Here is a 55,681-nt window from a genome sequence, read left to right as displayed (position 1 = left end):
CTGGAAGTGCGTGGCGGCACCGGGCTGGACCTGCGGCCGGTGCGGCATGAGTCGCTGCGGATGCTGCGGTTCGAGACCGGCGGGCTGGCGGGCGACGCCGTACGCGGGGTCGCCGGCAGTGAGCTGCCCGCCCTGGAACTGCTGGAGCTGTGGTTCGGCGCCGACCACTACGGCGGCGACGCGACGGTCACCGACCTCGCCCCGATCATGAGCGGCGCGCGGCTGCCCACGCTGCGCCACCTGCGGCTGCAGAACTCCGAGTTCCAGGACGACATCGCCGCCGCCGTGGCCGCCGCGCCGATCGTGGCCAGGCTGGAGTCGCTCAGCCTGTCGATGGGCTCGCTCACCGACGCCGGGGCGGAGGCGCTGCTCAGCGGCCAGCCGCTCGCCCACCTGCGCCGGCTCGACCTCGACCACCACTACATGTCCGGCGAGATGATGGAGCGCGTGGCCAAGGCCCTGCCGGGGGTGGACGTCGTGCTGACCGATCGGCAGACACTCGACCGCTCCTGGCGGGTCGTGGCGGTGGCCGAGTGACGGTGCGCTTCGCCGTGGTGGGGTCTCCCGGGGACCGGCGGGTGACGATGTTCCGCGACGCCGTGGTCGCCGCGGGGCTGGCGGAGCCGTACATGATCTCCTGGCGGGATGTGCTGGCCGGGCGGGAGGTCGGCGCGCCCGAGGGCGCGTTGTTGCGGGTGGACTCGCCGGGAGAGGACGCGGAGACCGACGCGCTGCTGCGCGGTCCAGGGGATCCGGCGCGGGTCGGCGGGGGCGCGGCCTGGTACGCCGCGTTCACGGCCGGGCTGGAGCGGGTCGCCGCGATCCCCGGCGTCCGACTGCTCGCGGACATCCGGGAGATCGGGGTCATGTTCGACAAGCGGGCGTGCCACGCCGCGCTGACCGGTGCGGGAGTGCCGGTGCCGCCTGCCTTCGAGATCTTTTCGTACGCGGAGCTACGCGCGGAAATGACCCGCCGGGGCTGGGCCCGGGTGTTCGTCAAGCCCGCGCACGGCTCGTCGGCGTCCGGCGTGATCGCGCTCCAGGCGCACGGCGACCGCGTCCAAGCCGTCACTTCGGCGACCTGGGGAGCCGCGGGCGAGCTGTTCAACTCGCTCCGCGTGCGCACCTACACCACCGACGAAGAGGTGCGGCGGGTCGTGGACCTCCTGGCCGGCGACGGGTTGCATGTCGAGCGGTGGTTCCCTAAGGCCTCGGCCGGCGGGAGGGTGTTCGACCTGCGCGTCGTGACCGTGGCCGGGGTTCCAACGCACGCGGTGGTGCGGATGAGCCGGACCCCCATGACGAATCTGCATCTCGGCGGCCGGCGTGGGGATCTGGAGCTGGTGCGGTCGCGGGCGGCGCTCTGGGATCGGGTGCTCGAGGTCTGCGCGCAGGCGGCCGCGTGCTTTCCCGGCAGCCTTGCCACGGGGGTGGACGTCATGGTGGGGGCGGATTGGCGGTCGGTGGCGGTGGCGGAGGTGAACGCGTTCGGGGACCTGCTGCCTGGGTTGGGGGATATTTCGGGAAATGGGCGGGACACCTACGCCGAGCAGGTCCGCGCCGTCCTGGCCGGCGCGATGGCTGTGGGCGCCTGATGAACATGAACGACATCGTGGGCAGCCACGACATCCTTTTCGTCACGCTCGACACGCTGCGCTACGACGTCGCCGCCGAACTGGCCGACGCCGGGCTGCTGCGCCACCTGCTGCCGCCTGGCGTGTCGTGGGAGCGGCGGCACAGTCCGGGAAGCTTCACGTACGCCTCCCACGCGGCCATGTTCGCCGGGTTCCTGCCCACGCCGGTGACGCGGGGACCGCATCCGCGGCTGTTCGCGGCCACGTTCCCCGGTAGTGAGACCACGGCCGCGGGCACCTGGGTGTTCGACGCGCCCGACCTGCCCACCGGCCTGGCGCGGGCCGGCTACCACACGGTGTGCATCGGGGGCGTGGGCTTCTTCAACAAGCTGACCCCGCTCGGGTCGGCCCTGCCGGGTCTGTTCGCGGAGAGCCACTGGGAGCCGGAGTTCGGCGTGACGAACCCGGCGTCGCTGGAGCATCAGATCGGCCGGGCCGCCGAGGTGCGGGGCTGCGTGCGCCAGCCGGTGTTCCTGTTCGTCAACGTGTCGGCGTTGCACCAGCCGAACCACTTCTACCTGCCCGGCGCCACCGGCGACTCGCTGGAGAGCCACGCCGCGGCCCTGCGCTACGTGGACCGGCACATCGGGCGGCTCTACGGGCTCATGCGGCGTCCGTGTCTGGTGATCGTCTGCTCGGACCACGGCACGGCGTACGGCGAGGACGGGCACGTCGGGCACCGGATCGGCCACGAGGTGGTCTGGACGGTGCCCTATGCCGAATTCGTACTGGAGGATCATGCGGCCTTATGAGGGCTACGTCTACGCCTATCCGCACAAGACCGCGTACCGGCCGCTCGATCCGCGCCCGCCGCTGAAGGAGGTCTGGGCCGGGGAACGGCCGGGCGCGCTGTACGTGCACATCCCGTTCTGCGAGATGCGCTGCGGCTTCTGCAATTTGTTCACCCGCACCGGCGCCCCGGAGGAGCTGGTCACGGCCTACCTGGACACACTGGAATTCCAGGCCGTCCAGGTGCGCGACGCGCTGGAGGACACCGGTTTCACCACGGCGGCGTTCGGCGGCGGAACACCGACGTACCTCAGCGCCGGCGAGCTGACGCGGCTATTCGACCTGACCGAGCGCACGATGGGTGCCGACCTGGCACAGATCCCGCTGTCCGTGGAGACCTCCCCCGCCACCGCCACGCCCGACCGCCTGGCCGTCCTGGTCGAGCGGGGCACCTCGCGCGTCTCCATCGGAGTGCAGAGCTTCATCGACGCCGAGGCCCGTTCCGCCGTGCGCCCGCAGAAGCGGGCCGAGGTGGAAGCGGCGCTCGACGCGATCCGCGCGGCGGGCGTGCCGGTGCTCAACATCGACCTGATCTACGGCATCGACGGGCAGAGCGTCGACTCCTGGCTGTACTCCGTCGAGGCCGCGCTCGCGTGGAGGCCGGAGGAGCTGTACTTGTACCCGCTGTACGTCAGGCCGCTGACGGGGCTCGGCAAGCAGGGGCGGGCGTGGGACGACCAGCGGCTGGAGCTCTACCGGGCCGGGCGCGACCGCCTCCTGGCGGCGGGATACGAGCAGGTCTCGATGCGGATGTTCCGGCTGCCAGGGTCGTCGGAGACGTCCACCGGCTACTGCTGCCAGACCGACGGCATGGTGGGGCTCGGCTGCGGTGCCCGGTCGTACACCAGCAAGCTGCACTACTCCTTCGAATACGCCGTGGAGGCGCGGCACGTGCGCTCGATCATCGACGACTACGTGGCCGGGGAGGAGTTCGACGTGGCCAACGTGGGGTTCACGCTCTCGCTCGACGAGCGCAAGCGGCGGCATCTCATCCAGTCGCTGCTGCAGGCGGAGGGGCTGTCGCGGGAGCTCTACCTGGACCGGTTCGGCACCGACGTGCTGGCCGACTTCCCGCTGGAGCCTTTTGCGGCCTGGCTCCAGGTGGATCCCGGGACAGTCCGGCTCACGGCCGAGGGGCTGGCCTATTCGGACGCGATCGGGCCAGCGTTGTTCTCACCGGAGGTCAGGCGGCTCATGGACGGGTACGCGCCGTGCTGACCATCCTCTTCCGCGGCCCGCTCGCGAGCTGTGACTACGACTGCGCCTACTGCCCGTTCGCCAAGCGGCGCGACACGCCGGAGCAGTTGCGGGCAGACCGGGCGGCGCTGGAGCGGTTCGTGAAGTGGGCGGCCTCACGGGAATTCGAGCTGTCGATCCTGTTCACGCCATGGGGCGAGGGGCTGGTCAGGTCGTGGTACCGGCGGGCGCTCGTGGAGCTGTCCTGGCTGCCGAACGTCGCCAGGGTCGCCATCCAGACGAATCTGAGCTGCCGTACCGACTGGCTGACCGAGACGTCGGACCGAGCCGCGCTGTGGGTGACGTACCACCCGACGCAGGTCGCTTACGACCGGTTCCTCGGCAAGATCCGCTCCCTCCCGGTACGGCACAGCGTCGGCGTCGTCGGCGACCCCGCGCACCTGGCGGACGCTCGGCGGCTCAGGGCGGATCTGCCCGCTTCGACGTACCTGTGGGTGAACGCCGAGGAGGGCCGCCTCTATACCGACGCCGAGGCGGCCGAATGGTCGCAGATCGACCCTCTGTTCTCCTACAGCCGGTTCGCGCACCCCAGCGCAGGGCTGCCGTGCCGCACAGGGGACAGCGTGATCTCGGTGAGCGGGGACGGCACGGTCCGCCGCTGCCACTTCATCCCGGAGGTGCTGGGCAACCTGTACGACGGCTCGTACCGCCCGGCGTTGCGGCCGCGGCCCTGCCCCGCCACGACCTGCGACTGCCATATCGGATATGTCCACCTGGAACCGCTGGGTCTCTACGACATCTTCGCCGGCGGCATCCTGGAGCGCATCCCCACGGTCTGGCCTCTTTAGGGACTGCGCAAATACAGGTACGAGAGGAGTGCCATCTCGTCATCCGAGAGCCGCAGCGCGCCGGCGGCCACGTTGGCAGCCAGGTGATCCGGGTTGCCGGTGCCGGGGATGGCCAGCACGTGTGGCCCCTGGTGGAGGGTCCACGCCAGCCGGACTTGCGCCGGCGTCACATCGTGTGCGCGTGCCACGGCGAGCACTGTCTCGTCATCGGTCTCGCTCGCGCCTGCCTCGCGCCCGGCACCGGCGATCGCGAAGAATGGCACGAAGGCGACGCCCTGCTCGCCACAGGCTCGCAGGAATTCCTGCTCCTCGGCTGACGCGCCGACGCCGTAGGCGTTCTGCACGCAGACCACTGGGGCGATGGCCTGGGCCTCAGCCAGATGCTCGGGCGTGGCGTTGGATATCCCCAGGTGGCGTATGAGCCCGGCATCGCGCAGGTCAGCCAACGCGCCGAAATGTTCGGCGATCGAGCTGCCTTTCCGGCTTGGGGGGACGCGCAGGTTCACGACATCCAGGTGGTCACGGCCCAACTGGCGCAGGTTCTCCTCGACCTGGCCGCGCAACTGCTCTGGCGTGGCCCACCACCACTTACCCGACGGGTCCCGCCCCGGCCACACTTTGGTAGCGATGACCAGGTCGTCCGGGTACGGCGCCAGCGCCCGGTTGATGAGCTCGTTGGCCGAGCGCAGCGACGAGAAGTAGAACGCGGCAGTGTCGATGTGATTGACGCCCAGCTCGACCGCGCGCCGGACCACCTTGATCGACCGTTCCCGGTCGCTCGGCGTGCCCAGGTCGAAGGCGGCACTGCCCGTGAGGCGCATCGCCCCGAACCCGATGCGATTGACCATCCGGTCACCAAGCATCCAGGTGCCCGCGGCCGCCACGGCGTTGGTGTGTGTGGTCATGCGTTGCCACGCTCCCCCGGGATGACGAACGAGGCCCAGACGTCGAGTGGCAGTTCCGGTCGGCCCGGTACAGGCCTGCGTTCCTCGGTCCAAGGGCGGTCGGCGACCTCCAAGCGGCATTCGCTGCCGGCCACTGGGCGCACACGTATGTCTGGCATGAATCTCCTTCGTTGAGAAAGACGGATGGCGAGGCCGCATGTCCAGGTCACTGGTCAGGGGCTCCACCTGCACCGGGGGGCACGGCCCGGCCCGGGGCATGAAAAAAGCCTCCTCGGCGGATGGGATCCACGCCAAGGAGGCCTAAGTTGTGGAGATCATATCAAATTCCCGCGGTCGAGGTCCCAGCTTTCCGGCCACTTCGCGATGAGCAACCGGAGAAGCGGTGGTAGCGACTGCCATCCCTCCCCCGTTTCAAGCGTGCCCTCAGGCCTTTCCCCTCTCGGGAATCGCTCGTCGTGCACAACACCGTAGTAGGCATCGGCTGAGGGCGGTTACGGCTTCTGTCCGGCCTGGTCGACGACGCCCACGGCGGTGCGGGTGGACATCATCCAGACCGTCCCCTTCTGGATGGTCCACTCCACGCGAGGGGGCATCGGAACGCGCTTGCCGTCCTTGATGGTGAACGCCTTGACACCCGGCCGCGGAACTCGCTCCTCGTGATCCACGGCCGCGGTCTCGCGACGGCCCCGGAACGCGTACGTCGCCGGGTCCAGCAGGATCTCGAAGTTGCGCCAGCCGTCAACGACACGAGAGACCGACAGCGCAGGACGGCCCTCGACGTCCACCGCCGACTCGTTCACCTTCACGCTGGGGATCTTGGTCATCGCCTGGAAGATGGCGGCCTCGAGGGCCGGAGGGACGATATTCGCCTGGAGGGTCACGGCGAACCGCTCGAAGATCCAGTCGTCCTGGTCCGCGCCCCTCATGGAGTAGATCTTGCGGAATCTGGCCAGCAGTTTGTCGGGATCGGTGGGCAGCGCGACCAGTATGGCGTAGGTGTTCTCCGGCGACCGCTCTCCGGGGTTGGAGGTCATGAGCTTGCCGTTCACCTTGTAGGCGACCCGCTTGCCGTCGGCTCGCGCCCAGAACTCATGGACCATGCTCTTCAGCGGCGTCTGCGGGGTGAGCTGTTCGACCTTGCGTCCCTTGTAGTTGTGGCCCTGTATGCGCAGCTCAGTGTAGATCCACTGATCGTCGCGCGGCGGCGGGAAGTCCTTCTGTACTGTCGCCACCATAGTCGGGGGCATTGCCTGCGCGCTGGCGGCGGGGTGCGTCGGCTCTGTCCGGCCCACGGTCTGCACCAGGGTCGCGCTCGTCGCGATCACCACCACCGACGCGGCCACCGACGCGGCCACGGTAAGCCTTCGCCCCAGCCACCTAGGCTTGGGGCGGCGTCCGGCGGCTCGCGCCAGGAGTGCGGCCCTGGCCGCCGACTGCGCAGCCGGCGAAGGAGGCTCCGGTCGATCCCAGGCCTCGCGCAGCGTCTCGACGTCCTTCATGATCCGTCCTCTCCGAGTGCGGCCTGGATCCTCTTGCGGGCCCTGTGCAGCCGTGAGCGTGCCGTCCCCGCCGGGATGCCCAGTGCCCTGCCCGCCTCCTCTGAGGTGAGCTCGGCCCAGGCGACCAGGAGCAGCACGTCCCTGTCGCCGTCGGCAATCTCGGCCAGGGCTTGGGCGAGCCGTAATTTGCGCGCGACCGCGTCCACCACTCCCGCGACCCGATCGGCGTGGTCCTCCGCGAGATCCTCCGTGCCCGCCTTGGCCAGCGCGCGGTATTGGCGCACCTCGGCGCGGTGGTGCCGGGCGATCAGATTGGAAGCTATGCCGTACAGCCAGGGCCTCGCGTCGGTGCGGGCGACGTCGTAACCGATGCGCTTGTCGAAAGCGATCAGGAACGTCTCCGCGGCGACATCGTCGGCCAAGCTGCTGCCCAGCCTGCGTGCGGCGTAGCCGTGGATCTCCGGGTAGTAGCGGTCGAAGATGGCGGCGAAGCGCTCCGGCTCCCGCCAGGACTGCTCGATGATCATGGCGTCCCTGGCTTGCGCAGGCAGCGCCCGTGTCATCGCGGTCACCTCTCGGTCCTTGGGTTCACTCCTCTCCTTCGCCGATCGACCCGAGAGTGTTCACGACCGTGCGGTCACTCATGCGATCGAGTCTCCTCTGACCGCATGGTCCGCGACGCCGTCGCTGCCGAGCTCGACGAGGCCGGCAGCTGTGAGCAGCAGGACCTCAGGTCTCACGCTCGGGCTGGTAGTCCTGCTCCTCGACGCCGAACGTCCACGCGACTCCCTGCCTGGCCCGCTGCACCCACGGCGGCACCCGCAGGAAGTAGGTGCGGCGGGTGCCGTCGGGTTCGGGCGTGGAGTTGACGACCTCCACCATGACGATCGGCTCGTCGTCGGGCAGGTCGATGCGCCACAGAACACCGGTCTCGTCGCGGTGCAGGGGCTTCGCGCCGGATTCGGCAAGGTAGCGGTCGAAGCCGAAGTGCTCCAGCATGACGCGGCGCAGCTCGGCGTTGTCCTCGTTGCGGATCCGCTCCGGCGTGAGCCCGCGCATCGCGGCCCCGAAGTCGGCCGGAACAGGCATGCCATGCCAGGCGTGCAGGGCGAACCCGTCGGCGTAGGCCATGGCGGGCCCATCCGCGCGATGCAGCCGCCCAAGGTCGTCGAGGTGCAGCTCGACGGGCCGTTCGGTGACGATCGCCACCCGCTCGTACGGCCACCACCAGCCCGCGCACCCGGCCACCCGCTTGAGCCCGTCGAGCCCCTTGAACGCCGACAGCCACGGCGCGTCATGCTGGCCCAGCACCGCGTCGAGCGTCACCTGACGGTGGGTCTCGCCGCCGAGGTCGGCGATGGCCCGCCGGATGCCGGTGACGAGCCGGTCAACCTGCGGCCAGAGCCGCCCGCCCGTCTCATCCCACAACGCCGCCCACCCGACCGGCCCGAGCTCGGCGTAGGCCGCCGCCCTGGCCTGCTCCCACGGCGCCGTACGGATCGCGTCCCGCACCGACCGCCCAGGCTCACCGACCCCCCGCAAAGCCTTGAACAGCGGCTCCCCGCCCGCTGTCTGGAGTCCAGGCGGCTCGGCAGTCGGACGCATCTCACGCCCACGCCCACCCAGCCCCGGCGCCTCCGCCCCGAACGCGGGCGCCTCGTCCTGCCCCTGCACCCTCGGCCCGGCCTTCTCCAACTGCAGGCGCCGGGAGACGTCGCCGGTGAGCCAGGCCGCCGCGACGGCTCCCGCCGCCGGGGAGGCCAGCACGACCACATGCTCGGGCGCGTCCAGCCCGGCCTCACGGTACGCCTGTCGCACCGCCGATCCGGGGTCACCACCCGGACCGGTGGCGCGGGCGATCCGTTCCCAGGTCAAGGTCTCCATCAGTCGGCCACCACCCGGTAGGAGCCCGGCACGTATTCACGCTGCCGGATCACGCGATACCAGCCCTTCGGCAGCGAGATCGCCTCGTGCTCCTCGTGCACGAGCCTGCCGCCCTCGGGCAGGTGCAGGAAGCCGCCGGAGAGAGTGCCGGGGCCGGGGATCGCGTGGCAGTGCCCGGTAGCTTCGCCGTACGCCAGCACCAGACGCCCGCGGGCGTCCCGGGGCTCCGGCCGCAGTGTGCGCGGCGCGGACTCCTCCGGCACCGGCATGATCAGGATGTCGCCCTGTCGATACATCGACCAACCTCCATCATCGGGGGGATGATCGAAAGCTAGCCACCCCGACCGACAATTCCTGGATCGCTCCCTATCGCCGCGGTGGATCGCCATCGCCGCCCTAGCGCTGCCGGCCGGTGGCGAGCACGACCTGGGCGTGGGGGAAGGTTCCCTCCGATGCGCTGCTGCCCGGCAGCCACGTAGAGCCTTCGGAACCAGCCGCCTGCGCGCGTACTTTGCGCCGGACGGGTCTCCCCAAGGACGGGACCGCGGCCGCACCGAGGGTGACGGCCGGGCGGCGCAAGGCAGGTTGCCCTCGCACCGCAGTAGAGGAGCCGGCCTGTCGCGGCGGGATATACAGCAGCCCGTTCACGGGTCAGCTTCATGAACAAACGCAAACACTCACGCCTCTTTTTTGAACAAAAACCCGGCGAATGGTTAACAAACGATTTCGAGGCACCCGGTCGGATCGCCATCGCCTGCGAGTTTGATTATGAGGTTGACTCGGTTATCGACGCGGCCGAAAACCCCTATAAGGTTGGGCCCGGCGCGTGGGCAGGCATGGCAGCTTGCCGCGATATCTGACCAATGCTAGGCCGAGGAGATACTGGTGAGTGTCGATACCCTCCGCGAGGAACAGGCGATGCGCCGGGCGGCCGATCACTTGGTCCAGGTCTTCGCCGGCACCCACCCTGCCGAATACGTCGAGGATGTGCTGGGGACGGTCCATCGCCGCTTCGACGGCCGTCCCGTCAGGGACTTCGTCCCCATCCTGGTCGAACGCATCGCCCGCGGGGAGTTGACGGCGAAAGCGGCGGCCGAGGCCGCTGCGCCATCAGAGGCGCCCGCCGACGTTCAGCCGGAGACCGCCACGGCCACCCATCCCGCGGCAACGGCGAAAACGGCGCCGGGCACCACCGCCGACACGCTTGATTCATCTGGACGTCATTCTCCGGAAATCGATCGGCCATTACGAATGTGGCCTCCGCGAATTCGCAGCAAGGGATTTCTGTCGCTGATCCTGGTTGTTGCGGTTGCCGTGGTCGCCGCCGTGGTGGTCGTGAACATCAGGCAGGAGGAGCCCCCGCCCCCGCCCCCGCCCCCGCTCACGATCGTGCGCGGTGTGATCGGCTCCGAGAAGAAAGCGTTCTTCGAGGATCCACGTGTGTTGAAGGCCCTCGCCGATAAGGGAGTGAAGGTCGACGTCGAACCGGCGGGCTCACGCCAGATCGCTACCTCGATCGACCTCGGACGGTACGACTTCGCGTTCCCGTCGAGCGCACCGGCGGGCGAGTTGATCCAGCGCCAGCGTCGGATCAGCACGAAGTACACACCGTTCTCCTCCCCGATGGCGATCGCGACGTTCCAGCCGATCGCCGACCTGCTGACCAAGGCAGGCGTCGTGAAGAAGGGGCCCGTCCCGACCTTCAACGTCGGCCGCTACCTCGAGCTGGTCACCACGGACACCAAATGGGACCAGCTCACGGACAACACCGTCTATCCCGTCAACAAGAACATCCTGGTCTCCACGACGGACCCTCGCACGTCGAATTCCGCGGCCATGTATCTGGCGATCGCCAGCTATGTCGCGAACGGCAGCACGATCGTGCATGGCGCCAGCGCCGAGAAAGATGTGCTGCCCCTGGTGACCCAGCTCTTCACCAGCCAGGGCTACACCGACAACACCTCCGAGGGCCCGTTCAATGAATACCTCACGGTGGGCATGGGCCCGACACCGATGGTCTGGATTTACGAGGCGCAGTTCATCGACGCCGCCACGCGAGGGCGAATCAAGCCCGGGATGGTGCTGATGTACCCATCACCGACCGTGCTGTCCAAGCACACGCTGGTGCCGCTCAACGCGTCCGGCGACCGCGTCGGACGCCTGCTGAGCACCGACCCGGAGCTGCAAAGGCTCGCCGCCGAGCACGGGTTCCGTTCGGGCGACACCGCCGGGTTCGCCAAGGTCGCCGCAGATCACAACGTGCCCGTCGCGACCGATCTCATCGATGTGGTCGACATCCCTTCCTACGACACCCTTGAACACCTCCTCGACGGAGTCGCCAAGTCGTACGGCTAGCCCGCGCCGTCAAGCGCGAGCCGCTGCCTCACCGGTGACGAGCTCGGGAGGCGGCGGCGTGGGCGCGGTTGGCGCAGCGGGTCGAGCAGAATTGGCGGCGTCCCGGGCGGCTGCCATCGACGAAGGCGTCCTGGCATGGTCGGACCGCGCACAGGCGCAGGCACTCCCAGTCGCCCGAGGCGTCGAGGTCGATCAGCTCGGCGACGACGGTACGGCGAGGCGTTCGGCCAGCGCGGCTCCCTCGGGCGCGGCGAGCCGTAGTCGCGGCGCCCCCGAGCCCGCCATGGCCAGCGCGTGGTGCCAGCAGTCGCGCCCTGAAAGACTGTCACGATCCCTAGGGAGCCCTTGAGCGGGCGCTGGCGGCAATCCACATGTCGCGGATCGCTGGTGATGGCCACCCACGCCCGATCGAGGTTTTCCGGTGCCTGGGCAAGCAGGTGTTTCCAACCTTCGGCGGCACGTCGGTCGGCGAAGCGAACACGCCACGGCTTGGGCCGGGGAACATCGTCTCCTCGGCCCGCCATCAGGAGTCGCCTGCCGGACGGGCAACCTCCGGTCCATCGCCGGAGAAGGGGCCCTGCAGCTCACGAGCAAGTTGCGGATCGCTCCAGATCACCGCTGTGGAACGCCACGAGGTCAGAGACCTCCCGAAGGGCAGCAGCTCTCCCGTGTCCGCCCCCGCGATCAGGTGGCTGAGCAGCTCCCGTACGCACTCATGGCGTTCGGCGTCGGGCAACCAGGTGAGCCAGGGAAGCTCCTCAGCAAGGACCTCCTCCGCGAGGGCACTGTTGCGGCGAGCCACTATGGCGAGCGCACGGGCGGCGATTCGCAGGCTGGCCGCCCCCGCCTCGAATCTCTCGGCGCGCATCAGGATGAGGTTCTCATCATCGCGTCGTTCGAGGATGACGTCGGCATTGTCCAGCGTGGGCAACACCTCCGAAGGACCTCTGAGGAACGCGCTGTACGGGAAGCTCTTCGTCACCATGGCCTGTAGTCTATCTGAAGTAGTTCAGATAAGCCTCTTGGTTCATCGCGGTCGCACCGCAGCAGCTCGCGAAATGGCCTGGATGTCGAGTCGCATCCGCGTTGTCACCGATGGCGGGCGCGGGAGGCGGCGGCGTGGGCGCGGTTGGCGCAGCGGGTCGAGCAGAATTGGCGGCGTCCCGGGCGGCTGCCATCGACGAAGGCGTCCTGGCATGGTCGGGCCGCGCACAGGCGCAGGCGTTCCCACTCGCCCGAGGCGGCTAGGTCGAGCAACTCGGCGACGGATCGTACGGCGAGGCGATCGGCCAGGGCGGCTCCCTCCGGTGCGGCGAGCCGTAGTCGCGGCGCCCCATCGGACTCCTCCACGACCGCCCGCACCGGCAGTTCGGTGACCCAGCCGGCCAGGGTGCGTGTCCGCTCAGGCGGATCGCAGGCCAGCACGGCACGCAGCCGCCCCCGCACCGCCCGGACCGCATCGAGATCGCCTCCCGCACTCTCCTCGGTTTCGCCCGACTCGCGGCAGAAACGATCCAACGCCGCCGCGTCCGGCAGCCGTTCGGGATCGTCCAGGTATTCGTCCCATGTGTTGGCCAGGTCGATCGCCACGAGCCCCGTCTCCGCGAACTGGCGCATTCACCCTCCCCTTGCTACCGTCACGAGTATGAGCATAATAACCCCTGACAGAGATCTAACGCTCCTCGACGCTCCTTCCAACCTCGGCCTGCGCCCGCCGGCTCCCGGCACCGTTCCCGGCTGCTACAAGGCCCCCTGGGCACTGCGGAACGCCGGCCTCGTCCAGCGCCTCGATGCGAAGGACGCGGGCGCCCTCGTGCCGCCCCGCTACGTTGCCACCTGGAAGCCCGGCGACGGCGTGCGCAACGGCCCCGCGATCGCCGCCTACGCCCGCAGGCTTTCCGGGAAGGTGACCGAGATCAGGGCGGCGGGCGGGTTCCCCGTGCTGCTCGGCGGTGACTGCTCGATCCTGCTCGGCCCGGCGGTGGCCCTGCGCAAGGCCGGGCGGTACGGGCTTGCGTACGTGGACGCGCACTCCGACTTCCGGCACCTCGGCAACTCCCCGCACGTCGGCTCGGCGGCCGGGGAGGACCTGGCCTTGGTGACCGGGCGCGGTGACGACTACCTCACCGACATCGACGGGCTGCGACCGTACGTCAGGGACGAGGATGTGATCGTGCTCGGTGTCCGGGATGAGGAGGATTTGCGGGATTTTTCGGATAGTGGAGTGGCCTTCATCCCCGGCACCGACATCGACCTCGATCGAGCCAAAGAGGTGCTGGTCCGGGACGAACTTGACGGGTTCTGGATTCATGTGGACGCCGACGTTCTCGACCCGTCCGTGCTGCCCGCCGTCGACTCCCCCACTCCAGGCGGGCTCGACGCCGCCCAGCTCACCGAGCTGCTGCGAGGGCTGCTCGCCCTCCCTGGAGCGGCCGGTCTCGAGGTGACGATCCTGGATCCGGATCTGGACGAGGACGGCAGCCAGGCGGCCCTGCTCGCCGACATCCTCGTTCAGGCGCTCGCCTAGGGCATCACGCAGGGGCGGACGGGAACCCGCGCCCGGCACAAACCTCGATTCGCGGGCGAGCTAGTCCTCGTCTGCCGGGAGGGTGAAGAAGCGGACGTACAGGGGGCGGGCGTCCGGCGGAGCATCGTCTGCCGGGTGGCTGTATTTCAGGAGCAGGGCGATGTACTCGTCGTAGAACTCACTCAGCTCCTGCTTGGTCATGCGGGCCAGGCCTCGCGAACCCCTCGCCCAGTCGGGGTCGGCGCGGTAGGCGGCAGGGAAGCGCTCCATCAGGGCACGGTCCTCTTCGAAGCCGATCCGGTGGAATTCGGCCAGGACCGGGCGGTCTTCCGGGGCGAGCTCATCAGGGGTTGGGGCGCGCATGTCCCGGGGAAAGTCGGCGCGGCGCCACCATCGTTCCCGGCCTGACGAGCGTTCGGGGATCTCCTCGATGAAGCCGTACTTCTCCAGCTGGCGCAGGTGGTAGCTGGTGGTGCCGGTCTTGGCGCCGAGCAGTTCGCCGAGGGTGGTCGAGGTCGCCGGGCCGTGCACGTTGAGGTGGGTCAGCATGCGGCGGCGCATGGGGTGGGCCAGGGCCTTGAGCCTACCTGGGTCATGGAGCACGAACGGCTCATCCTCCTTCATGAGGATCAGGCTAGTCCTAGAGAACGAAATCTGCAGACGTCTCTTTGCCGACATCTCTCTGCAGACTAGTGTCGGCGATATGCGACTCATCCTGACAGGCATCAGCGCCGCTCTCTTGGCTCTCAGCCCTCCCGTAGCCGCCGCTGCCTCTGTGGCCTCGGTCCCGCCGCTCACATCGACCCTGGCGAGCGCGGAGGTTGGGCTGGGGCCGCCTGCCCTGCCCGCCGATCTAGTGGCGGAGGAGGTGAGCTTTCAAGGGAGCGGAGGGCTGGTGCTGCGGGGCAGCGTGATCAGCCCCGTACGCGCTGCTGCAGGGCGAGCCGGGATCGTGCTGGTACATGGGGCCGGGACCGGGACACCACGGGAGAAGTTGCTGGGTGAGGCCGTCGCCTTTGCCCGGCAGGGGCTCTCCGTGCTGATCTACGACAAGCGGTCCGAAGGGTATTCGCTGTTCAAGAGGTCCTACTCGCAACTGGCCGACGACGCGCTGGGGGCCATCGGGGCGCTTCGGGGCCGGCCGGGGATTGATCCGGGGAAAGTCGGCATCTGGGGGCTCAGTGAAGGCGGGTGGGTGGCGCCTCTCGCGGCTTCCCGGTCCAAGGACATCGCGTTCGTGGTGCTTGTCGGCGCCAATGCGGTGCAGCCGCTACGGCAGCAGGCCTGGGCGGTGGCCGCCGGGTTGCGGAAGGCGGGGGTCGACGGGTCGATCGTCGGGCGGGCCGAGCCGAACCTGTACCGGGTGATCGCGGACGGAGGGATGTTTCCCGAGCCCTACTACGATCCCGAGCCGGTCCTCGGGCGGGTACGGCAGCCCGTGCTGGGAATCTGGGGGGTTCATGATCTGCTGACGCCGCCGCGGGAAACGCCGCCGCTGCTCGCCGCAGCCCTGGAAAAGGGGGGCAACAGGGCGTACACCTTCCGGTTCTTCGCCGATGCCGACCACGCCGCTCATCAGACGCCCGACGGCGGGGTCACGCGGTTGCCCGAGCTCGCCCCCGGCTACTCGGAGCTGCTGGGGAGCTGGGTGGACAGCGTGACATCGGGTCGGGCTCCTGCGGCACGGATTTCGGGGCCCGCACCGGTGCAGGCGGATGACTCTGTGGGCGTGCCGCCCACCGAATGGTGGGAGTCGGCGGTCGTTCAGCTGGTGGCTCTGATGGTGTTCCTGATGGCGTTCGGGGGGTATCCGATGGTCGCCCTGATCCGGCGGGTCCGGGGCCGGCGGTCGGCGGTGGAGGTCGTCAAGGCTGCTCGGGTGGTCAGCGCCGGGGGGCTGGCGGTGGTGGCCGGGGGGTTCTCGTATCTGTTCTATCTGGTGATGACCGGAGGGAAGCTGGCCATGCCCGGGCCTGTGCTGGCGGGCAGGCCGGTGGTGTGGTTGGCGCTGCAGGCGCTCGCCGTGGTGACCGTGGTGGCGACCGTCATGACAGGAGTGCGATGGCGACGGGTCGCCGCAAGGGGAGAGAAGGTACGACTGAGCGTCCTGATGGCGGGCGGCGTGGTGTTCCTGCCTTGGGCGTTGTACTGGGGGTTGCTGGTTCCTTAGCGATTGATCGGGGGTCCCCACCTTGGAGGCTCTCTACGAGTTCGCCGCAGCGTCACTACACGGCATTGCAGCTGGTCCCTACAGCATGTTCCTGATCGGTCCCGGCATATCCGGAACGGGCTGCTCGAGCAGCTCGTCCACGTCCGCGCGGGTCAGGAGGCGCGTCTCCAGGAGGGTCGCGAAGCAGTTGCGCCAGCCCTGCCGAGCCTCGGCGTGCCGTCCCAGGGCGTGCAGGGTCTGGCCGGACCACCAGGCGGTCACGGCGTAGCCGATGCGGTATCCGGCTTCGCGCAGGAGCGCCAGCGCCACCTGGTAGGTGTCGGCCGCCTCGGCGAGATGTCCGGCATGCATGTAGGCGCGGGCCAGGGCCTCGCGGGACACCCCCTCCCCATACAGGATGCCGATGCCGCTCCACTCCACGATGGCCATCCTCGCCTGCGCTATGGCCTCCTCGAACCGGCCCTGCCGGTAGAGCACGTGCACGCGGTTGTTGAGGATGGCGCCTCGCGCGTAGCGGTCGTCGGTCTCCTCGGCGATGTCCAGGGCCCGTGCCAGGTTGGCGACGGCGAGGTCGAGCCGCCCGAGCATGGTGTAGACGACGCCGAGTTTGTTCAAGGTCGCCATCCTCCGGTGCGGCAGGGCGGTCTTGTCCCAGCACGCCACTGCCCGTTCCAGGTGGTCGATCGCCTGTTCGTAGCGTCCCTGGTCGCGGTAGACCCAGCCCAGGTAGCTCTCCTCCTGCGCCTGGCCGGCCCAGTCTCCGCACCGCGCGGCCACCTCGACCGCGTTCCGGTGGACGTCGGCCAAGTGCGTGACCCAGCCTCGGTAGTTGAACGGCCAGTGCAGCCCGATCGCCAGTCCTATGGCGGTGTCCGGATCGGCGGCCTCGGCTGCCTGGCGGGCCGCGGCGAGGAGGTTGTCACGCTCGGCCTCGGTCCATTCGCCGGCCTCCCGCGCGCTGGCGAGCGCGAGACCGGGCTGCTCCGCCTCGTACGCGGGCTCCTGCATCTGGACGTGCACGAGCCGTGTGGCGGTGTTGACCGTGGCCAGGTAATGGTGGAGCCCGCGGCGGAGCGCGGGCGCGCGTTCGGGCTCTGACAGCTCGCAGGCGGCCTGTTCCCTGGCGTACAGGCGGATGAGGTCGTGGAAGCGGAATTGGCCGTGGCCTGCGGCTTCCAGGAGCCGGGCGCCGCGGAGCCGTTCGAGGGCCGCCTCTGCCCGTGCCTCGGGCCAGTCGGCCAGAGCGGCCGCCGCGGCCGGGGTGTGGGTCGGCGTGTCGAGCAGGCCGAGGAGCGGGAGGAGGTGCGCGGCGTCGTGGCCGCTGGGCTCCTCGCGCAGGTGCCGGTGGCTGACCGCGATGCTGGCGCGTACGGCCAGGTCGGCGTATTGCAGGGTGTCCAGACGCCGGGCCGCGTCGGCGAGGCGGGCGGCGAGGTCGGCCAGTTGCCAGTCGGGCCGCGCGGCGAGGCGGGCGCCGGCGATCCGGATGGCCAGGGGGAAGCCGCTGCACAGCTCGGCGATCTTCGCGGCGGCCTCCGGCTCGCGCTGGACGCGGCCCGGGCCCGCGATCCTGGCGAGCAGCGTGACGGCATCGCTGTCGCCGAGCCCGGTCAGATGCAGGGAGCGGGCGTTGTCGAGCGTGGTCAGGGCATCGCGGCTGGTGATGATCACCCGGCAGCCCGCGCCTGCCGGGATGAGCGGCCGCACCTGGTGGGCGTCGAGCGCGTTGTCGAGGATGACGAGCAGGTTGCTCGCCGCAGTGAGGGACCGGTAGCGGGCGATCGCCCCTTCGAGGTCGGCCGGTACGGCGGAGCCGTCCAGCCCCAGCGAACGCAGCAAGTGGCCCAGGGCGTCGAGTACCGGCAGCGGCTGCAGTCCCGGAGTCGCGCCGTTCAGGTTGACGTAGATGACGCCATCGCGGAACCGTCCGGCCATCACGTGCGCGACGTGGACGGCGAGCGCCGACTTGCCCACGCCGCCGGGCCCGTCGACCACGGCCACGCCCGCACCCACCACCGCTTCCCGCAGCCGGCCCACCTCCTCATGCCGGGCGGTGAACGACCGGGTATCGGCGGGCAGTTCGGCGGGGACGATCGTGCTGGACTGCGCCGGAGTGGTGAGCTCGAGCACGGGATCTCTGGTGAGGATGGCATGCTGCAGCCGGCGCAGCCGCGTGCCCGGCTCGACGCCGAGCTCCGCCATCATGAGGGTGCGGCCCTCCTGATAGACCGCGAGCGCTTCGGACGGCCTGGCCGCGCGGTAGAGCGCCAGCATCAACTGGACGCGCGCGCCCTCCCGCAGGGGGTGAGCCTGGACGTGCGGGATGAGGTCGGCTACCGCCGCATGGTGATCCCCCGCGGCCAGGCGCAGGTCGATGTGATCCTCGAAGACGGCCAGGCGCTCTTCCTCCAGGCGGCTGGACTCGATCTGCGCCCATGAGTCGACCAGCTCGGTCAGGGCGCGCCCCCGCCACAGGGCCAGCGCCCGCCGGAACAGCTCGTCGGCCGTACCCGGCTCGCGGCGGTTGCGCGCCATCCGCGCCCGGCCGGCCAGCAGCGTGAAGCTGTGCGCGTCGACCTGCTCACGGGGCAGGTCCAGCAGATAGCCGCCGGGCACGGTCGCGATGATCTCGGGGGTGAGTACGTAACGCAGCTTCGACACCACGATGTGGAGCTGCTTGCCGGCCGTGGCCGCCGAGGTCTGCCCCCAGACGTCGGCGACGAGCTGACGCGCGGTGACGGGCCGGCCGGCGTCCAGCGCCAGCCGCGTCAGAACGGCGATACGGCGACGGCCCGCCAGCCGTACCGGTTGCCCGCCCGCCTTGATCTCCCAGGGCCCGAGGAACCCGATCTCCAGTGTCATCAGGGAAAAATTGTAGGAAGGGGCGGTATATCGCCGGTATGTTCCCGGAAGTGCTTGGTGGCATCGGCCACGGCCTGCGAAACTCGGCAAAACTCACAAAGCCACGACCTGCACGGATGACATTTTCGGCAGGGAAAAAGACGACTCCTGGCAATCAAAGGGTTTGCGAGCACGCCACGGTAGCGGGCGCCTGGGCAGAGCCCATGTAGAACCGCCATGCAGGGACTCCCGGATCGCCACACGTCCCGCGATAGGCGATGTCGTCCTTGCCGTCGCCGTTGTGGTCGACGACCCGCATGCCGAAATGCGGCGTGATGGATCCGTCAAGATACGGCTCGGAGCCCCACTGTTTGGCGGCGAAGACGTTGCCCGTGGTGCTGATGTGGGCGCGCATGCACGCGGTCGTGGAACCGCATCGGCCAAGATAGGCGATGTCATCGCGACCGTCTCCGTCGAAGTCGCGATCTGAAGGCCGTATTCGTCTGTCTCGTCCGGGTCCCAGTACACGCCGTTGCCCCAGTCGCCCATGGAGAAGCTGCCGTCGAACTGGCCGCTCAGCACCCGCCAGCCGCTCAGCAACCCTGTCACGACCGCGATCACGACAGTTAACGAACACATCAGACGAGTCATGTGATCATCGTCTCAGCTCATCGTCAGCGGTTGATCGGGGTGAGGCGCGAGGCCCACGGCGTTCTTCTCGAGCGCGGTCTGGAAGGAATACCGGCCGCTGGAGACGTCGATTTCCGTGGCCACGACCCGGCCGAACGACGTGGTTCGGTCGCTCCTCACGTCTTCGCCTTGCTGAGGTGTTCGCGCTCGGCAACCTACGATCGAGCGATATACCGCCGGTATGCCTCGTCACGTGGATGCGCAGATCAGCGTCATGGTTGATGAGTGAGCGTGCGGAAAATCGACGACGCCTGACACTCGCCTAGCCCATGACGTAGGGGCTGGAATTGCTCTGGCCGGCCTCGTTCGTGGCGGTGATCGAGGTCCACGGGCCCTGCGGTACGTGCGGCGCCCAGGCGGACTCGAGCCGGTCCCGCCCGTACCACTCCTGCTTGACGACCACCCCCTGCGGGTCGAAGCGCAACGTGCCGCCGCGCAGGTTGTAACCCTCGACGAGGATCCCGGCCCGCCCGTTCATGTCCTTCCTGATCGCGTTGACGATGATCGGCTGCTGCCACTCACGGGCGATGTCGTCGGCGAGCGAGGGCGTGTCGTACCGGGACTGGCAGGTGAAGAAGGGATCCCACCCGTAAGAGATGATCTTTCGGGCGTAGGGCCCCGCCGCCATCACCTGCCGATCGAGCCGGTTCTTCGTCGTACGCCCCCGCAACGGCAGCGGATCCACCCTCCCGCACTCCCCCTCCACCTGCGTGGGCTCGAACCCCTCCACGTTCACCCACAGCTCCACCCCGGACGGCACCCGCCGGGCCGCCGCCTCGATGTAGTCGTGGGTGTTCCCGTAGTACGCCTGCCCGTAGCCGACCTCCCCCACGAGGGGCACCAGCCGCGCGTCCACCCGGGCATCACGTTGATCGGCCCCGTACACCGGCACCTTGCCCGTCCCCCGCCCATCCTGTACGGCGATCGCCATGGGGGCACCGGCCCGCGTCGCGGCGATGTCGGCCATGCCCTCCTCCGCCTGCTCCGGCGGGAACCCGCGCCCGCGACGGGCATCGATGTACGGGCTGACCAGGATCTTCTTGCCGGGCAGCGCGGCGGCGACCACCGCGTGCTGGGCCGCGTACAGCTCGATGATCGGGTCCTTCGCCCCTCGCTCCCGCATGGCCAGCTCGAACGACTGGTAAACCCCGGGGAACGCCGCCGACCCGCCGAACCGCGCCCGGTAGTCGGCGAGCACGCGCGCGGTGAAGGCGCCGAGCGCGCCGGTGTGCGCGTGGTCGGGCTCCCACGGCTTGCCCGCCTGCTGCGGGGCGGCGGGCAGCCCGGGGAACACCGCCATCCCGTACGCCGCCGCCTCCGTCATCAGGTTGCCGAGACCGTCGCCGTCCGTGGAGATCAGCACGAGGTCGTGCACGCGGTCGTCGCAGGAGGCGGCCAGCGACACCCGGTAGAAGATCCGGCCACCGCTCTCGATCCGCCGGTCCAGCCCGGGGCAGCGCAGCAGGCCGGCGCCGAACTCCTCGCTGGTCACGTACGTGTAGATCTGCCGGATCTCCTTGCCCGGCACCTCGGCGCAGGGCCGTCCGTCCACGACGCAGCCGGCGACCTCGGGACCCTGGCCCACGCTGAACCGCGGCCCGAACGTGACCAGCGTGTCCGCGCCGATGGCGTGGATCGCCTCGACCATCCGCCGGGTCACGCACGGATCGGCCCGCGGCATGACCCAGTAGCCGGTGACCGCGTACGGCGCCACCACCCGCGTGTCCCGGGGGGAGCACTCCCCTGGCCGTGCCTCGTTCGAAGGGCCGTCCGGCACGACGAGACCCACCACGAAGGCGATCGCCACAACCACCCACAGGATCCGGTGCACCCACGCCCCTTCCACGCCGGCTCCAGCCTACTGACCTCCGGCCGCGGCGCCGGTCCGGAGCCGTCGTTTGGTGCCGCCCGGATATCGGGAATTGTCCTAAGCCGATATGTTCCGGATTTTCGCCCATTGACCGTCATGACCAGGCAGGACGGCCATTCACCGTCTTCTCGATCTCAAATCGTGACCTGACAACCGTCACATCCTTCACAGCCACACCACATGCCCTCTTTGCACACAGTTGCAGATCATGTTAGATGGAGGTGAGCAGAGAGGACCGGGCAAAGTGACGCTGATTCTCGATGGCGTCTTCGTACGGCAACGCGGAGAGACCTGGCTCGACGACATTCGCCTGGAATTATCAAATGGAATGACCACGCTCGTCGGCCCCATGACCGCGGGAAAGACGACATTGATGCGCGTCGCCGCCGGATTGCTGTCCCCGGACTCCGGCCGCGTCCTGGTCGGCGGAAAAGACGTCACCAGAATTTCGGTGCGAAAAAGATCCGTCGCCTTCGTCTATCAGCAATTCATCAATTACCCGTCGCTGACGATCTACGAGAACATCGCCTCCCCGCTCCGCCTGGACCCGGGATTCCGCCGTGACGGGATCGACCGGCGGGTCCGCGAAGTGGCCGAGCTCATGGGCATCACCGGCCTGCTCGGCCGCCGGCCCGCGGAGCTGTCCGGCGGCCAGCAGCAGCGCACCGCCATCGCCCGCGCGCTGGCGCGCCCCGTGGACGTGCTGCTCCTCGACGAACCCCTCGCCAACCTGGACTTCAAGCTACGCGAGCAGTTACGCGCCGACCTGAAGGCCATGTTCGCCGACGCGCCGGGCGTGGTCCTCTACTCCACCGCCGATCCCAACGAGGCGCTGACGTTCGCCGCGCCCACCGTGGTCCTGGGCGAGGGCCGGGTCCAGCACGTCGGCGACGTCGCGGACATGTACGCGCACCCGCCGACGTTGGCCGTCGCCGCCACGCTCAGCGATCCCCCGCTCAACCTGCTGCCCGCCGTCGTCCGCGACGGCCGGATCGAGGTCCTCGGCACGTCGTTCCCCGCACCCCGCGCACACGCCTCCGGCCACGAGGTCGTGCTCGGGATCCGCCCTCACCAGGTGAGGATCCAGCGGAACGGCTCCAGCGCGCTGGAACTGCCCGCCGAGATCAGGATCGCCGAGGTGACCGGCAGCGCGACGTTCCTGCATCTGCTGCTGCAGGGCGACCGCCACCTGGTCGCCCATCTGCCGGGCCCTCAGCTCTTCACGCCCGGTGAGTCCACGGTCGCGTACGTGGACCCCGCGCACATCTTCGTCTTCGACGAGGCCGGCGGGCGACTGCTGGCCACCAGCGCCGCGGAGGTCGACCTGCATGGCTGACATTCGCCTGGAAGGCGTGGGACACAGTTACGACGGCGGCGAGACGTGGGCGCTCAAGCCGATGACGTGGACGTGGCAGAGCACGCGGGCGTACGCGCTGCTCGGGCCGAGCGGCTGCGGCAAGACGACGCTGCTCAACATCATCTCCGGGCTGCTCACGCCCACGGTGGGCACGATCTGGTTCGACGACCGCGAGGTCACCGACGTGCCGACGGCGGGCCGCAACATCGCGCAGGTCTTCCAGTTCCCGGTGTTGTACGAGGAGATGTCGGTTTACGACAACCTCGCCTTCCCCCTGCGCAACCGGAAATATCCCAAGAAGGAGATAGACCGCCGCGTCCGCGAGGTCTCCCAGTTGCTCGGCCTCGACCACGTCCTGCGCCGCCGGTCGCGCAGGCTGGACGCGGGCCGGCAGCAGATCGTCAGCCTGGGCCGCGGGCTGGTGCGCTCCGAGGTGGCGGCGGTGCTGCTGGACGAGCCGCTCACGGTGGTGGACCCGGCGCTGAAGTGGACGTTGCGCAGCAAGCTCAAGGAGATCCACCGCGACACCGGCCACACGCTGATCTACGTCACCCACGACCAGACCGAGGCGCTGACGTTCGCCGACGAGGTGGTGGTGCTCAACGAGGGGGCGATCGTGCAGGCGGGCGAGCCGGCCGAGCTGTTCCTGTCGCCCGCGCACGAGTTCGTCGGCCACTTCATCGGCTCGCCGGGCATGAACATGCTGCCCGCCGAGATCGTCGGCGACGTCGTCCGCGTCGGGGAGGCGGACGTGGGCGCGGTGCCGGAGGGCTTGCCGCCGGGCCCGGTGCGGATCGGGGTGCGGCCGGAGTTCGTCGAGATCACCGGCACCCGGCGCTCCCCCGGCGTGCCGGCCCGGGTGACCGGGGTCGACCGCATGGGCGCGTACGACCTGGTCCACGCCATGGTCGGCGAGCACCCGGTGATCGCCAGGACCGCGGCGGACGCCGGCTACCAGCCGGGCGCGGTCGAGTTCCTGCACTTCCCCGCGGAGCGCACGTTCCTGTTCCGCGACCAGGTCAGGTGCGGCTCGCTCGCGCCGCTGAACGGAAGGGGCCCGGAGTGAGCACCCCAGCCCCCGAAACGGAGACGCGCACGGATCTGCGGCGGAAGGACAACCGGGCCTGGTGGCTGGTGCTGCCGGTGGTCGTGTCGGTGGCGTTCACGGCGATCATCCCGCTGATGACCGTGGTCAACTTCTCGGTGCAGGACGTCTTCAGCCCCAGCGACCGGGTGTTCGTCGGCCTGGACTGGTTCTACGAGGCGGTGCGGCGGCCCGAGAACCGCGAGGCGTTCGTCAGGACGCTGCTGTTCTCCGCGCAGGTGCTGCTGATCGAGATCCCGCTCGGGGTGGCGATCGCGGTGGCGATGCCGCGCCGCGGGTTCTGGGTGCCGGTGGCGCTGGTGCTGGTCGCGCTGCCGCTGCTCATCCCGTGGAACGTGGTCGGCACGATCTGGCAGATCTTCGCCCGCGCCGACATCGGGCTCGGCGGCTGGACGATCAACAACATCCTCGGCATCGGGTTCAACTACACGCTCGACTCCACCGACGCCTGGATCACGATCCTGGTCATGGACGTGTGGCATTGGACGCCGCTGGTGGCGCTGCTGGCGTACGCGGGGCTGCGGTCGATCCCGGAGCCGTATTTCCAGGCCGCGCAGATCGACGCCGCCTCCGGGTGGGCCACCTTCCGCCACATCCAGTTGCCCAGGCTGCGCGGGGTGCTGACGATCGCGATCCTGCTCAGGTTCATGGACAGCTTCATGATCTACACCGAGCCGTTCGTGGTGACGGGCGGCGGACCCGGCAACGCCACGTCGTTCCTGAGCATCCTGCTGTCGAAGATGGCCGTCGGGCAGTTCGACGTGGGGCCCGCGGGCGCGTTCTCGCTGGTCTACTTCTTGATCGTGCAGATCCTCTGCTACGTCTTCTTCACCGTGCTGACCAGGTCGGGGAGGTGACGCGATGACCAGGCACACCGGACGCCGGCTGCCGTGGGCCCGCACGGTCTTCTGGCTGTACGTGGCCACGCTGATGCTGCCGCTGCTGTGGATGTTCGGCATGTCGATCCGTCCGAACGAGGACATCCTCGGCAGCTTCTCGCTCATCCCGCAGCGCGTGACGTTCGACAACTACGTCACGTTCTTCACGGACGCGTCGTGGTATTCGAGTTATCTGAACTCCATCATCTACACGTCGATGAACGCGGTGATGTCGCTCATCGTGGCGCTGCCCGCGGCGTACGCGTTCTCGCGTTTCCGTTTCGCCGGCGACAAGCACCTGTTCTTCTGGCTGCTGACGAACCGCATGGCGCCGCCGGCGGTTTTCCTGCTGCCGTTCTTCCAGATTTACCAGAGCGTCGGCCTGTTCGACACGCACCTCGGGGTCGCGATCGCGCACATGCTCTTCAACGTCCCGCTCGCGGTCTGGATCCTGGAGGGCTTCATGTCCGGAATCCCCCGGGAAATCGACGAGACCGCGGCGGTCGACGGCTATTCGCTGCCCCGCTTCTTCGTCCGCATTTTCCTGCCGATGATCCGCTCCGCGATCGGCGTGACCCTGTTCTTCTGCTTCATGTTCAGCTGGGTCGAGCTGCTGATAGCCAGGACGATCACCTCGGTGGACGCGAAACCGATCGCCGCCACCATGACGAGGACCGTGAGCGCGGCGGGAGTCGACTGGGCCCTGCTGGCCACGGCGGGGGTGCTGACCATCGTCCCGGGCGCGATCGTCATCTGGTTCGTGCGCAACTACATCGCCAAGGGCTTCGCGTTGGGAAGGGTCTAGCGATGCTCGAATGGATGGTCTGGACCCTCCCCACGGCCCTGGTGTTCATCGGGCTCGCGGTGCTGCTCGTCGTCATGGCGATCTGGGGCCGCATCTCCCCTCCCGTGGCGAGGCGAGGTTTCCTGCGCATCGAGACCGACCGGGGCGACCGGCTGTACATCGGCCTGATCAGCGCCGCGGTCGTACTGGCCGGCTGGATGGCCGTCACCGACCTGTCCATGTGGCTCGCGCTCGGCTGCGCGCTGCTGGTGGTGGTCGTGATCGGGATATGGGGCTAACAGAAGAGGAGCCAAGCGATGGGGCATAGGACACGCATGTCCGCGGCCGTAGGTGTGGCCGCGCTCGTCCTGATAGCGGCCGGCTGCACGCAGAGCGCGGGCAAGCCCACGAGCGACTTCAAGGAGGCCGACGGCAAGGCCGCGGCACAACGCTGGGTGTCGGAGGAGTTCACGCCCAGCACGCTGTCCAAGGACCAGCAACTGGCGGAAATGGACTGGTTCACCAAGGCCGCGGCCCCGTACCGGGGCATGCAGATCAACGTGGTGTCCGAGACGATCACCACGCACGAGTACGAGTCCCAGCAGCTCGCCAAGGCGTTCACCGAGATCACCGGGATCAAGATCAAGCATGACCTGATCCAGGAAGGTGACGTCGTCGAGAAGCTCCAGACGCAGATCCAGGGCAACCAGAACATCTACGACGCCTACGTCAACGACTCCGACCTCATCGGCACCCACTCGCGCGGCGACTACGTGATCCCGCTGTCGGACTACATGGCCGGCGAGGGCAAGAACGTCACCTCGCCCACGCTCGACCTGAACGACTTCATCGGCATCAGCTTCACCACCGGCCCGGACAAGAAGATCTACCAGCTGCCCGACCAGCAGTTCGCGAACCTCTACTGGTTCCGCTACGACTGGTTCACCGACCCGGAGATCAAGAAGCAGTTCAAGGACGCCTACGGGTACGACCTGGGCGTGCCGGTCAACTGGGCGGCGTACGAGGACATCGCCGACTTCTTCACCAACAAGGTCAACGGCAACGGGACCATCGACGGCAAGAAGACCTACGGCCACATGGACTACGGCAGGAAGGATCCGTCACTGGGCTGGCGCTTCACCGACGCCTGGCTGTCCATGGCGGGCAACGGCGACCCCGGCATCCCCAACGGCCTGCCGGTGGACGACTGGGGCATCAGGGTCGAGAACTGCCGCCCGGTCGGCTCGTCGGTCACCCGCGGCGGCGACACCAACGGCCCCGCCTCCGTCTACGCGCTCACCAAGTACGTGGACTGGCTGAAGAAGTACGCCCCCAAGGAAGCGGCCGGGATGAACTTCAGCGAGGCCGGACCGGTGCCCGCCCAGGGCAACGTCGCCCAGCAGATCTTCTGGTACACGTCGTTCACGGCCGACATGACCAAGGAAGGGCTGCCGGTCGTCAACAGCGACGGCACCCCGAAGTGGCGCATCGCGCCGAGCCCGCACGGCGCGTACTGGAAGGAGGGCAACAAGCTCGGCTACCAGGACGCGGGCTCGTGGACGCTGCTGAAGAGCACACCTGAGGACCGCAGGGCCGCGGCCTGGCTGTACGCGCAGTTCGTCACGTCGAAGACGGTGTCGCTGAAGAAGTCGATCGTCGGGCTGACGTTCATCAGGGACTCCGACATCAAGAGCGAATACTTCGCCGAGAACTCCAAGAAGTACGGCGGCCTCATCGAGTTCTACGGCTCCCCGGCACGCAAGCAGTGGACGCCCACCGGGACGAACGTGCCGGACTACCCGAAGCTGGCCCAGCTCTGGTGGCAGAACGTGGCCACCGCAGTGACCGGCGAGACGACGCCCCAGCAGTCCATGGACAATCTGGCCAAGCAGCAGGACGACATCCTGTCCCGGCTGGAGCGGCGCGGCTACGGCGGCAACTGCGCGCCGAAGCTGAACCCGGAGCGCCCCGCCCAATACTGGTACGACCAGCCGGGCGCGCCCGCGCCGAAGCTGGCCGACGAGCGCGGCAAGCCGGAGACGCTCGACTACGACAAGCTCATCGCCCAATGGAAGGCAGGCGACTGACGGAGGTGGCGCCGCCGCCCGTGGCAGGCCGGGCGGCGGCAGGTCATCGGAGGTGGCCGGCCAGCCAGTCGAAGGCCAGCTCCTGCCTGGGCACGTCGAAGCTGTGCGGCACGTCGGCGAACACCGCCTCGTACGCGCCGGGCGCGTCGCGATAGCGCTCGCTGATCGTCGCGTGGGCGCGGCGCATGCCCGGTTCCGGGAAGAGCGCGTCGCGGGCGGCGTACTGGACCATGAGCGGCGCGGGGGCGCGGGCGGCCGCCAGGTCGGGCCAGTCGCCGAGGCGCGGCAGGCCCGGCGGGTAGAACATCCAGGTGTGCTTGGCGATGTGCCCGTCGAGCATGTCCCGGTAGGACGACATCATCGCGGCCACCACGACCGCGCGGAGGTCCGGGTCGAACGCCCCGAGCAGCGCGGCCCGCAGCCCGCCGCCCGACAACCCGACGCACCCGACCGGCCCGACGTCGCGCCTGGATCGCAGGTACGCCGCCGCGGCCAGGTCCTCGCCCGCCACCACACCGGCGAACGACGTGCCCAGCACGGCACAGTGCTTGGCCACGACGTGCTCATGCGGCGCGGCGAGCCGGTCGTAGCGGTCGGCCTCGCTGAGCGACGCCTCCGCCGCGGCCGGAGCCGATGCGGAGCCAAGAGCCGGCGCGGGGCCAGAAGCCGGCGCGGGGGCCGCTTCCGGGTCCAGCGGGAAGCGGCGGCTGCCCCACGCGAAGACGTCGTGCGCCAGCACGGCGAACCCGCGCCGGGCCAGCTCGTTGGCGAAGGCCCGGCCGCCGTAGAGGGCATCCCTGGCCCTGACCACCTCAGGCGATGGCCCTTCGGGAGCGTCGGCGATCTTCTCTTTGCCGACCCACTTCATCCCGCCGTGGCAGTGCAGCGCCACCACGCCCGGCAGCGGCCCCACCGCGTCACGGGGACGCAGCAGAAACGCATGGGTGCGCGGCCCGAACCCCACCGACCAGGACAGTTCCTCCCCGGTGAGGTCGGCGTCCGTCCACGAGCGCTCGACCCGCACGTCATGAGCGGCGAGGTCGAGCACTCCCATGGCGGCACGCGCCGCCGCCCGCAGCTCGGGCCCCGGAAGCTCCGGATACACCCCGAGCTGCGCCGCGGCGATCCCGGCCAGCTCAGCGAACACGCGTGCCGTCGTCCACCAGGTGCACGGGCTCGCCGGTCGCGGCCGAGACGTTGGCCGCGTGACCCGTCAGCACGCTGCGGATCCCGTCGCGGTAGCCGGCCTGCCGGGCCAGCGGGTCGTCGCCGGGCCCGCGGAAGACGTCGTTCAGCAGCAGACGGTCGCCGCCGCCGTGCCCGCCGGCCCCGCTCTCGATGGGAACCTCCTCCGGCTCGCTCCAGTGGCGGTGCAGGGTGAGCCGCTCCCAGGACCCGGTCGCGTGCTGCTTGGAGGCGGCGCTCGGGTCGATGGCCGCGTGCGGCGGGGTCCACTCCCGCTCGACCACCTCCAGCTGCAGCCGCCCCGCGGTGCCGTTGAACGCCACCCGGTAGCCCTCGAAGGGCGAGTAGGCGTTGAGCGAGTAGGTCAGCACGGCCCGGTTGGTGTAGCGGACCATCACCGACATGGTGTCGTCGATGGTGATCCCGTCGCTGAAGACGTCCTGGTCGCGGATGTAGCCGTCCTCGTGCTCGGCGTCCAGGTAGAGCCGCTTGAGCCGGGGATCGGCGGAAATGTCCTGGATGAACGGGTCCGTGCCGAGCCCGGGGGCGCCCTGCCCGCGCGCGGGGCGGTCGCCCAGACCGCGCTCGCGTGCGTTCTCCGAGCCGTAGAAGCGCAGATCGGCCTGGGCGAAGACGGTCTGAGGGGCGCTCGCGAGCCACCAGTTGACCAGGTCGAAGTGGTGGGTGGACTTGTGGACGAGCAACCCGCCGGAGTTGACCCGCTCGCGGTGCCAGCGGCGGAAGTAGTCGGCGCCGTGGATGGTGTCGAGCGTCCACTCGAAGTGCACGGAGGTCACCGTGCCGATCGAGCCCTCCTGCAGGAGGCGGCGCACGGCCGAGTTACGCGGCGAGTAGCGGTAGTTGAAGGTGACGATCAGCTTGCCGGTGCTGCGCTCGGCCGCCTCGGCGATGGCCGCGCAGCTGTCGGCGTCCACCGTGAGCGGCTTCTCCACGATGACGTCACGGCCGGCGTCGAGCGCCGCGCACACGTAGCGTGCGTGCGTGGCGTCGACCGTCGTGACGATGACCGCGTCGGCGAGCTCGAGCACCTTGTCGAACTCCGCGGGGGCGAAGCACGGCACCTCCTGACCGATCCGCTCGACGTAGTAGTCCATGCGGGTCCGGTTGGTGTCGCACAGGGCGACGATGGTGCCGGCGTCACGCCACTCCCCGAGCAGCGCGTCGACGTACATCTGCGCGCGGTGCCCGAGCCCGACGAACGCGTACTTCATGTCTCTCCTTTAGCCTGCGATGGAGGCGTTCGCCTCCGTGATGAACTTCTGCGCGGCGTCGTCCGGGGTCATCCTGCCGAACAGGACCTCCTCGGAGTACCGCGTGAGGATGTCCTCCATGGCGCTGGCGCCCTTCGGCGGAGCGGCGGGCGGGTCGGCCAGCTCGGTCTTGACCTTGTCGAGGAAGTCCAGCGTCTTCTTGTCCGAGGCCGGGAGCTTGTCCTTGACCGCCGCCAGCACCTTGGAACTGGCCGGCAGGCCGCGGTCGCTGAGGATGATCTGGCCCGCCTCCGGGTCGTTGACCATGAAGTCGATGAACTTGGCGGCCTCGGCCGCGCGCTCGGTCTTCGACGAGGCGGTGTAGAACATCGCGGGCTGCATGAACATGCCGCTCGTGGTGGCGCCCTCCGCCTTCGGCATCCGGAGCAGGTCCACTTCCTTGCCCGACGCCTTGTTGATGCCGCCGAGCTGGTTGCTCCACCACATGCCCATCGCGCCGGTGCCGGTGGCCAGCAGCGACTGGTCCACGCTCTGGGCGCCGATCTCGGCGGTCTTGGCGGCGTCAGGCGAGCCCTTGGTCTTGATCAGGTTCAGGTGGATGTTCCACCAGTCCTTGATGGTCTGGGGCGAGACGCCGATCTTGTTGCCGTTGTAGAAGGGCTCGCCCTTCTGCGCGGCGAAGATCTGGAGGTAGGCCGGGTTGAAGCTCTGCTGCGTGCCGTAGATCTTCCCGCCGCTCTTGGTGGTGACCTCCGACGCCAGTTTGACGTAGTCATCCCAGGTCCACTTGGTGTCGTCGGGGAGCTTCTGCCCCGCGGCCTCCAGCTCGGTCGGGCTGACGACCAGGGAGAAGGCGTTGACGCCGGTGGGGATGGCGTACTGCTTGCCGTCGATGGCGCCGGTGGCCAGCACCTTGGCGTCCATGTCGGCGGTGTTGACCTTGCCGGCCATGTCGGCCAGCGTGCCGCGGTCGGCGTACTCGCGCAGGCCGCGGATCTCGATGGTCATGACGTCGGGCGCGTCGTTGGCCGCGACCTTCGTGGACAGCGTCTCGTAGTAGGCCGCGAAGTCGGAGAACTCGCCTTCGACGTCGATGTTCGGGTTCTTCGCCTCGAACTTCTTGATCGCCTCTTCGGTCATCTTCTGCCGCGCGTCGCTGCCCCAGTAGGAGAAGCGCAGCTTGATCTTGCCGTCGGCGCTTTCACCGCCGCCACTGCTGCCGCTACCGCAGGCCGCGGTGACCGCCAGCACAGCGGTGGCGAGCAATGCCGCCGACCACATCTTCTTGCCAGAGCTCACGGCTCTACCTCCTATGGGTCTTCTTTGTGGGGGGTGGAGGAACTACTTCAGTCCCGTGGTGGCCACACCACGGATCAGGTATTTCTGACCGGCCAGGAAAAAGCCGAAGATCGGACCGAGCGCGATGATCGACATGGCGAACATGGGACCCCATGACGAGTCGCTGCTGGCGTCCAGGAAGGTGCGGAGCGCGACCGGGACGGTGAAGTTGTCCGGGTTGTTGAGGTAAAGGAGCTGGCTGAGGAAGTCGTTCCACGTCCAGATGAACGTGAAGATCGCGGTCGTGGCCAGCGCCGGCAGGCAGAGCGGCATGACGACTCTGATGAAGATGCGCCAATAGCCCGCTCCATCGATCTCGGCAGCCTCGTCCAGTTCCCTGGGCAGCGTACGGATGAACTGGACCATGAGGAAGACGAAGAACGCGTCCGTCGCCAGGATCTTGGGCATGACCAGCGGCCAGATCGTGTTGATCAGATCGAGCTCGGAGAACATGATGTACTGCGGCACGATCACCACATGGTGCGGCAGCATGATCGTGCCCAGCATGATCGCGAACCAGAACTTCTTCAGCGGGAAGTTCAGCCGGGCGAAGGCGTAGGCGGCCAGCGAGCAGGCCACCAGGTTCGCCACCACGGAAATGGCCGTGACGACCGCCGAGTTCCACAGGTAGTAGCCGAAGGGGTGCTTCAGCGCGGTCCAGCCCTCTGTGTAGTTCTCGAGCGTGACCTGGCTCGGCCACAGTCCCGGCTCCCGGAAGATCAATTCTTCCGGCTTGAGCGAGCTGGAGATCATCCACAGCAGCGGATAGAGCATGATCAGGCCGAAGCCGATCAGCAGGATGTGCTTGACCACCGGTCCGCCCCTGAGGGGGCGGAACAGCACCGGGACCGGCCTACTTGGTGTCGCCATAGAAGACCCAATACTTAGACGCGAGGAAGTTCACTCCGGTCAGGGCGGCGATGATGAGCAGCAGGACCCACGCCATCGCCGCGGCGTAGCCCATGTCATAGCTCTTGAACCCCTTCAAGTAGAGGTAGAGCGTGTAGAAAAGGGTGGAGTCGGCCGGGCCGCCCTTGCCGTTGCTCACGATGAACGCCTGCGTGAACGACTGGAACGACTTGATGACCTCGAGCACGAGGTTGAAGAAGATGATCGGCGTCAGCAGCGGCAGCGTGATCGAGCGGAACTGGCGCAAGGATCCGGCGCCGTCCACCGCCGCCGCCTCGTAGTAGCTGCTGGGGATCTGCCGCAACCCGGCGAGGAAGATGATCATCGGGGCGCCGAACGTCCACACGTGCAGGAGGATCAGCGTGCCCAGAGCGGTATCCGGGTCACCGACCCAGCCGGGCCCCTGGATCCCGAAGATCGAGAGGATCGCGTTGACCAGGCCGTCGGCGCCGAAGACCTTGCGCCAGAGGATCGCGATGGCGACGCTGCCACCCAGCAGCGAGGGCAGATAGAAGATGGAGCGGTAGAACGACAGGCCGCGTAGCCCCCGGTCGAGCACCAAGGCCAGCGCCAAGGCGAAGGCCAGCTGCAGCGGGACCGACACGACCACATAGATCGTGGTCACCTTCAGCGAGGCGATGAACCTCGGGTCCTCGGTGAACATCGTGACGTAGTTGTCGAAACCAACCCACTTGGCCTCTTCCAGGAGGCTGTAGTCGGTGAACGACAGGTAGAGGGAGGCGAAGATCGGGCCGATCGTGATGACGAGCAGGCCGACGAACCAGGGCGCCAGGAACAGATAGGCGGCCCTCGCCTCGCGGCGGGAACGTAGCGTGGAGCGGTGTCCGCCTCGTGGGGGCTGGGTGACCGCTTCCCGGGTCTTCACCGCCACCGAGTCAGCCATGACGGAACTCATTCGTCATTCACGGACCTTCCGGCGAGATGTGAATGGATAGCGCTTTCCTATAGCCGTGGGGAAAGTTACGTCAACCCTTTGCAGACGTTACATAGCCGTTACCGATATATCGTTACGACGTTTTCCCAGGTGACAGAGCTGACCGCCGGAGAGGTCGGACGAATTCGGATGTCGTTCGGTACAACCGGTTGCAGCCGCCGGGCTATCGTGGCGGTGCGGTGGAGTCCCTGACGACCAGGCGGGTCTCCAGCGACGTCGTGGCGCTCACTTCCTGGATGAGCAGATCGACCGCCAGCCGTCCGGCCGCCGCGGTGGGCATGGCGACGGTGGTGAGTTTGGGGCGGTTGAGCCGACCGGGCACGATATCGTCTATCCCCACGACACTGAGGTCCTCCGGCACGGTCAGCCCCAGCTCGCCGAGGCCCTCGATGAGGCCGATCGCCACCAGGTCGTTGTAGGCCAGCACGCCGGTCACCCCGGAGTCGCGCACCCGCTTCGCGGCGGCGTACCCGCCCCGCTCGGTCGGCGTGTTGGGGCCGATCACGGCCAGCTCGACGCCGGGCACCTGCTCGGCGGCCGCGCGGATCTCCGCGCTCGTCCACGAGCCGGCCGGACCCGACACCAGCGCCACGCGGCGGTGCCCGAGCCCGGCCAGGTGCTCGACCGCCAGCCGGGCGCCGTGGCCGACGTCCATCAGCACCGTGGCGGCACCGCGCAGCCGCCGGTTGATCACCACGAACGGCACCCGCTCGGCCAGCCGCTCGAGGGTCTTGTTGGAGGAGCGCGGGCTGCACAGCACCACCCCGTCCACCTGCTTGGAGAAAGCCTGAATCAGCTCCTCCTCGGCGGCCGGCTCCTCGTCGGTGTCGGCCACGAACAGGTGGTAGTCGCGCTGCCGCGCGGCGGCGTGCGCGGCCTTGATCAGCGGCGGGAAGAACGGGTTGGCGATGTCGGCCACGATCAGCCCGAGGTTGTGGGTGCGCCCGGTCGTGAGCGCCCTGGCCGCGCGGTTGGGGCGGTATCCCAGTTCCTCGGCCACCGAGAGCACCCTGGTGCGGGTGGCGGCGTTCACCATGTGCGGCGCGGAGAACGTCCGCGACACGGTCGATACATGCACACCGGACGCCCGGGCCACATCACGAATCGTCACTGTCACAATCGCACACCCTAACGCAACCGCTTGCAGACACCCTGAAGTACCATGAAAGCGCTTGCCAGCCCACTTTCCGCACAACCCTGGCAGGAATCCCCAGCTCGAACGCAGGTACCGACAGGGTCAACGAAATCAGCTCTTGACGCCCTGCCCTCGGGGACACAAAGGTTTAGTGCAACTGTTTGCAGTCTTGAAGGAGCCCCTCACGGTGAGCAGAGTCCTCGTCACCGGAAGCGCAGGACGACTCGGCCGCAGCGTCGTAAGCACGCTCGCGGCGGCCGGGCACGAGGTCATCGGCGTCGACAGCGCCCCGGGCACGCCACCGGAGGCCGCCGCCGTCTTACCTGCCGACCTCACGGACACGGGTGAGGCGTTCGAGGTGATAGCCAGGTTCCGGCCCACGTCGGTGATCCACCTGGCCGCCATCGCCACGCCGTTCAGCCGGCCCGAATCGGTGATCTTCAAGGTCAACACGCAGCTGGCGTTCAACGTCTGCGAGGCGTCGGTTGCCCTGGGCGTGAAGGGTGTGGTGGTGGCCAGCAGCCCCACCGTGATCGGCTACGGCGCTCCAGGCGGCTGGGCGCCGTCGTACCTGCCGATCGACGAGGACCACCCGGTACGGCCGTGGAACGCCTACAACCTGTCCAAGGTGGCGGCCGAGCAGACCATGAAGGCATTCGCCGAGGCGGGGACGACCAAGCTGGCCGCGATCAGGCCGTGCTTCGTCATCCCGCCGGAGGAGTGGGCGGGCGCGCCCACGCAGTCCGGGCACACCGTCACCGAGCGGCTGGACAGGCCGGAGCTCGGCGGGGTGTCGCTGTTCAACTACATCGACGCCCGTGACGCTTCGGACCTGGTGGCGGTGCTCGTCGAGGCGCTGCCCGAGCTGCCGAACGGCGAGGTGTTCTTCGCCGGCGCCGCGGACGCGCTGGCCAGGAAGCCGCTCGCGGACCTGCTCCCCGAGATCGTGCCCGGCACCGAGCCGTTCGCGGCGGGGCTCACCGGCACCTCCCCCGCATTCTCGACCACCAAGGCAGAGCGCCTGCTCGGCTGGCAGGCCAAGCGGAGCTGGCGTACCGAACTCCAGGACCAAGAACTCAAGGACGGCGAATGAATCTCAGCGGTGTGCTGTTCTTCCCCGTGACCCCCTTCGACGCCGGCGGCACGCTCGACGAGCGGGCACTGGCCGAGCACATCGGGCACGGCATGGCGCACGGCCCCGGCGGTGTCTTCGTGGCCTGCGGCACCGGCGAGTTCTCCGCGCTGTCGGAGGCCGAGCACGAGCGTGCGGTGCGGGTGGCGGCCGAGGTCGTGGGCGGGCGGGTGCCGCTGTTCGCGGGTGCGGGCGGCCCGCTCGGCACCGCGCTCAACCAGGCACGGGCGGCCCGCGAGGCGGGCGCGGACGGTCTGCTTCTCATGCCGCCGTACCTGGCGCAGGGGCCGGGGCACGGCTTCAGGGCCTACGTGGAGGCGATCGCCGCGGAACTGCCGGTGATCATCTACCAGCGCGGATCGGTGGTGCTGGAGCCGGAGGCCGTGGTCGAGCTGGCCGCGATCCCCGGCGTGATCGGGCTCAAGGACGGCCTGGGCGACATCGACCGGATGCAGCGGATCGTGCTGGCGGTGCGGGAGGCGTACCCGGACTTCCTGTTCTTCAACGGGCTGCCGACGGCCGAGCTGACCATGCCCGCCTACCGGGGCATCGGCGTGGAGCTCTACTCCAGCGCGGTGTTCGCCTTCGCGCCGGAGATCGCGTTGGCCTACCTGCAGGGCGACGAGCGGCTGCTCACCGAGTTCTTCGCCCCGCTCGTACGCCTGCGCGGCAAGGTCCCCGGCTACCCGGTCTCCCTGGTCAAGGCCGGGGTACGGCTGCGCGGCCTGGACGTGGGCGCGGTCCGCCCGCCGCTGGTCGAGGTGACCGACGAGCATCTCGCGGAATTGGAGGCGCTGATCAAAACCGGGCTCGAGCTGGTGGCGCCGTGACGATCACGGACCTGCGCACCTCGCTGCGCACCGTCCCCTTGCCACGGCCCTGGGGCTCGGACGTGCCGGCCAACCACGTGATCGTGTGCGAGATCACGTTGAAGGACGGGCGCACCGGGACCGGGTTCTCGTGGACGCCGCAGATCGGCGCGCACGCCGTACAGGCCCTGCTGGACCACGATCTGCGGGAGGCGCTGATCGGGCTGCCCGCGCACCCCGAGGTGGTGTGGGACCGGCTGTGGCGGCACCTGCGCGAGGCCGGACCCGGCGGGATCACCACGATCGCGCTGGCCGGGATCGACCTGGCGCTGTGGGACCTGCGGTGCGGTGATCGCGGCCTGGTCGACGTGCTGGGGCGGCGGCGCGACGAGGTCCCGGTCTACGGCAGCGGCGTCAACCTGCACTACCCCCTGGAGGAGCTGGTCGAGCAGGCCAGGCGCTGGGTGGCGGCCGGGTACAAGGGTGTCAAGATCAAGGTCGGCCGGCCTGACCTGGCCGAGGACGTGGCCCGGGTGGCCGCGGTGCGCGAGGTCATCGGGCCCGACCGGCTGCTGATGATCGACGCCAACCAGCGCTGGGACCTGCACCGGGCCCGGCGGGCGATCGCCGCGCTGCGCGAGTTCGGCCTGCACTGGATCGAGGAGCCGCTGCCCGCCGACGACGTGGCCGCGCACGTGGAGCTGCGCCGCTCCATCGACGTGCCGGTCGCGGTGGGCGAGAACGTCTACACGACCTACGGCTTCCGCGACCTGCTGGCGGCGGGCGCGTGCGACGTCGTGCAGCCGAACGTGGTGCGGGTCGGCGGCATCACGCCGTTCCTGCGGATCGTGGAACTGGCCAGGACCTATGACGTGCCGGTGTACCCGCATCTGCTGAGCGAGATGTCCGGGCAGCTCGCGCTGACCCTACCGCTGCCCGTCATGGCGGAGGACGTGGAGGACGCCTCGTTCGCCGCGCTGGGACTGCTCGCGGAGCCGTACCCGGTGCTCGTGTCCGATGGCGTGCTGCGGGCCGGCGAGCACGCCGGACTGGGGCTGAGGTGGTCGCGATGACGACGAAGGTGATTCTGGCCGGGGCGCACGGGCACGGGCGCCACCATCTGGGCAACCTGCGCAGGCTCACCCATCAGGGCGTGGTCGAGCTGGCCGGCATCTGCGACGTGCGGCCGGTGGAGGTCGAGTTCGGCTCGCCGCTGCAGTCCGCCGACCTGCCCGCGCTGATCAAGAAGACCGGCGCGGAGATCACGGTCATCTGCACGCCGATCCACACGCACGCCGACCTCGCGGTGGCCGCCCTGCGCGCGGGCTCCCACGTGCTGCTGGAGAAGCCGCCGGCGGCCAGCCCGTCCGCGCACGACCGGATCGCCGCGGCGGTGGCCGAGACCGGGCTGGCCTGCCAGGTCGGCTTCCAGTCGCTCGGCTCGGCGGCGGTCCCCGCGCTACGCGAGCTGATCGCCGACGGCACCATCGGGCGGGTACGCGGCATCGGCGGCGCGGGCGCCTGGGAGCGGCCTTCGGCGTACTTCACCCGTTCCGCCTGGTCGGGCAAGCGCCGCCTGGACGGGGTCGACGTGGTGGACGGCGCGCTGACGAACCCGTTCGCGCACGCCGTGGCCACCGCCCTGGCGCTGGCCGACGGCCCGATCGCGGAGATCGGGACCGAGCTGTTCCACGCCTATCCGATCGAGTCGGACGACACGTCCTGCCTGCGGGTCCGGATGGCCGACGGCCTGGTCATCACGATCGCGGTGTCGTTGTGCGCGACGAAGCGGCACGAGCCGTACCTGGTCGTGCACGGCGACGCGGGCCGGGCCACCCTCTTCTACACACTGGACCAGGTCAAGGTCGAGCACGCGGACGGCTCGGTCACGACGACCGTGTACGAACGCACCGACCTGCTGGAGAACCTCGTCGACCACGTGCGCACGGGCGCCGGCCTGCTGGTGCCGCTCGCCGGCACCGAGGGGTTCACTCAGGTGCTGGACGCGGTGCGGCTGGCTCCCGAACCGCTGCCGATCCCCAAGCGGTACCAGACCGTCGTGCGCGACGAAGCGGGCGAGGTCACGCAGCGGTTCCTGCCGGGCATCGCCGACCTGACCGCCCGCAGCGCCGAGGAGCTGGCGCTCTACTCGGAGCTGGACGTCCCATGGACGCGGGTCGAGCTGCGGGTCGCGGACCAGGAGGTGGCGTCGTACGAGCGGCAGCCGGACCTGCCGGCGACCGACGCGCCGCGCCCGTACCTGCATTCCGTACGGACGCTCGGCGGCGTCGAGGTCACCCAGGTGCGCCCCGAGGACCACGTGCACCATCTCGGCGTCGGCGTGGCGATCGCGGACCTGGGCGGCGTGAACTTCTGGGGCGGCCGCACGTACGTCAAGGACCAGGGACCCACCTGGCTGGACGATCACGGCATGCAGCAGCACCGGGCGTTCACGCGGCTCGACGACGACGGCTTCGCCGAGCAACTGGAGTGGATCGGCCCCGACGGGCGGCTCATGGCGCGGGAGGAGCGGACGGTCACGGCGCGGCCGTTCGGTCCGGCGTGGGCGCTGGACTTCGCGTTCACGCTCACCAACCTCACCGGGGCGCCCGTGGAGATCAACAGCTCGGCCACCAAGGGCCGGGCCGGGGCCGGCTACGGCGGCTTCTTCTGGCGCGGGCCGGGAACCTCCACCGGCAGGACCACGCTCCCGGACGACGAGGAGCTCGTGCACGGCAGCCGGAACCGGTGGGTCGCCATGTCGGGCGCCGATCCTGACGGGCGGGACTGGACGCTGGTGTTCGTCCAGGAGGCCGACGACCCGTGGTTCGTACGGGTGGCGGACTATCCGGGCGTGGGGCAGGCGCTGGCGTGGGACCGGCCGCTGGTCGTCGAGGACACGCTGACCAGGCGGGTCGTCACGATCGTCGCGGACGGGCGGCTCGACCGCTCGGCGGCCGCCGAGCTGGCCGGCGAGGTGACGTTCTAAGCATCCGGGACGCGCTGGGCACGCCACCGGCGGCCCAGCGCACATCCTGGGCCTTCACCCCGCTCCGCGGGCCGTGACACGGTGTCACGTATGGCCATCGATTTCACGCTCGCTCCCGAGCACGAGGAGATCCGCAGGCGAGTCCGCGCCTTCATCCAGGGCGTCGTCGTCCCCGCCATGGAGGAGGAGAAGGAGCGCGACGACCACCTCCGTACGATCTTCCAGCTCCGCTCCCAGGCGAAGGCCGAGGGCCTGTGGCTGCCCCACATGCCGAAGGAGTGGGGCGGCATGGGGCTGGGCCACGTGGAGCTGGCCATGGTGCAGGCGGAGGCGGCCAAGACCCGCCTCGGCCCGTGGGTGCTCAACTGCATGGCCCCCGACGAGGGCAACATGCACACGCTCCTGCACTGGGGGACGGACGAGCAGAAGGAGAAATACCTCCGGCCCCTCCTGGACGGTCGCCAGATGTCCTGCTTCGCGATGACCGAGCCCGAAGTCGCCGGGTCGGACCCCACCCTGATCCGGACCACCGCCGTGCGCGACGGCGACGAGTGGCTGATCAACGGCCACAAATGGTTCATCTCCAATGCCCGCCGCGCCAACTTCGCCATCCTCATCGCCCGCACGGAGCCCGACGTTCCGGAGGGCTCGCGGGGCGCCACCACCGCCTTCCTCGTGGACCTGCCCAGCGCGGGCTGGAACGACGTACGCGAGATCGCGACGATGCACGGCTCGACCGGCCACAGCGAGATCCTCATCGAGGACCTGCGCGTGCCCGACGACCAGATCCTCGGCGGGCGGGGCAACGGCCACCGCCTGGGCCAGCACCGCCTCGGCCCGGCCCGGCTGGCCCACTGCATGCGATGGATCTCGCAGGCGGAGACGGCGCTGGACATGATGGTCGACCGCGCGCTCAACCGCTACAGCCACGGCTCGCTGCTGGCCGACAAGCAGGGGATCCAGTGGCTGATCGCCGACTCTGCCATGGAGCTCTACCAGTGCAAGCTGATGGTCCTGCACGCGGCCTCGAAGATCGACAAGGGTGAGGACTTCCGCACCGAGGTGTCGATGGCCAAGCACTTCGTGGCCGGCAGCCTGAACCGGATCGTGGACCGGGCGATCCAGGTGCACGGGGCCCTGGGCTATTCGACGGACACGCCGCTGGCGAGCATGTTCCAGCACGCCCGCTGGGCCCGCTTCGCGGACGGGGCCGACGAGATCCACCAGATGCGCATCGCCGAACGCACGATCGAGGCCTACCGCGCCACCGGCTCCACCAACGCCGCCACCGGCGGCCTGCCTCTGTGACCTGAGTTCCAGCCCATTGCCCACCCATTGGGTTAATGCTAGCGTGCCACGTGTAAGAAGATTCTTACGCATGGAAGGCATATCAACACCATGAAAGCCATTCGATACTCCTCCTACGGCTCGCCCGACGTGCTCGAAGTCCAGGACCTCGCCAGGCCGGCCATCGGCGATAACGACGTGCTGGTCCGCGTACGGGCGGTCTCCGTCAACCCGCTGGACTGGCACTACATACGTGGCATGCCGTACGCCATGCGCGCGGTGTCCGGGCTGTCCCGGCCCAAGGTCAACGGGCTGGGCACCGACCTGGCCGGACAGGTCGAGGCGGTGGGCGGGAACGTCACCGAGTTCGCGGCAGGGGACGAGGTGTTCGGGTACTACGGCCCGTTCGAGGGGGGCGAGGGGACGCTGGCCGAGTACGTCCGTGTCCCCCACGACGGGCCGATGCTGAGGAAACCGGACAACCTGACGTTCGAGGAGGCGGCCTCCGTACCGGTGGCGGGGATGACCGCCTTACAAGGGCTTCGTCGCGCGGGGCGGATCCGGCCCGGGCAGAAGGTTCTCATCAACGGCGCGGCCGGCGGCGTGGGGACGTTCGCGGTGCAGCTCGCCAAGGCGCTGGGCGCCGAGGTGACGGGCGTGTGCAGCACCGGGAACGTGGAGATGGTCCGCTCGATCGGCGCCGACCACGTCCTCGACTACACCAAGGAGGACTTCGCCCGCGAGGACCGCCGCTACGACCTCATCCTCGACAACGTGGGCAACCGTTCGCTGGCCGCCTGCAGGCGCGCCCTCACGCCCCGCGGGACTCTCGTCGAGAACTTCGGTTCGGGTGATCGCTGGGTCGGCCCCATGTGGCGGAACGCCGGGGCGCGGATGCTGTCCCTGTTCGTACGCCAGCGGCTGGTCAACTTCCTGGCGCGGGCGGACAGGGCCGACCTCGCCGTCCTGCGCGACCTCCTCCAGGAAGGCAAGATCAAACCTGTCATCGACCGCACGTACCGGTTGGAGGAGAGCCCCGAGGCGATCCGCTACCTCGAAGAGGGGCACGCCAGGGGCAAGGTCGTCGTCGCCGTGTGACCCCCGCCCCGGCGGAGATACCGCTGCAGCACCGGATGCCACCGGTTGGCCGGGCAGTCGCGGAGAGCGGCGACCGCTACGCAGTATTTGCTCACGGTCACCGGCCGCACCCCCATCCTCCGCAGCACCCGATCGACCACGGCCTTGCCCTCCGCCGACTTCGACTCCAGCAGGACCAGGTCCCGGCGAGCGGGCACCTCGCGCCGCCCGTCGCGGCAGATCAGCCCGGTGTCGCAGGTGAGCCGGGCCGCCCCCGTCCGGTCGACGAGCGTGACCCGCCGGTAGTCGGTGGACAGCACCGGCCCCAGCGGCTCCGGCACCGGCAATCGCAGCTCGCCGAGCAGCGTGTCGCTCACGAAGTCCATCGCCTCCCTGGTCAGCGCCTGCGCGGGCGCGTCGTCATACGGGATGCGATGCTTGTCCGTGCTCCCCCGCGCCCCGTTGAGCTTGAGCTCCAGCCACCGGCCGCCCCCATCCAGATAGGTACGGGTACGCAGCTTGAACCGGCGCCGCCGCTCCTGCCGGTGCTGCCGGAAGGTGAGCAGGTCAGGCGTGTCGAAGTACGTCGAGGTGTAGCGGAACTGGCTCCGCCCCCCGATCCGCAGCACGGCGAACCGGTCGCCCAGCTCGGCGGCGAGGCGGACCATGGTCGAGGCCGTCACGATGTACTTGGAGTCCATCCGGCTCATCAGCTCAGGAACATTCTCCAGCCCGATCGGCGGCATCCCCGCCGCGATCCCGGCGAGCACCACGTCGGCGTCCGTCATCACCGCACCCCCGTCCGGGCCGCGTTCGGGACGACGTACCGCACATCCACCACGGTCACGTCGCGCACGTAGTCGACCTGCGTGACCACGCACTGCAGCACCCGCGCCCGCAGCCGGCTCTCCAGATCGGCCCGCAGCAGGTCCTGGTCCGCGTACACGACGTCCAGCGTCACCACCTGATGCCGGGTGCGGCCGAGCAGCCCGGAATGGTCGGCGATGTACATCACCAGCAGCAACACCGCGTCGAGCGCGAACGCGGTCAGTGGCATGGCCCCCGCGAGCCCGTTGACCAGCCCGAGCGCGATCGCGACGAAGTAATAGGCGATCTCCTGCTGGGTGATCTCGCTGGACCGCAGCCGGATGATGGACAGCACCCCGAACAACCCGAATCCGACCGCGATGTCCACCCGCTGCACCAGCAGGAGCGACACCACGGCGAAGATCCCCACGTTCAGCGCGACGTAGGCGAACAGCAGGTCGCGCCGGTGGTGCCGCCGATAGTAGAGGCCATAGGCCAGCAGTACGATCGCCACAAGGTCCATCGCCAGTCCGGTGACCACGATCCACTCCCTTCAGTTGTCCTGTCGATGAACAGCCTGAAGGCGCGCGGTGAAGCACCCGTGAGGCGATGATTAGGCCGCTCTCATGCGGTATCCGGTCCCCCGGACCGTCTCGATCCGATCCGCGCCGATCTTGCGCCGCAGGTAGCGGACGTAGACGTCCACGACGTTCGATCCGGGGTCGAAGTCGAACCCCCACACGTGGCTGAGCAGCTGCTCACGGGTCAGCACCTGGTCGGGATGGCGGCAGAAGATCTCCGCCAGCGCGAACTCCCTGGTGGACAGGTCCACCGCCCGATCCCCCACATAAGCCCGCCTGGTACGCAGATCCAGCGACAGATCCAACACCCGCAGCACGGTCACCTCGGGCGTCCGGTCGGCCCGCAGCCGCAACCGGACCCGGGCCAGGAGCTCCTCGAACGCGAACGGCTTGGGGATGTAGTCGTCCGCCCCGCCCTCCAGCCCCGCCACGGTGTCGCTCACGCTGTCCCGCGCGGTCAGGATGATCACCGGCATGGTCACCTTGGACTCGCGCAGCCGCCGCAGCACCGTGAAGCCGTCGCTCAACGGCAGCCCGATGTCCAGGATGAGCAGGTCGAACCCGCCCGCGCAGGCGAGGTCGTGCGCCGCGACCCCATCGCTCACCACGGCGGTCACGAAGCCGTTGGCCCGCAGCCCTTTCTCCACGAAGGAGGCGATCCTGGCCTCGTCCTCAGCGATCAGAATGCGGTTCACAGAACCTCCATGATTCCCCGCACCGGAAGGGTCATGACGAAACAGGCCCCGCCACCCGGAGCCTCGGTCACCCACACCCGGCCTCCATGGGCCTCGGCGATGGATCTGACGATGGCCAGCCCCAGGCCGGCCCCGTCATGGGCGCCGGTACGGCCCGCGCCGCGCATGAAGCGCCCGAAGATCCGTTCGCGGTCGGCCGGCGCCACCCCGGGACCGCTGTCGCGTACCCACAGCTCGACGTGCCCGTCGCGGACCGCGGAGCCCACAGCGATCAGGTCGCCGTCCTTCGTGTGGCGTACGGCGTTGGCCACGAGCTGCATGAGCGCCTGCGTGAGCCGCTGCCGGTCGGCCGCCAGGCGGGCCTCGGCCACCTCGTCCACCCGCCAGCGTCGTTCGCCGAGGGCCCGGCTCTTGGCCACGACGCTGACCGTGAGATCGGCCAGCTCGACGTCGTCCAGCGCGAGGAACCCCGGCTGCTCGGCCTTGGCGAGGGTGAGCAGGTCGTCGACGATGCGGTTCATCCGGCCGAGCTCGTCGGTGACCAGGGCCAGTGTCTCGGCGCGGTCGGCCGGGTCGTCGCTCATGAGCTCCAGGTGGCCGCGGATCACGGTGATCGGCGTACGCAGTTCGTGCCCGGCGTCGTCCAGGAAGTTGCGCTGCGCGACGAAGGCCCGCTCCAGCCGGTCGAGCATGTGATTGAACGTCCCCGCGAGCGCGGCCACGTCGTCGTCGCCGGGCACGTCGAGCCTGCGGGTCAGGTCGGAGGAGTCGCTGATCTGCTCGGCGGTCCGGCTGACCAGCCGGACCGGCGCGAGCACCCGCCCGGCCACGAACCACCCGGCCGCCCCGGCCAGCGCCGTCGCCGCGAGCGCGGACAGCCCGAGCACCCGCACCGCGTCCACGATCTCGTCGCGGTGGAACTCGTAGAAGATCGCCACGACCAAGTGGCCCCGCCGCGGGTCCTGGTGCACCGTGACCGGGATGACCGCGTACTGGACGGTGCCCTTGCCGCTCTCGATCTCGCCGTTGTCCGGGCTGGTGGCTCTGGCCAGCCGCGCGACGAAGTCGTCGTCGGTGTCGAGGCGGACCGGCGGCTCGATCGCGGTTCTCTTGTGGGCCACGCCATCGACGATGGTGAAGAAGGTCTCCCATCGGTCGGGCGCGTTGATCTGCAGGTAGCCGGTGAGCAGCTCCTCGACGTCGGTGACCCGGCTTCTGGTCCGCGGATCGATCGCGGTGTCCGCGTACAGCCGCAGCTTCCTCGCCTCGTTGCTGAGCTCGAGATTCACCCGGTCGACGAGCCGGGTGTTCAGGCTGGTCCAGGTCACGAAGATCGAGACTGACAAGGCGAGGCCGACGACGGCGAGCATCCAGCCCACGATCCGGGCGCGGGCGCTCACCCGCATGCGGCATCCTGATCAGTCATCGTCGCCGTCCCCATCATCATCGTCGTCGTCATTTCCATCGCCCCCAGGCCGGGGGGATGGCGGCTTGACCGGCTCGGCCTTCGTCTTGCGCGGCGTGGGCCGGGCGGTGTTCTCGGGCGCGGGCTCTCCCGCGCTCTGCCCAACTTCGTCGTTCACCGACGGAGCCGGCTCCGGGGAGCCCTGCACAGGCGAGCCGGACTTCTCCTGGACGGGTGACGGCGAGACCACGACGGGCCCGCCCAGATCGGGCCCCCGATCGGCCGCCCGCACCAGCCCCATCGACATGACCCCGGCCGCCGCCACACCCACGACAAGCAGCACCACCATCACCCCACGCTTCATGCCCTTGACCCTGACGCCTTCCGAGGAGACCACGCTGAGGCCGAGATGAGAAATCTCTCATCTGCTCTGGTGGAGGCGCAGTAGAATCATGTTCTGATACCGGCCGGTCGGTTCAGGAGGAGTGTCATATGCGGGTACGGGACAAGGTCGTCGTCGTCACGGGCGCGGCCGGTGGAATCGGCAGGGCGATGGCGCTCAGGTTCGCCGCGGAGGGCGCGGCCGGGGTGGTCGTCGCCGACCTGGACGAGGCGGGGGCGGCCGCGGTGGCCAAGGAGATCGGCGACCGCGCCCGGGCGGTACGGGTGGACGTGACGTCGGAGCAGGACGTGGCCGCGCTCGTGGAGACGCCCTTCGGCCCGGTCGACCTGTTCTGCTCCAACGCCGGCATCATCACCGGCCACGGCCTCGACGCCACCGACCAGGAGTGGAGCAGCCTGTACGCGGTCAACGTCCTGGCCCACGTGTACGCCGCCCGCGCCGCCGTGCCGGCCATGATCGCCCGCGGCGGCGGCTACTTCCTGAACACCTGCTCGGCCGCCGGCCTGGTGAGCTGCCCCGGCGACGCGCCGTACGCGGTGACGAAGGCGGCGGCGATCGCGTTCGCCGAGTGGCTGGCCATCCACTACGCCTCGAAGGGGATCAAGGTCAGCGTGCTGTGCCCGCAGGGCGTGCGGACGGCGATGTTCGAGCGCGGTCTGGAACATGACCACCTGACCGCCCGCGCGGTGGGCGCCTCCGGCCCCGTCCTCGACCCCGCCGACGTGGCGGCCACGGTCGTCGAGGGCCTGGAAGCCGAGCGCTTCCACATCTTCCCGCACCCCGAGGTGGCGGAGTTCGTCCGCCGCAAGGCCGAGGAACCCGACCGATGGCTGGCCGGAATGTCGCGCTTCGTCGACTCCCTGACGGAGGGGCGATGAAGGCGGCATCGGCGGCGGCCCGCCGGGCCTGGCGCCGTCTGGAGCCGTTACACGGCATGATCTACTTCGTCCCCGAGGCCTCGAGACGCTACGCCGAGCTAGGACTTACCGGCATGTCCGGATATTTCACCTCGCGCAGCGCCGCCTTCGGCCGCGCCTCCGCCGACCTGGTCATTGCCACGTTCTACAACTTCTCCCCCGCTCTCGTACGCCAGTCCCTTCCCACCGCCTGGGACGTGGTCACCCCGGAGCAGATCCTGCAGGCCCGCCTGGAGGCCGTCACCGAAGCGCTGATCAGGGCGGGGATCCACGACCTCCCCCATTTCGACGAGACGCTGGCCCTGGCCCGCCGTGCCGCCGAGGCGGCCTGTGACCACCCCCAGGGCCGTCCCCTCTTCGCCGCCCACGCCGCACTCGCCTGGCCCGACGACCCGCTCCCGCGGCTGTGGCATGCTCAAACCCTGCTTCGCGAGTTCAGAGGCGACGGCCACGTGGCGACGCTGCTCGCGGAAGGCATCGGCGGCCTCGAGGCCCTGGTGCTGCACGCGGCCGGCGGCGAGGTCCCCACGGCCTTCCTCAAGATCAGCCGCGCCTGGCCCGAGGAGGAATGGGCCGCCGCGGAGGCCCGCCTCCGCGACCGCGGCCTCCTGCACGGCGACTCCCTCGCCCTTACGCCGGAGGGCACGGCACTGCGCCGGCACATCGAGGACCGCACGGACACCCTGGCCATGCCGGCGTACGGGGCGCTGGGCGAGGACGGGTGCGCCCGCCTGGCCGAACTGGCCCGCCCCTTCGGCCGCCGGGTCGTCGACGCCGGCCTCCTGAGCCTCGCCTGACTCGGCCGTCAGACGCGCGGACGGACTATGGGAAGGTCCGTGCGTGCTGTCGGCCGTCAGACGCGCGGACGGACGGTGAGAGGTCCGTGCGCGTTATTCCAGTTGTTCCGGCCGCGGCCCTGCTGACACGATCTCCAGCATGCCGACCTTCTCCGCGTATGACGGGACCGAGCTGGCCTACCACGAATTCGGCCGGGGAGAGCCGCTGATCTGCCTGCCGGGTGGGCCGATGCGCGCCTCCGCCTACCTCGGCGAGCTCGGCGGCCTGTCCGCGCACCGGCGGCTGATCATGCTGGACCTGCGCGGCACCGGCCAGTCGGCGATACCCGAGGATGCCGCCACCTACCGCTGCGACCGCCAGGTGGACGACGTCGAAGCCCTGCGCGTCCACCTGGGGCTCGACCGGATGGACGTGCTCTCGCACTCCGGCGGCACGAACCTCGCGGTGCTGTACGCGACCCGCTGCCCCGAACGCGTCAGCAAGCTCGTCCTGGTCGCTCCGAGCACCTATGCCGTCGGCATCCATGTCACCGGGGAAGCCCGGCTCGAGATCGCGCGCCTGCGTAGTGGCGAGCCGTGGTACCCGAAGGCGTCCGCGGCCCTCGACGCCATCGTGTCGGGCAAGGGCGCCGACCCGGAGGCCATCGCGCCGTTCTTCCACGGCCGATGGGACGCGGCGGCGCGGGCTTATGAGGCCGGCGATGGCCCGCAGAAGAACCGGGAAGCCGCGGCCGCGTACGCCGCCGACGGCGCCTTCGACCCCGATGCCACCCGTGCCGCGCTGGCGGCGTTCGAAGCGCCGGTGCTGGTCCTCGCCGGGGAGGTGGACCTGAACAGCGTTCCCAGTGCGGTGGCCGAGGTCGCCGGGCTCTTCCCGAACGCCGACCTCGTCGTTCAGCAGGGAGCGAGCCACAATCCATGGCTCGACGACGCCGACCGGTTCGTCACGACCATCGCCGCCTGGCTGGACGGGGTCTCCGCGGCGGGGCTCCCGGAGCGTTAGGCCGGCTCTATTACGGTAAGTAACCGATCGTGTCCGCCGCCGGCAGGCGGTGTCCCGGAAGGAGCACGATCGTGATCGATGACTACGTGGGCCACTGGTGGGTGCTCACGCTGCGTGGCGTGGCCGCCGTGATCTTCGGGATCATGGCCCTACTGTGGCCGGCCATCACGCTGCTGGTGCTGGCCATCGTGTTCGGCGCGTACGCGATCGTCGACGGCGCGCTCGCCGCCGTCGCCGCCACCCGCGCAGCCAAGGCGCAGCGGGCGCCGCTGATCCTGCTGGCGGTCGCCGGCCTGCTGTTCGGGATCATGGCCGTGGTCTGGCCCGGGCTGACGGTGTTGACGATCACGTTGCTGGTCGGGATCTGGGCGCTGGTGACCGGCGTCTCGGAGATCATCGCGGCGGTCAGGATGCGCAAGGAGATCCAGGGCGAGTGGCTGCACATCCTTTCGGGAGCGCTGTCGGTGCTGTTCGGCGTGCTCGTGCTGGTCTGGCCGGCGACCGGGGCGCTGACGGTCGCGCTGATCATCGGCATCTACGCCATCCTGGCCGGGATCACGCTGATCGCCCTCAGCCTGCGCGTGCGCCGGATGCGGGAGACCTCCCCCTGAACGGACCGACTGACGTTAGGCCTACGCCGGCAAGGGCAGACCGCTGGGCATGCCGGAAACGAGACCACCTCAGAGCCAGCCGTACCCCGGCCACTCGGGTGAGATGGCGCCCGAGCCGCGCGACGAGATGCGCGACTACGAGGGCAGCAGCCTGCTGAAGGACAAGAAGGCGCTGATCACCGGGGGCGACTCGGGGATCGGCAGGGCGGTCGCGGTGGCCTTCGCCAAAGAGGGCGCGGATGTCGCGATCGCGTACCTGACCGAGCACGAGGACGCCGCCCACACCGGCAAGCTCGTCGAGGCGACCGGGCGGCGCTGCGTGCTGCTGCCCGGCGACCTGAGCGACCGCGCCCACTGCGGCGCGGTGGTCGAGCAGGCGGTGTCCGAGCTGGGCGGGCTCGACGTCCTCGTCAACAACGTGGCCTACCAGGCGCCGGTCGACGGGCTGGAGGAACTGTCGGACGAGCAGTGGGAGCACACGTTCGCGGTCAACATCCACAGCTACTACCGCGTCACCAAGGCGGCGCTCCCCCACCTGCGGGAGGGCGCCGCCATCATCAACACCTCCTCGATCAACGGCCTGCGCGGCAACAAGTCCCTCATCGACTACGCCGCCACCAAGGGCGCGATCAACGCCTTCACCTACTCCATGGCGCAGAACCTGGTGGAGCGGGGCATCAGGGTCAACGCCGTGGCGCCGGGGCCGGTGTGGACACCGCTGATCCCGGCCACGATGCCGGAGGAGAAGGTGGCGAAGTTCGGAGGTCACGTGCCGATGGGGCGACCCGCCGATCCGGACGAGATCGCCCCGTCGTACGTGTTCTTCGCCGCGGAGCGGCTGTCGTCGTACTACACGGGCGAGGTGCTGGCCCCGATCGGCGGCGAGACGTTGCCGGGCTAGTCGACGTAGATGGTGCCGCCGAGCTGCCGGAACTCGGCGGCCTTCTGCGCCATGCCGGCTTCGCGGATGTCGTGGCTGATCCGCATGGAGCAGAACTTCGGGCCGCACATCGAGCAGAAGTGCGCGGTCTTGGCGGGTGCGGCGGGGAGGGTCTCGTCGTGGAAGGCGCGCGCCGTGTCGGGGTCGAGCGCCAGGTCGAACTGGTCCTCCCAGCGGAACTCGAAGCGCGCGTCCGACAGCGCGTCGTCCCACGCCTGCGCCTGCGGATGCCCCTTGGCCAGGTCCGCCGCGTGGGCGGCGATCTTGTACGTGATCACGCCCGTCTTGACGTCGTCCTTGTTCGGCAGGCCGAGGTGCTCTTTGGGGGTGACGTAGCAGAGCATGGCGGTGCCGTACCAGCCGATCATGGCGGCCCCGATGCCCGAGGTGATGTGGTCGTAGCCGGGCGCGATGTCGGTCACCAACGGCCCCAGGGTGTAGAAGGGGGCGTCGTCGCACAGCTCGCGCTGCAGGTCGACGTTCTCCTTGATCTTGTGCATGGGCACGTGCCCCGGCCCCTCGATCATCACCTGGACGTCATGGGCCCGGGCGATGGCGGTCAGCTCCCCAAGCGTGCGCAGCTCGGCGAACTGGGCCTCGTCGTTGGCGTCCGCGATCGAGCCGGGCCGCAGCCCGTCGCCGAGCGAGAACGACACGTCGTAGCGGGCCAGGATCTCGCACATCTCGTCGAAGTGCTCGTACAGGAAGCTCTCGCGATGGTGCGCCAGGCACCAGGCGGCCATGATCGAGCCGCCGCGCGAGACGATCCCGGTCTTGCGGCGGGCGGTCAGCGGCACGTACGCCAGCCGCACCCCCGCGTGCACGGTCACGTAGTCGACGCCCTGCTCGCACTGCTCGATCAGGGTGTCGCGGTAAACCTCCCACGACAGCGCCTCCGGCCGCCCCTTGGCCTTCTCCAACGCCTGGTAAATAGGTACGGTCCCGACCGGGACGGGCGAGTTGCGGATGATCCACTCGCGGGTCTCATGGATGTCGGGGCCGGTGGACAGGTCCATGATGGTGTCCGCGCCCCACCGGGTGGCCCAGGTCATCTTCTCGACCTCCTCCTCGATGGAGGACGTCACGGCGGAGTTGCCGATGTTGGCGTTGATCTTCACGAGGAAGTTGCGGCCGATGATCATCGGTTCGGACTCGGGGTGGTTGACGTTGGCGGGGATGATGGCCCGGCCGGCCGCGACCTCCTGGCGGACGAACCCGGGGGTCAGCCCCTCGCGTGCCGCCACGAACTCCATCTCCTTCGTGACCAGGCCTTTCTTGGCGCAGGCGACCTGGGTGACAGGCTCGCCGGCCGCGCGGCGCTCGCGTACCCACTGCTCGCGCAGGCGCGGCAGCCCTCGCCTGACGTCGGTCTCGACGGCGGGATCGGTGTACGGGCCCGACGTGTCGTACAGCGTCACCGCCGAACCGTCCGACAGACGCACCTGCCGCATGGGCACACGGAGGTCACCGAGGTAGATCTTGGAAAAACCGAGCTCCGGCGCACCACTCATCGCGCAAACTCCCTTCGCCGGCATTATCCGGTGCAGGTTCTGGCGGTCGGCGGCTGTCAGCCGTCCTCTCAGCCCGGTCCACACCGGGCTCCCGCGTTGGACGGCGATGATCGTACCCACGCCTGGACGCGCGCCAAACATGGCAAGATCAGGCGATGGACGATCCCACGTCGCGGACCACCGCCAGCTATGACCGCATCGCACCGGTTTACGCTGAGCGCAACGACCAGCCGGACGCCGAATTCCTGGCGTTTCGCCAGCGGTTCGCGGACGCGCTTCCCGACGGGGCCAAGGTGGCCGACCTGGGGTGCGGCCCGGGACGCGACGGGGCGTGGTTCCGTGCGCGAGAGCTGGAGGTCGTCGGGGTCGACCGGTCGATCGAGATGGCCAGGCTCGCCACCGCCCGCGGGGTGCCCGCCGTGCTGGGCGACCTGCGCCGCCCGCCGCTCGCCCCCGGCTCGCTGACGGGCTTGTGGTCGGTGGCGGCGCTCCTGCACGTGCCCACCGCCGAGACCGAGCCGACCCTGCGCGCCTGGTCGGCGGCGCTGCGACCGGGAGGCGTGCTCGGGATGTCGACCTCGGCGGGCGATGGTGAGGGATGGGAGCCGAGGTCGTACGGCTTCGAGCAGTCCCGCTGGTTCACTCACCGCGACCCGGACGCGCTGCTGGCGACGCTGGAATCGGCCGGTCTCCAGGTCCTCGAACACGACCTGAGGACCACCGGTCGCACTTGGCTGAACGTGCTGGCGGCGCGCCGCCAGGTTTGTCGATCGCTGTCAGCGGTACGGACTTCATCAGGGGGAACATGAACAAGATCGCCGCTGTCGCAGGACTCGTGGTGGTGACCGCGTTCGGGGGGACCACCGCTCGAGATGGCTTCGACCAGCACGAGGTGAGTGAGGAGCAGTACCGAACCCTGATCGCCCAATGCCGCTACGCCGACACGAGTAAGGCGCGAGCGGAATGCCGCGCGGAGGTCAAGGCGACCTACCGCATCGGCGAGGCGGACACGTCGCTCGACTGCCGGACATACTCCGGCGTCTCTGTGTGCGGCACGCTGAAGCTCAGCAGGGCCGAGCGCAAGTGCGCCGAGGACTCCGCGAAGCAAGGGCTGCCGTTCCGGCGCGCCGAGGTGGAGTGCTACGTGTTCACGTGAAAGTGAGAGGCCCAAGTCGTGATCATCGTTGGGGTGGACGGCTCGCGTACCGGGCTGGAGGCGGCCGCATGGGCCGCCGACGAGGCCGCGTTGCGCAGGGCGCCGCTGACCGTGGCACATGCCGTGCCGAAGTGGGTGCATGACGAGTCCGGCAGCGCCCGGTACGCCGACGTCGCCCGGTGGATGCGCGAAGGCGCCACCACGGTGCTCGCCGCGGCCGAGGACCGCGCCCGCCGGGAGCACCCGGACGTCAGCGTGACCACCGAGTTGCTGCCCGGTGATCCCCGTACCGCGCTGATCAACGCCGCCGAGGGGGCCGAGCTGCTGGTGGTCGGCAGTCGCGGGATCGGCGGCGTACGCGGGCTGCTGGTCGGGTCCGTCGCACACGGGGTTGCCGCGCACGCCCGTACGGACGTCGTGCTGGTCCACGAGCTGCCCAGGTCGCCGCGCGGGGAGGTGGTGGTCGGGGCCGACGGCTCGCCGACCGGCGGGCGGGCGCTCGAGTGGGCCTTCGCCGAGGCCGAACTGCGCGGTACGCGGCTGCGGGCCGTACACGCGTGGGCCTGGCCCCAGCCGACCGGGTTCGAGCCCGCCGACGAGGACAGCGAGCAGGACGCGCTGCGGTCCCTGCAGGAGCTGCTGGCCGGGCACCAGCTCCGGCATCCGGGGGTGGAGGTCGTGGCGGAGGTCGTCCATGGCCATCCCGTGGAGGTGCTCAAGGAGGCGGCGAGGGGTGCGGACCTGCTGGCGGTCGGGTCGCGGGGGCACGGGCAGCTGGCCGGGATGATCATGGGGTCGATCAGCCAGGCCCTCCTCCACCACTCACCCTGCCCGCTCGCCGTGGTGCGGCACTGAAAGTTACATGCGTCTGCGCAGGTCGCGTACGCCGCCGCGGCCCGATGCTTTCCCGCCTGTCGCCCGCGATCCTACGATCTGCGCCAGGCGACGACGGGAGAGCGGACGATGCGGAAGATCAGCGCCGTGCTGGCGGCGATGCTGGCCCTGGCGGCCGTGGTGATGTTCCTGACGGCCACGCCGGCCAGCGCCGCCGCCACGAGGATCATGCCCCTGGGCGACTCGATCACCGGATCCCCCGGCTGCTGGCGGGCCCTGCTCTGGAACAAGCTGCAGAACAGCGGCTACACCAACATCGACTTCGTCGGCACCCTCCCGCCGCAGGGCTGCTCGGTCGCGCACGACGGCGACAACGAGGGACACGGCGGCTTCTTAGCCACGAACGTGGCCAGCCAGAACCAGTTGCCCGGCTGGCTCGCCGCGACCAGGCCCGACATCGTCATCATGCACTTCGGCACGAACGACGTGTGGAGCAACATCGCGCCGGCGACGATCCTGAGCGCGTTCACGACGCTGGTGAACCAGATGCGGGCCAGCAACCCCAACATGAAGATCCTCGTCGCCAAGATCATCCCGATGAACCCGTCCTCCTGCCCCGACTGCGCCCAGCGCGCCGTGAACTTCAACAACGCCATCCCCTCCTGGGCCGCCGCCACCTCCACCCAGCAGTCGCCGATCACGGTGGTGGACCAGTGGACGGGGTTCAGCACGAGCGCGGACACCTACGACGGGGTGCACCCGAACGCCTCGGGCGATCAGAAGATCTCCGACAAGTGGTACCCGGCTCTGGTGGACGCCCTGGCCGGCGTCACGCCGTCCCCGACCGTCACGCCTACGGTGATCGGCGGATGTGTGGCCACGTACAAGAACGCCGGGCAGTGGCAGGGCGGCTTCCAGGGCGAGGTCACGGTCAAGAACACCGGCACGACGACGATGAGCGGGTGGACGGTGCGGTGGACGTTCGCGGACGGGCAACAGATCAGCCAGCTCTGGAACGGCACGCTGAGTGCGAACGGGGCTGAGGTGACCGTACGCAACGTGGGCTGGAACGGCTCCCTGGCGCCGGGGGCGTCGGCCACGTTCGGCTTCCTGGCCTCCTGGAACGGCGCCAACACGGCACCGACGCCGACGTGCTCCTAGGATTTTCCGGAGTTGGCCACTATGGGCGCGCCCTCACTGGCCTGCACCAGCACGAACCCCTGCCCCCTGAACGCCAGCTGCATGGCCTCCCCGCTCCCCCGCCCGATCAACGCCCCGACCTTCATCGTCCGATTGACGCCGACCTGGAGCCCCGTGCTCCAGCAGACCGCCGACTGGCCGTCGGCGAACGTCGGCATGCGGGCCACGTCCAGCAGCACCGGCGTGCCGTGCGTGGTCACCGCCACCCAGCCCGTCCCGGTGACCGTGGTGTTGAACAGCCCGCCCGCCGCCACTCCGGCGCCCTGGACCCGCTGGATGTCCCAGGTGAGCTGGGGCTGGAAGGCCAGCAGGTTGCGCCCGTTGACGGTGAGCCCTTCGTTCTCCAGGTAGAACAGGTGAATGTCGTCGGCGTTGTCGGCGAGGAAGAGCAGCCCTTCGCCGCGGACCCGCATCAGCGAGGCGCCCTCCCCCGTCATCGCCTTCTTGAGCAGCTTGCCGAGGCCCCCGGAGCCCTCGTAGTCGAAGTCCATGCGGCCTTGGAAGGCCACCATCGAGCCCTGCTTGGCGAGCACCTCGTGGGGCAGTTGCACCCGGAGCATCTTGTGGTTCTCCAGCGCGAACCCGGGGGGTAGCGGCTGGGCGTCGAGGTTGCCGAAAATCGAGCTGCGCACGTTTCAACCCTTCGAAAAGAGAGCGTTGCCGCCAGCGTACGGCTACAGCTGCCCGTACGCTTCCTTGATCGAACGCATGACACCCTTGGCGTCGCCGGCCTCGGCGACGGCGCGGGCTTCATCGAGCAACCTGATCGCGTCGTCGCGCCGCCCGCCGCCCGCGGCGATGTAGGCCAGGCCCACCAGGTTGGCCGCCACGCCGGGCAGGAAGCCGATCTCGCGGCGGAGCCGTACGGACTCCTCCAGCCGCTCGCGCGCCGCCTCCAGCCGCCCGGCGACGTGGTCGGCGATGCCCAGGTGGCGCAGGACGTACGAGAGGGTCAGCCTGTCCCCGGCCTGGGTCGCGAGTTCTTGGGCCCGCTCGAGAACCGGCACCGCAGTCTCCTGATCATGCCGGACGACCTGGTGGAAGATCCCCACCCAGAACAGCGCTTCTCCCTGACCCCGCACATCCCCGAGCAGCCCGTAGAGCTCGACCGCCCGCTCGAACAGCGCCAGCTCCCGCCCGTCCTCCCCTTGCCCGTCGAGGAACCGCGCGTGCGCGATCCGGCCTCTGGCCAGCGCGAGATCGGCCTCTACCCCGTCCAGCTCCCGATCGGCGATGTCCAGCGCGCCCGCATCACCGCCGAAAACCGCCTGCTCGTAGTGGCGCCCGGCCCGCGCGATCCGCTCATCCCCCGCCATCCCCGCACCTCCACCCGCACCTGACGTTCGACCGCTC

Annotated in this window: 57 protein-coding genes and 1 riboswitch (1 of these 58 cut by a window edge); of the genes, 30 read left to right on the top strand and 27 right to left on the bottom strand. The window is 69.4% G+C overall.

The features are described 5' to 3' along the window. The 5 genes in view from ACTMTI_RS09835 to ACTMTI_RS09815 are tightly spaced (at most 5 nt apart) and all read left to right on the top strand, a layout consistent with a single transcriptional unit that may run on beyond the window. Positions 1-537 carry the 3' portion of an STM4015 family protein gene (locus tag ACTMTI_RS09835; protein ID WP_441119733.1) on the top strand. Its footprint begins 435 nt before the window's first position, so 537 of the gene's 972 nt are visible here — the last part of the coding sequence; its start codon lies beyond the left edge, outside the window; its stop codon occupies positions 535-537. Continuing rightward, entirely contained in the window at positions 534-1,595 is a 1,062-nt protein-coding gene (locus tag ACTMTI_RS09830; RefSeq protein WP_441119732.1) for an STM4014 family protein, read from the top strand. The genes ACTMTI_RS09835 and ACTMTI_RS09830 overlap by 4 nt, the downstream gene beginning before the upstream one ends. A 5-nt stretch (positions 1,596-1,600) precedes the next feature. Beyond that, positions 1,601-2,386 carry an STM4013/SEN3800 family hydrolase gene (locus tag ACTMTI_RS09825; protein WP_441119730.1) on the top strand — a complete coding sequence of 262 codons (786 nt, stop codon included), beginning with the start codon at positions 1,601-1,603 and terminating at the stop codon, positions 2,384-2,386. After that, positions 2,373-3,641, top strand: a complete 1,269-nt coding sequence (locus ACTMTI_RS09820; protein WP_441119729.1) for an STM4012 family radical SAM protein — start codon at positions 2,373-2,375, stop codon at positions 3,639-3,641. Before ACTMTI_RS09825 ends, ACTMTI_RS09820 begins: the two co-directional genes overlap by 14 nt. Beyond that, entirely contained in the window at positions 3,635-4,468 is an 834-nt protein-coding gene (locus tag ACTMTI_RS09815) for an STM4011 family radical SAM protein (RefSeq protein ID WP_441119727.1), read from the top strand. Before ACTMTI_RS09820 ends, ACTMTI_RS09815 begins: the two co-directional genes overlap by 7 nt. Here ACTMTI_RS09815 and ACTMTI_RS09810 read toward each other — a convergent pair. The 5 genes from ACTMTI_RS09810 to ACTMTI_RS09790 all read right to left on the bottom strand — a co-directional run bounded on the left by ACTMTI_RS09810 (position 4,465) and on the right by ACTMTI_RS09790 (position 9,052). Beyond that, entirely contained in the window at positions 4,465-5,373 is a 909-nt protein-coding gene (locus ACTMTI_RS09810; RefSeq protein WP_441119725.1) for an aldo/keto reductase, read from the bottom strand. The two genes, ACTMTI_RS09815 and ACTMTI_RS09810, sit on opposite strands and share 4 nt — an antisense overlap. Positions 5,374-5,864: 491 nt before the next feature. Continuing rightward, positions 5,865-6,872, bottom strand: a complete 1,008-nt coding sequence (locus tag ACTMTI_RS09805) for a CU044_5270 family protein (RefSeq protein WP_441119724.1) — start codon at positions 6,870-6,872, stop codon at positions 5,865-5,867. After that, positions 6,869-7,435, bottom strand: a complete 567-nt coding sequence (locus tag ACTMTI_RS09800) for an RNA polymerase sigma factor (protein WP_441120280.1) — start codon at positions 7,433-7,435, stop codon at positions 6,869-6,871. Before ACTMTI_RS09800 ends, ACTMTI_RS09805 begins: the two co-directional genes overlap by 4 nt. Positions 7,436-7,601: 166 nt before the next feature. After that, entirely contained in the window at positions 7,602-8,756 is a 1,155-nt protein-coding gene (locus tag ACTMTI_RS09795) for a DUF6745 domain-containing protein (RefSeq protein ID WP_441119723.1), read from the bottom strand. Beyond that, entirely contained in the window at positions 8,756-9,052 is a 297-nt protein-coding gene (locus ACTMTI_RS09790; protein ID WP_441119721.1) for a hypothetical protein, read from the bottom strand. Before ACTMTI_RS09790 ends, ACTMTI_RS09795 begins: the two co-directional genes overlap by 1 nt. A 363-nt stretch (positions 9,053-9,415) precedes the next feature. Between ACTMTI_RS09790 and ACTMTI_RS09785 the strand changes: the two genes are divergently transcribed. Both ACTMTI_RS09785 and ACTMTI_RS09780 read left to right on the top strand, forming a co-directional pair. Next, positions 9,416-9,616, top strand: a complete 201-nt coding sequence (locus tag ACTMTI_RS09785) for a hypothetical protein (RefSeq protein WP_441119719.1) — start codon at positions 9,416-9,418, stop codon at positions 9,614-9,616. Between the two features lie 58 nt (positions 9,617-9,674). Further along, positions 9,675-11,111, top strand: a complete 1,437-nt coding sequence (locus ACTMTI_RS09780; RefSeq protein WP_441119718.1) for a three-helix bundle dimerization domain-containing protein — start codon at positions 9,675-9,677, stop codon at positions 11,109-11,111. Positions 11,112-11,139: 28 nt separating this feature from the next. Here the strand turns inward: ACTMTI_RS09780 and ACTMTI_RS09775 are convergent, their stop codons facing one another. The 3 genes from ACTMTI_RS09775 to ACTMTI_RS09765 form a co-directional block, all read right to left on the bottom strand. Continuing rightward, a complete protein-coding gene (locus ACTMTI_RS09775) occupies positions 11,140-11,265 on the bottom strand; it encodes a CGNR zinc finger domain-containing protein (RefSeq protein ID WP_441120279.1) in 126 nt (41 codons plus the stop codon). Positions 11,266-11,634: 369 nt separating this feature from the next. After that, entirely contained in the window at positions 11,635-12,096 is a 462-nt protein-coding gene (locus ACTMTI_RS09770) for a hypothetical protein (protein ID WP_441119717.1), read from the bottom strand. 104 nt (positions 12,097-12,200) lie between these two features. Further along, complete coding sequence (locus tag ACTMTI_RS09765; protein ID WP_441119716.1) at positions 12,201-12,728, bottom strand: CGNR zinc finger domain-containing protein; 528 nt, start codon at positions 12,726-12,728, stop codon at positions 12,201-12,203. Positions 12,729-12,756: 28 nt separating this feature from the next. Here ACTMTI_RS09765 and ACTMTI_RS09760 point away from each other — a divergent pair, with 28 nt between their 5' ends. Next, positions 12,757-13,638, top strand: a complete 882-nt coding sequence (locus ACTMTI_RS09760) for an arginase family protein (protein ID WP_441119714.1) — start codon at positions 12,757-12,759, stop codon at positions 13,636-13,638. Positions 13,639-13,698: 60 nt separating this feature from the next. On the opposite strand, the gene ACTMTI_RS09755 is transcribed toward ACTMTI_RS09760, so the two are convergent. Beyond that, complete coding sequence (locus tag ACTMTI_RS09755) at positions 13,699-14,262, bottom strand: ArsR/SmtB family transcription factor (RefSeq protein ID WP_441119712.1); 564 nt, start codon at positions 14,260-14,262, stop codon at positions 13,699-13,701. Between the two features lie 244 nt (positions 14,263-14,506). Here ACTMTI_RS09755 and ACTMTI_RS09750 point away from each other — a divergent pair, with 244 nt between their 5' ends. Then, positions 14,507-15,808, top strand: a complete 1,302-nt coding sequence (locus ACTMTI_RS09750) for an alpha/beta hydrolase family protein (RefSeq protein WP_441119710.1) — start codon at positions 14,507-14,509, stop codon at positions 15,806-15,808. Between the two features lie 78 nt (positions 15,809-15,886). On the opposite strand, the gene ACTMTI_RS09745 is transcribed toward ACTMTI_RS09750, so the two are convergent. The 4 genes from ACTMTI_RS09745 to ACTMTI_RS09730 all read right to left on the bottom strand — a co-directional run bounded on the left by ACTMTI_RS09745 (position 15,887) and on the right by ACTMTI_RS09730 (position 21,185). Beyond that, complete coding sequence (locus ACTMTI_RS09745; RefSeq protein WP_441119708.1) at positions 15,887-18,670, bottom strand: BTAD domain-containing putative transcriptional regulator; 2,784 nt, start codon at positions 18,668-18,670, stop codon at positions 15,887-15,889. A gap of 154 nt (positions 18,671-18,824) precedes the next feature. Next, entirely contained in the window at positions 18,825-19,286 is a 462-nt protein-coding gene (locus tag ACTMTI_RS09740) for an FG-GAP-like repeat-containing protein (RefSeq protein WP_441119707.1), read from the bottom strand. A gap of 26 nt (positions 19,287-19,312) precedes the next feature. Continuing rightward, positions 19,313-19,459: a hypothetical protein gene (locus tag ACTMTI_RS09735; RefSeq protein ID WP_441119705.1), complete on the bottom strand. Its 147-nt coding sequence runs from the start codon at positions 19,457-19,459 to the stop codon at positions 19,313-19,315. Positions 19,460-19,601: 142 nt separating this feature from the next. Beyond that, positions 19,602-21,185, bottom strand: a complete 1,584-nt coding sequence (locus ACTMTI_RS09730) for a hypothetical protein (protein WP_441119703.1) — start codon at positions 21,183-21,185, stop codon at positions 19,602-19,604. A gap of 232 nt (positions 21,186-21,417) precedes the next feature. Here ACTMTI_RS09730 and ACTMTI_RS09725 point away from each other — a divergent pair, with 232 nt between their 5' ends. From ACTMTI_RS09725 to ACTMTI_RS09700, 6 genes are read left to right on the top strand one after another with little or no spacing between them, the layout of a single operon-like run. Next, complete coding sequence (locus tag ACTMTI_RS09725) at positions 21,418-22,545, top strand: ABC transporter ATP-binding protein (RefSeq protein ID WP_441119701.1); 1,128 nt, start codon at positions 21,418-21,420, stop codon at positions 22,543-22,545. After that, on the top strand, positions 22,538-23,632 hold the full coding sequence (locus tag ACTMTI_RS09720; RefSeq protein WP_441119699.1) for an ABC transporter ATP-binding protein: 1,095 nt from the start codon (positions 22,538-22,540) through the stop codon (positions 23,630-23,632). The genes ACTMTI_RS09725 and ACTMTI_RS09720 overlap by 8 nt, the downstream gene beginning before the upstream one ends. Next, a complete protein-coding gene (locus tag ACTMTI_RS09715) occupies positions 23,629-24,528 on the top strand; it encodes a carbohydrate ABC transporter permease (protein ID WP_441119697.1) in 900 nt (299 codons plus the stop codon). The genes ACTMTI_RS09720 and ACTMTI_RS09715 overlap by 4 nt, the downstream gene beginning before the upstream one ends. Before the next feature lie 4 nt (positions 24,529-24,532). Then, on the top strand, positions 24,533-25,354 hold the full coding sequence (locus ACTMTI_RS09710; protein ID WP_441119695.1) for a carbohydrate ABC transporter permease: 822 nt from the start codon (positions 24,533-24,535) through the stop codon (positions 25,352-25,354). Positions 25,355-25,356: 2 nt separating this feature from the next. After that, positions 25,357-25,632 carry a DUF2160 domain-containing protein gene (locus ACTMTI_RS09705; protein WP_441119693.1) on the top strand — a complete coding sequence of 92 codons (276 nt, stop codon included), beginning with the start codon at positions 25,357-25,359 and terminating at the stop codon, positions 25,630-25,632. An 18-nt stretch (positions 25,633-25,650) separates the two neighbouring features. After that, a complete protein-coding gene (locus tag ACTMTI_RS09700) occupies positions 25,651-27,420 on the top strand; it encodes an ABC transporter substrate-binding protein (RefSeq protein WP_441119692.1) in 1,770 nt (589 codons plus the stop codon). A 43-nt stretch (positions 27,421-27,463) separates the two neighbouring features. On the opposite strand, the gene ACTMTI_RS09695 is transcribed toward ACTMTI_RS09700, so the two are convergent. The 6 genes from ACTMTI_RS09695 to ACTMTI_RS09670 all read right to left on the bottom strand — a co-directional run bounded on the left by ACTMTI_RS09695 (position 27,464) and on the right by ACTMTI_RS09670 (position 34,156). Beyond that, complete coding sequence (locus ACTMTI_RS09695; RefSeq protein WP_441119690.1) at positions 27,464-28,567, bottom strand: hypothetical protein; 1,104 nt, start codon at positions 28,565-28,567, stop codon at positions 27,464-27,466. After that, positions 28,557-29,837 carry a Gfo/Idh/MocA family protein gene (locus ACTMTI_RS09690; protein WP_441119688.1) on the bottom strand — a complete coding sequence of 427 codons (1,281 nt, stop codon included), beginning with the start codon at positions 29,835-29,837 and terminating at the stop codon, positions 28,557-28,559. The genes ACTMTI_RS09695 and ACTMTI_RS09690 overlap by 11 nt, the downstream gene beginning before the upstream one ends. A gap of 9 nt (positions 29,838-29,846) precedes the next feature. After that, positions 29,847-31,136 carry an extracellular solute-binding protein gene (locus ACTMTI_RS09685; protein WP_441119686.1) on the bottom strand — a complete coding sequence of 430 codons (1,290 nt, stop codon included), beginning with the start codon at positions 31,134-31,136 and terminating at the stop codon, positions 29,847-29,849. 42 nt (positions 31,137-31,178) lie between these two features. Beyond that, positions 31,179-32,045 carry a carbohydrate ABC transporter permease gene (locus ACTMTI_RS09680; protein ID WP_441119685.1) on the bottom strand — a complete coding sequence of 289 codons (867 nt, stop codon included), beginning with the start codon at positions 32,043-32,045 and terminating at the stop codon, positions 31,179-31,181. After that, a complete protein-coding gene (locus ACTMTI_RS09675) occupies positions 32,029-32,988 on the bottom strand; it encodes a carbohydrate ABC transporter permease (protein WP_441119684.1) in 960 nt (319 codons plus the stop codon). Before ACTMTI_RS09675 ends, ACTMTI_RS09680 begins: the two co-directional genes overlap by 17 nt. A 214-nt stretch (positions 32,989-33,202) precedes the next feature. Beyond that, positions 33,203-34,156 (bottom strand): LacI family DNA-binding transcriptional regulator, encoded by a 954-nt coding sequence (locus ACTMTI_RS09670; protein ID WP_441119683.1) that lies wholly within the window; start codon positions 34,154-34,156, stop codon positions 33,203-33,205. A gap of 205 nt (positions 34,157-34,361) precedes the next feature. Here ACTMTI_RS09670 and ACTMTI_RS09665 point away from each other — a divergent pair, with 205 nt between their 5' ends. The 6 genes from ACTMTI_RS09665 (at position 34,362) to ACTMTI_RS09640 (ending at position 41,489) form a co-directional block, all read left to right on the top strand. Then, positions 34,362-35,267 carry an NAD-dependent epimerase/dehydratase family protein gene (locus tag ACTMTI_RS09665; protein ID WP_441119681.1) on the top strand — a complete coding sequence of 302 codons (906 nt, stop codon included), beginning with the start codon at positions 34,362-34,364 and terminating at the stop codon, positions 35,265-35,267. Next, positions 35,264-36,136 carry a 5-dehydro-4-deoxyglucarate dehydratase gene (locus ACTMTI_RS09660; protein ID WP_441119679.1) on the top strand — a complete coding sequence of 291 codons (873 nt, stop codon included), beginning with the start codon at positions 35,264-35,266 and terminating at the stop codon, positions 36,134-36,136. The genes ACTMTI_RS09665 and ACTMTI_RS09660 overlap by 4 nt, the downstream gene beginning before the upstream one ends. Beyond that, a complete protein-coding gene (locus tag ACTMTI_RS09655; RefSeq protein ID WP_441119678.1) occupies positions 36,133-37,188 on the top strand; it encodes a mandelate racemase/muconate lactonizing enzyme family protein in 1,056 nt (351 codons plus the stop codon). Before ACTMTI_RS09660 ends, ACTMTI_RS09655 begins: the two co-directional genes overlap by 4 nt. Continuing rightward, entirely contained in the window at positions 37,185-39,104 is a 1,920-nt protein-coding gene (locus ACTMTI_RS09650; RefSeq protein WP_441119677.1) for a DUF6807 family protein, read from the top strand. The genes ACTMTI_RS09655 and ACTMTI_RS09650 overlap by 4 nt, the downstream gene beginning before the upstream one ends. A gap of 90 nt (positions 39,105-39,194) precedes the next feature. Next, on the top strand, positions 39,195-40,412 hold the full coding sequence (locus tag ACTMTI_RS09645) for an acyl-CoA dehydrogenase family protein (RefSeq protein WP_441119676.1): 1,218 nt from the start codon (positions 39,195-39,197) through the stop codon (positions 40,410-40,412). Between the two features lie 90 nt (positions 40,413-40,502). After that, complete coding sequence (locus ACTMTI_RS09640; protein WP_441119675.1) at positions 40,503-41,489, top strand: NAD(P)-dependent alcohol dehydrogenase; 987 nt, start codon at positions 40,503-40,505, stop codon at positions 41,487-41,489. Here ACTMTI_RS09640 and ACTMTI_RS09635 read toward each other — a convergent pair. The 5 genes from ACTMTI_RS09635 to ACTMTI_RS09615 all read right to left on the bottom strand — a co-directional run bounded on the left by ACTMTI_RS09635 (position 41,441) and on the right by ACTMTI_RS09615 (position 45,320). Next, positions 41,441-42,256, bottom strand: a complete 816-nt coding sequence (locus ACTMTI_RS09635) for a polyphosphate polymerase domain-containing protein (protein ID WP_441119673.1) — start codon at positions 42,254-42,256, stop codon at positions 41,441-41,443. The genes ACTMTI_RS09640 and ACTMTI_RS09635 overlap by 49 nt on opposite strands. Continuing rightward, positions 42,256-42,798 carry a DUF4956 domain-containing protein gene (locus tag ACTMTI_RS09630; protein WP_441120278.1) on the bottom strand — a complete coding sequence of 181 codons (543 nt, stop codon included), beginning with the start codon at positions 42,796-42,798 and terminating at the stop codon, positions 42,256-42,258. Before ACTMTI_RS09630 ends, ACTMTI_RS09635 begins: the two co-directional genes overlap by 1 nt. A gap of 90 nt (positions 42,799-42,888) precedes the next feature. Continuing rightward, positions 42,889-43,551, bottom strand: a complete 663-nt coding sequence (locus ACTMTI_RS09625) for a response regulator transcription factor (RefSeq protein WP_441119672.1) — start codon at positions 43,549-43,551, stop codon at positions 42,889-42,891. Continuing rightward, positions 43,548-44,957: a sensor histidine kinase gene (locus ACTMTI_RS09620; RefSeq protein ID WP_441119670.1), complete on the bottom strand. Its 1,410-nt coding sequence runs from the start codon at positions 44,955-44,957 to the stop codon at positions 43,548-43,550. The genes ACTMTI_RS09625 and ACTMTI_RS09620 overlap by 4 nt, the downstream gene beginning before the upstream one ends. Positions 44,958-44,969: 12 nt before the next feature. Continuing rightward, a complete protein-coding gene (locus ACTMTI_RS09615; protein ID WP_441119669.1) occupies positions 44,970-45,320 on the bottom strand; it encodes a hypothetical protein in 351 nt (116 codons plus the stop codon). 128 nt (positions 45,321-45,448) lie between these two features. Between ACTMTI_RS09615 and ACTMTI_RS09610 the strand changes: the two genes are divergently transcribed. From ACTMTI_RS09610 to ACTMTI_RS09590, 5 genes are all read left to right on the top strand, one after another. Then, positions 45,449-46,237, top strand: coding sequence for an SDR family oxidoreductase (locus ACTMTI_RS09610; protein WP_441119667.1), 789 nt, complete (start codon positions 45,449-45,451; stop codon positions 46,235-46,237). Next, positions 46,234-47,073, top strand: coding sequence for an SCO6745 family protein (locus ACTMTI_RS09605; RefSeq protein WP_441119665.1), 840 nt, complete (start codon positions 46,234-46,236; stop codon positions 47,071-47,073). The genes ACTMTI_RS09610 and ACTMTI_RS09605 overlap by 4 nt, the downstream gene beginning before the upstream one ends. 139 nt (positions 47,074-47,212) lie before the next feature. Continuing rightward, positions 47,213-48,076, top strand: a complete 864-nt coding sequence (locus ACTMTI_RS09600; RefSeq protein WP_441119663.1) for an alpha/beta fold hydrolase — start codon at positions 47,213-47,215, stop codon at positions 48,074-48,076. Positions 48,077-48,147: 71 nt separating this feature from the next. Then, a complete protein-coding gene (locus ACTMTI_RS09595) occupies positions 48,148-48,687 on the top strand; it encodes an HdeD family acid-resistance protein (RefSeq protein ID WP_441119661.1) in 540 nt (179 codons plus the stop codon). A 49-nt stretch (positions 48,688-48,736) separates the two neighbouring features. After that, on the top strand, positions 48,737-49,588 hold the full coding sequence (locus ACTMTI_RS09590; protein ID WP_441119660.1) for an SDR family oxidoreductase: 852 nt from the start codon (positions 48,737-48,739) through the stop codon (positions 49,586-49,588). Here ACTMTI_RS09590 and thiC read toward each other — a convergent pair. Continuing rightward, positions 49,585-51,138, bottom strand: a complete 1,554-nt coding sequence (gene thiC, locus ACTMTI_RS09585) for a phosphomethylpyrimidine synthase ThiC (protein WP_441119658.1) — start codon at positions 51,136-51,138, stop codon at positions 49,585-49,587. The two genes, ACTMTI_RS09590 and thiC, sit on opposite strands and share 4 nt — an antisense overlap. Beyond that, a riboswitch (TPP riboswitch) is annotated at positions 51,131-51,243 on the bottom strand. Its footprint overlaps the gene before it by 8 nt. Positions 51,244-51,293: 50 nt before the next feature. On the opposite strand from thiC, the gene ACTMTI_RS09580 reads away from it, so the two are divergent. The 4 genes from ACTMTI_RS09580 to ACTMTI_RS09565 all read left to right on the top strand — a co-directional run bounded on the left by ACTMTI_RS09580 (position 51,294) and on the right by ACTMTI_RS09565 (position 54,289). Continuing rightward, positions 51,294-51,947, top strand: a complete 654-nt coding sequence (locus ACTMTI_RS09580; RefSeq protein ID WP_441119656.1) for a class I SAM-dependent methyltransferase — start codon at positions 51,294-51,296, stop codon at positions 51,945-51,947. Further along, the gene (locus tag ACTMTI_RS09575; protein WP_441119654.1) at positions 51,944-52,294 is read left to right on the top strand and encodes a hypothetical protein; all 351 of its coding nucleotides are present in this window, start codon (positions 51,944-51,946) and stop codon (positions 52,292-52,294) included. Before ACTMTI_RS09580 ends, ACTMTI_RS09575 begins: the two co-directional genes overlap by 4 nt. Positions 52,295-52,312: 18 nt before the next feature. Beyond that, positions 52,313-53,149 (top strand): universal stress protein, encoded by an 837-nt coding sequence (locus ACTMTI_RS09570; protein WP_441119652.1) that lies wholly within the window; start codon positions 52,313-52,315, stop codon positions 53,147-53,149. A 108-nt stretch (positions 53,150-53,257) separates the two neighbouring features. Beyond that, the gene (locus tag ACTMTI_RS09565; protein WP_441119650.1) at positions 53,258-54,289 is read left to right on the top strand and encodes a cellulose binding domain-containing protein; all 1,032 of its coding nucleotides are present in this window, start codon (positions 53,258-53,260) and stop codon (positions 54,287-54,289) included. Here ACTMTI_RS09565 and ACTMTI_RS09560 read toward each other — a convergent pair. Together ACTMTI_RS09560 and ACTMTI_RS09555 are read right to left on the bottom strand one after the other, a co-directional pair. Further along, on the bottom strand, positions 54,286-54,960 hold the full coding sequence (locus ACTMTI_RS09560; RefSeq protein ID WP_441119648.1) for an AIM24 family protein: 675 nt from the start codon (positions 54,958-54,960) through the stop codon (positions 54,286-54,288). The genes ACTMTI_RS09565 and ACTMTI_RS09560 overlap by 4 nt on opposite strands. A 42-nt stretch (positions 54,961-55,002) precedes the next feature. Continuing rightward, positions 55,003-55,644: a tetratricopeptide repeat protein gene (locus ACTMTI_RS09555; RefSeq protein ID WP_441119646.1), complete on the bottom strand. Its 642-nt coding sequence runs from the start codon at positions 55,642-55,644 to the stop codon at positions 55,003-55,005. Positions 55,645-55,681: the final 37 nt, after the last annotated feature.

The sequence above is a fragment of the Nonomuraea sp. H19 genome (genome assembly GCF_052068215.1).
GTDB lineage: Bacteria > Actinomycetota > Actinomycetes > Streptosporangiales > Streptosporangiaceae > Nonomuraea.
This window is presented reverse-complemented; position numbering and strand designations above follow the sequence as displayed.

Coding starts and splice junctions, on each gene's coding strand:
- ACTMTI_RS09825 (WP_441119730.1), top strand. CDS start 1,601: ATGAACGACATCGTGGGCAGCCACGACATCCTTTTCGTCACGCTCGAC.
- ACTMTI_RS09820 (WP_441119729.1), top strand. CDS start 2,373: ATGCGGCCTTATGAGGGCTACGTCTACGCCTATCCGCACAAGACCGCG.
- ACTMTI_RS09810 (WP_441119725.1), bottom strand. CDS start 5,373: ATGACCACACACACCAACGCCGTGGCGGCCGCGGGCACCTGGATGCTT.
- ACTMTI_RS09805 (WP_441119724.1), bottom strand. CDS start 6,872: ATGAAGGACGTCGAGACGCTGCGCGAGGCCTGGGATCGACCGGAGCCT.
- ACTMTI_RS09800 (WP_441120280.1), bottom strand. CDS start 7,435: ATGACACGGGCGCTGCCTGCGCAAGCCAGGGACGCCATGATCATCGAG.
- ACTMTI_RS09795 (WP_441119723.1), bottom strand. CDS start 8,756: ATGGAGACCTTGACCTGGGAACGGATCGCCCGCGCCACCGGTCCGGGT.
- ACTMTI_RS09790 (WP_441119721.1), bottom strand. CDS start 9,052: ATGTATCGACAGGGCGACATCCTGATCATGCCGGTGCCGGAGGAGTCC.
- ACTMTI_RS09785 (WP_441119719.1), top strand. CDS start 9,416: ATGAACAAACGCAAACACTCACGCCTCTTTTTTGAACAAAAACCCGGC.
- ACTMTI_RS09780 (WP_441119718.1), top strand. CDS start 9,675: ATGCGCCGGGCGGCCGATCACTTGGTCCAGGTCTTCGCCGGCACCCAC.
- ACTMTI_RS09770 (WP_441119717.1), bottom strand. CDS start 12,096: ATGGTGACGAAGAGCTTCCCGTACAGCGCGTTCCTCAGAGGTCCTTCG.
- ACTMTI_RS09765 (WP_441119716.1), bottom strand. CDS start 12,728: ATGCGCCAGTTCGCGGAGACGGGGCTCGTGGCGATCGACCTGGCCAAC.
- ACTMTI_RS09760 (WP_441119714.1), top strand. CDS start 12,757: ATGAGCATAATAACCCCTGACAGAGATCTAACGCTCCTCGACGCTCCT.
- ACTMTI_RS09755 (WP_441119712.1), bottom strand. CDS start 14,262: ATGAAGGAGGATGAGCCGTTCGTGCTCCATGACCCAGGTAGGCTCAAG.
- ACTMTI_RS09745 (WP_441119708.1), bottom strand. CDS start 18,670: ATGACACTGGAGATCGGGTTCCTCGGGCCCTGGGAGATCAAGGCGGGC.
- ACTMTI_RS09725 (WP_441119701.1), top strand. CDS start 21,418: ATGTTAGATGGAGGTGAGCAGAGAGGACCGGGCAAAGTGACGCTGATT.
- ACTMTI_RS09720 (WP_441119699.1), top strand. CDS start 22,538: ATGGCTGACATTCGCCTGGAAGGCGTGGGACACAGTTACGACGGCGGC.
- ACTMTI_RS09710 (WP_441119695.1), top strand. CDS start 24,533: ATGACCAGGCACACCGGACGCCGGCTGCCGTGGGCCCGCACGGTCTTC.
- ACTMTI_RS09705 (WP_441119693.1), top strand. CDS start 25,357: ATGCTCGAATGGATGGTCTGGACCCTCCCCACGGCCCTGGTGTTCATC.
- ACTMTI_RS09700 (WP_441119692.1), top strand. CDS start 25,651: ATGGGGCATAGGACACGCATGTCCGCGGCCGTAGGTGTGGCCGCGCTC.
- ACTMTI_RS09690 (WP_441119688.1), bottom strand. CDS start 29,837: ATGAAGTACGCGTTCGTCGGGCTCGGGCACCGCGCGCAGATGTACGTC.
- ACTMTI_RS09680 (WP_441119685.1), bottom strand. CDS start 32,045: ATGGCGACACCAAGTAGGCCGGTCCCGGTGCTGTTCCGCCCCCTCAGG.
- ACTMTI_RS09675 (WP_441119684.1), bottom strand. CDS start 32,988: ATGGCTGACTCGGTGGCGGTGAAGACCCGGGAAGCGGTCACCCAGCCC.
- ACTMTI_RS09660 (WP_441119679.1), top strand. CDS start 35,264: ATGAATCTCAGCGGTGTGCTGTTCTTCCCCGTGACCCCCTTCGACGCC.
- ACTMTI_RS09650 (WP_441119677.1), top strand. CDS start 37,185: ATGACGACGAAGGTGATTCTGGCCGGGGCGCACGGGCACGGGCGCCAC.
- ACTMTI_RS09645 (WP_441119676.1), top strand. CDS start 39,195: ATGGCCATCGATTTCACGCTCGCTCCCGAGCACGAGGAGATCCGCAGG.
- ACTMTI_RS09640 (WP_441119675.1), top strand. CDS start 40,503: ATGAAAGCCATTCGATACTCCTCCTACGGCTCGCCCGACGTGCTCGAA.
- ACTMTI_RS09635 (WP_441119673.1), bottom strand. CDS start 42,256: ATGACGGACGCCGACGTGGTGCTCGCCGGGATCGCGGCGGGGATGCCG.
- ACTMTI_RS09630 (WP_441120278.1), bottom strand. CDS start 42,798: ATGGACCTTGTGGCGATCGTACTGCTGGCCTATGGCCTCTACTATCGG.
- ACTMTI_RS09620 (WP_441119670.1), bottom strand. CDS start 44,957: ATGCGGGTGAGCGCCCGCGCCCGGATCGTGGGCTGGATGCTCGCCGTC.
- ACTMTI_RS09615 (WP_441119669.1), bottom strand. CDS start 45,320: ATGAAGCGTGGGGTGATGGTGGTGCTGCTTGTCGTGGGTGTGGCGGCG.
- ACTMTI_RS09610 (WP_441119667.1), top strand. CDS start 45,449: ATGCGGGTACGGGACAAGGTCGTCGTCGTCACGGGCGCGGCCGGTGGA.
- ACTMTI_RS09605 (WP_441119665.1), top strand. CDS start 46,234: ATGAAGGCGGCATCGGCGGCGGCCCGCCGGGCCTGGCGCCGTCTGGAG.
- ACTMTI_RS09600 (WP_441119663.1), top strand. CDS start 47,213: ATGCCGACCTTCTCCGCGTATGACGGGACCGAGCTGGCCTACCACGAA.
- ACTMTI_RS09590 (WP_441119660.1), top strand. CDS start 48,737: ATGCCGGAAACGAGACCACCTCAGAGCCAGCCGTACCCCGGCCACTCG.
- thiC (WP_441119658.1), bottom strand. CDS start 51,138: ATGAGTGGTGCGCCGGAGCTCGGTTTTTCCAAGATCTACCTCGGTGAC.
- ACTMTI_RS09580 (WP_441119656.1), top strand. CDS start 51,294: ATGGACGATCCCACGTCGCGGACCACCGCCAGCTATGACCGCATCGCA.
- ACTMTI_RS09575 (WP_441119654.1), top strand. CDS start 51,944: ATGAACAAGATCGCCGCTGTCGCAGGACTCGTGGTGGTGACCGCGTTC.
- ACTMTI_RS09565 (WP_441119650.1), top strand. CDS start 53,258: ATGCGGAAGATCAGCGCCGTGCTGGCGGCGATGCTGGCCCTGGCGGCC.
- ACTMTI_RS09555 (WP_441119646.1), bottom strand. CDS start 55,644: ATGGCGGGGGATGAGCGGATCGCGCGGGCCGGGCGCCACTACGAGCAG.